This is a genomic window from Flavihumibacter sp., from assembly GCF_036676075.1.
Taxonomy (GTDB): Bacteria; Bacteroidota; Bacteroidia; order Chitinophagales; family Chitinophagaceae; genus Flavihumibacter.
In genome coordinates this window covers 1210197-1267867 of sequence record NZ_JAKFDQ010000007.1, presented here as the reverse complement: position 1 = coordinate 1267867, position 57671 = coordinate 1210197, and the positions used below count along the sequence as shown (strand labels likewise).

48 protein-coding genes and 2 tRNA genes (2 of these 50 cut by a window edge) are annotated in these 57671 nt (G+C 45.1%); 28 read left to right on the top strand and 22 right to left on the bottom strand.

Annotated elements, in window-relative coordinates; genetic code table 11:
- Positions 1–249 carry the start of a KpsF/GutQ family sugar-phosphate isomerase gene (locus V6M43_RS08300; RefSeq protein ID WP_332734201.1) on the bottom strand. It extends 720 nt beyond the left edge of the window, so 249 of the gene's 969 nt are visible here — the first part of the coding sequence; it begins with the start codon at positions 247–249; its stop codon lies beyond the left edge, outside the window.
- Between the two features lie 223 nt (positions 250–472).
- Between V6M43_RS08300 and recQ the strand changes: the two genes are divergently transcribed.
- From recQ to V6M43_RS08280, 4 genes are all read left to right on the top strand, one after another.
- The gene (gene recQ, locus V6M43_RS08295; RefSeq protein WP_332734199.1) at positions 473–2761 is read left to right on the top strand and encodes a DNA helicase RecQ; all 2289 of its coding nucleotides are present in this window, start codon (positions 473–475) and stop codon (positions 2759–2761) included.
- Positions 2762–2865: 104 nt separating this feature from the next.
- Positions 2866–2938: transfer RNA gene (locus tag V6M43_RS08290), tRNA-Phe, on the top strand.
- Positions 2939–3078: 140 nt separating this feature from the next.
- On the top strand, positions 3079–4458 hold the full coding sequence (locus tag V6M43_RS08285) for a serine hydrolase (RefSeq protein WP_332734197.1): 1380 nt from the start codon (positions 3079–3081) through the stop codon (positions 4456–4458).
- Positions 4459–4835: 377 nt separating this feature from the next.
- Positions 4836–5402 carry a hypothetical protein gene (locus V6M43_RS08280; RefSeq protein ID WP_332734195.1) on the top strand — a complete coding sequence of 189 codons (567 nt, stop codon included), beginning with the start codon at positions 4836–4838 and terminating at the stop codon, positions 5400–5402.
- A 140-nt stretch (positions 5403–5542) separates the two neighbouring features.
- On the opposite strand, the gene V6M43_RS08275 is transcribed toward V6M43_RS08280, so the two are convergent.
- Positions 5543–6907, bottom strand: coding sequence for a vanadium-dependent haloperoxidase (locus V6M43_RS08275; RefSeq protein WP_332734193.1), 1365 nt, complete (start codon positions 6905–6907; stop codon positions 5543–5545).
- 236 nt (positions 6908–7143) lie between these two features.
- On the opposite strand from V6M43_RS08275, the gene V6M43_RS08270 reads away from it, so the two are divergent.
- From V6M43_RS08270 to V6M43_RS08260, 3 genes are read left to right on the top strand one after another with little or no spacing between them, the layout of a single operon-like run.
- Positions 7144–8277: a sensor histidine kinase gene (locus V6M43_RS08270; RefSeq protein WP_332734191.1), complete on the top strand. Its 1134-nt coding sequence runs from the start codon at positions 7144–7146 to the stop codon at positions 8275–8277.
- A gap of 18 nt (positions 8278–8295) precedes the next feature.
- Positions 8296–9441: a sensor histidine kinase gene (locus tag V6M43_RS08265; RefSeq protein ID WP_332734189.1), complete on the top strand. Its 1146-nt coding sequence runs from the start codon at positions 8296–8298 to the stop codon at positions 9439–9441.
- Positions 9438–10145: a LytR/AlgR family response regulator transcription factor gene (locus tag V6M43_RS08260; protein ID WP_332734187.1), complete on the top strand. Its 708-nt coding sequence runs from the start codon at positions 9438–9440 to the stop codon at positions 10143–10145. The genes V6M43_RS08265 and V6M43_RS08260 overlap by 4 nt, the downstream gene beginning before the upstream one ends.
- Before the next feature lies 1 nt (position 10146).
- Here the strand turns inward: V6M43_RS08260 and V6M43_RS08255 are convergent.
- Positions 10147–10220, bottom strand: a tRNA-Val gene (locus tag V6M43_RS08255).
- A 50-nt stretch (positions 10221–10270) separates the two neighbouring features.
- On the bottom strand, positions 10271–11302 hold the full coding sequence (locus V6M43_RS08250; RefSeq protein ID WP_332734185.1) for an LLM class flavin-dependent oxidoreductase: 1032 nt from the start codon (positions 11300–11302) through the stop codon (positions 10271–10273).
- A gap of 137 nt (positions 11303–11439) precedes the next feature.
- On the opposite strand from V6M43_RS08250, the gene V6M43_RS08245 reads away from it, so the two are divergent.
- On the top strand, positions 11440–13005 hold the full coding sequence (locus tag V6M43_RS08245; RefSeq protein ID WP_332734183.1) for a peptide ligase PGM1-related protein: 1566 nt from the start codon (positions 11440–11442) through the stop codon (positions 13003–13005).
- Positions 13006–13031: 26 nt separating this feature from the next.
- On the opposite strand, the gene V6M43_RS08240 is transcribed toward V6M43_RS08245, so the two are convergent.
- On the bottom strand, positions 13032–13859 hold the full coding sequence (locus tag V6M43_RS08240; RefSeq protein WP_332734182.1) for an aldo/keto reductase: 828 nt from the start codon (positions 13857–13859) through the stop codon (positions 13032–13034).
- Entirely contained in the window at positions 13853–14836 is a 984-nt protein-coding gene (locus tag V6M43_RS08235) for a phytanoyl-CoA dioxygenase family protein (protein ID WP_332734180.1), read from the bottom strand. The genes V6M43_RS08240 and V6M43_RS08235 overlap by 7 nt, the downstream gene beginning before the upstream one ends.
- Before the next feature lie 150 nt (positions 14837–14986).
- On the opposite strand from V6M43_RS08235, the gene V6M43_RS08230 reads away from it, so the two are divergent.
- The 4 genes from V6M43_RS08230 to V6M43_RS08215 are packed head-to-tail and all read left to right on the top strand — an operon-like array spanning position 14987 to position 23172.
- Entirely contained in the window at positions 14987–15847 is an 861-nt protein-coding gene (locus V6M43_RS08230; protein ID WP_332734178.1) for an AraC family transcriptional regulator, read from the top strand.
- Between the two features lie 15 nt (positions 15848–15862).
- Positions 15863–16486, top strand: a complete 624-nt coding sequence (locus tag V6M43_RS08225) for a GNAT family N-acetyltransferase (RefSeq protein WP_332734176.1) — start codon at positions 15863–15865, stop codon at positions 16484–16486.
- A 12-nt stretch (positions 16487–16498) separates the two neighbouring features.
- Entirely contained in the window at positions 16499–17710 is a 1212-nt protein-coding gene (locus V6M43_RS08220; protein WP_332734174.1) for a M48 family metalloprotease, read from the top strand.
- A 14-nt stretch (positions 17711–17724) separates the two neighbouring features.
- Positions 17725–23172, top strand: a complete 5448-nt coding sequence (locus V6M43_RS08215) for an AAA domain-containing protein (RefSeq protein WP_332734172.1) — start codon at positions 17725–17727, stop codon at positions 23170–23172.
- A 50-nt stretch (positions 23173–23222) separates the two neighbouring features.
- Here the strand turns inward: V6M43_RS08215 and V6M43_RS08210 are convergent, their stop codons facing one another.
- Entirely contained in the window at positions 23223–24314 is a 1092-nt protein-coding gene (locus V6M43_RS08210) for an NAD(P)-dependent alcohol dehydrogenase (protein ID WP_332734170.1), read from the bottom strand.
- 180 nt (positions 24315–24494) lie between these two features.
- Between V6M43_RS08210 and V6M43_RS08205 the strand changes: the two genes are divergently transcribed.
- Both V6M43_RS08205 and V6M43_RS08200 read left to right on the top strand, forming a co-directional pair.
- Complete coding sequence (locus tag V6M43_RS08205; protein WP_332734168.1) at positions 24495–25910, top strand: S41 family peptidase; 1416 nt, start codon at positions 24495–24497, stop codon at positions 25908–25910.
- 27 nt (positions 25911–25937) lie between these two features.
- Complete coding sequence (locus tag V6M43_RS08200; RefSeq protein ID WP_332734370.1) at positions 25938–26765, top strand: helix-turn-helix domain-containing protein; 828 nt, start codon at positions 25938–25940, stop codon at positions 26763–26765.
- A gap of 12 nt (positions 26766–26777) precedes the next feature.
- Here V6M43_RS08200 and V6M43_RS08195 read toward each other — a convergent pair whose 3' ends face one another.
- Positions 26778–27428, bottom strand: a complete 651-nt coding sequence (locus V6M43_RS08195; RefSeq protein ID WP_332734166.1) for a metal-dependent hydrolase — start codon at positions 27426–27428, stop codon at positions 26778–26780.
- Between the two features lie 151 nt (positions 27429–27579).
- On the opposite strand from V6M43_RS08195, the gene V6M43_RS08190 reads away from it, so the two are divergent.
- Positions 27580–28893: a hypothetical protein gene (locus V6M43_RS08190; protein ID WP_156123614.1), complete on the top strand. Its 1314-nt coding sequence runs from the start codon at positions 27580–27582 to the stop codon at positions 28891–28893.
- A 56-nt stretch (positions 28894–28949) separates the two neighbouring features.
- Here V6M43_RS08190 and V6M43_RS08185 read toward each other — a convergent pair whose 3' ends face one another.
- Positions 28950–29501, bottom strand: a complete 552-nt coding sequence (locus V6M43_RS08185; protein ID WP_332734164.1) for a hypothetical protein — start codon at positions 29499–29501, stop codon at positions 28950–28952.
- 93 nt (positions 29502–29594) lie between these two features.
- Complete coding sequence (locus tag V6M43_RS08180; RefSeq protein ID WP_332734162.1) at positions 29595–30659, bottom strand: saccharopine dehydrogenase family protein; 1065 nt, start codon at positions 30657–30659, stop codon at positions 29595–29597.
- Between the two features lie 48 nt (positions 30660–30707).
- On the opposite strand from V6M43_RS08180, the gene V6M43_RS08175 reads away from it, so the two are divergent.
- Positions 30708–31139, top strand: coding sequence for a hypothetical protein (locus tag V6M43_RS08175; RefSeq protein WP_332734160.1), 432 nt, complete (start codon positions 30708–30710; stop codon positions 31137–31139).
- Between the two features lie 6 nt (positions 31140–31145).
- On the opposite strand, the gene V6M43_RS08170 is transcribed toward V6M43_RS08175, so the two are convergent.
- On the bottom strand, positions 31146–31508 hold the full coding sequence (locus V6M43_RS08170) for a hypothetical protein (protein ID WP_332734158.1): 363 nt from the start codon (positions 31506–31508) through the stop codon (positions 31146–31148).
- Between the two features lie 199 nt (positions 31509–31707).
- On the opposite strand from V6M43_RS08170, the gene V6M43_RS08165 reads away from it, so the two are divergent.
- The 9 genes from V6M43_RS08165 (at position 31708) to V6M43_RS08125 (ending at position 39701) form a co-directional block, all read left to right on the top strand.
- Positions 31708–32058: a single-stranded DNA-binding protein gene (locus V6M43_RS08165; RefSeq protein ID WP_332734156.1), complete on the top strand. Its 351-nt coding sequence runs from the start codon at positions 31708–31710 to the stop codon at positions 32056–32058.
- A 71-nt stretch (positions 32059–32129) separates the two neighbouring features.
- Entirely contained in the window at positions 32130–34361 is a 2232-nt protein-coding gene (locus tag V6M43_RS08160; protein ID WP_332734154.1) for a helix-turn-helix domain-containing protein, read from the top strand.
- A gap of 32 nt (positions 34362–34393) precedes the next feature.
- The gene (locus V6M43_RS08155) at positions 34394–35740 is read left to right on the top strand and encodes a M24 family metallopeptidase (RefSeq protein WP_332734151.1); all 1347 of its coding nucleotides are present in this window, start codon (positions 34394–34396) and stop codon (positions 35738–35740) included.
- A 108-nt stretch (positions 35741–35848) separates the two neighbouring features.
- Entirely contained in the window at positions 35849–36181 is a 333-nt protein-coding gene (locus tag V6M43_RS08150; protein ID WP_332734149.1) for an ArsR/SmtB family transcription factor, read from the top strand.
- Between the two features lie 45 nt (positions 36182–36226).
- Entirely contained in the window at positions 36227–37084 is an 858-nt protein-coding gene (locus V6M43_RS08145) for an arsenite methyltransferase (protein ID WP_332734147.1), read from the top strand.
- Positions 37085–37094: 10 nt separating this feature from the next.
- Positions 37095–37535, top strand: a complete 441-nt coding sequence (arsN2, locus tag V6M43_RS08140) for an arsenic resistance N-acetyltransferase ArsN2 (protein WP_332734145.1) — start codon at positions 37095–37097, stop codon at positions 37533–37535.
- Between the two features lie 27 nt (positions 37536–37562).
- Positions 37563–38615, top strand: coding sequence for an ACR3 family arsenite efflux transporter (gene arsB, locus V6M43_RS08135; protein ID WP_332734143.1), 1053 nt, complete (start codon positions 37563–37565; stop codon positions 38613–38615).
- A 3-nt stretch (positions 38616–38618) separates the two neighbouring features.
- Entirely contained in the window at positions 38619–39014 is a 396-nt protein-coding gene (locus V6M43_RS08130) for an arsenate reductase ArsC (protein ID WP_332734141.1), read from the top strand.
- Between the two features lie 69 nt (positions 39015–39083).
- Positions 39084–39701 carry a thioredoxin family protein gene (locus V6M43_RS08125; RefSeq protein WP_332734139.1) on the top strand — a complete coding sequence of 206 codons (618 nt, stop codon included), beginning with the start codon at positions 39084–39086 and terminating at the stop codon, positions 39699–39701.
- 4 nt (positions 39702–39705) lie between these two features.
- Here V6M43_RS08125 and feoB read toward each other — a convergent pair whose 3' ends face one another.
- Entirely contained in the window at positions 39706–41817 is a 2112-nt protein-coding gene (feoB, locus tag V6M43_RS08120; RefSeq protein ID WP_332734137.1) for a ferrous iron transport protein B, read from the bottom strand.
- Positions 41818–41897: 80 nt separating this feature from the next.
- Here feoB and V6M43_RS08115 point away from each other — a divergent pair, with 80 nt between their 5' ends.
- The gene (locus tag V6M43_RS08115) at positions 41898–42482 is read left to right on the top strand and encodes a GNAT family N-acetyltransferase (protein ID WP_332734136.1); all 585 of its coding nucleotides are present in this window, start codon (positions 41898–41900) and stop codon (positions 42480–42482) included.
- Here V6M43_RS08115 and V6M43_RS08110 read toward each other — a convergent pair.
- From V6M43_RS08110 to gcvT, 5 genes are all read right to left on the bottom strand, one after another.
- Entirely contained in the window at positions 42457–43194 is a 738-nt protein-coding gene (locus tag V6M43_RS08110) for a 2-phosphosulfolactate phosphatase (protein WP_332734134.1), read from the bottom strand. The genes V6M43_RS08115 and V6M43_RS08110 overlap by 26 nt on opposite strands.
- A 41-nt stretch (positions 43195–43235) precedes the next feature.
- Positions 43236–43709: an SRPBCC family protein gene (locus V6M43_RS08105; RefSeq protein ID WP_332734132.1), complete on the bottom strand. Its 474-nt coding sequence runs from the start codon at positions 43707–43709 to the stop codon at positions 43236–43238.
- A 9-nt stretch (positions 43710–43718) separates the two neighbouring features.
- Positions 43719–44723 (bottom strand): polysaccharide deacetylase family protein, encoded by a 1005-nt coding sequence (locus V6M43_RS08100; RefSeq protein WP_332734129.1) that lies wholly within the window; start codon positions 44721–44723, stop codon positions 43719–43721.
- 38 nt (positions 44724–44761) lie between these two features.
- On the bottom strand, positions 44762–45847 hold the full coding sequence (locus tag V6M43_RS08095; protein ID WP_332734127.1) for a mechanosensitive ion channel family protein: 1086 nt from the start codon (positions 45845–45847) through the stop codon (positions 44762–44764).
- Between the two features lie 190 nt (positions 45848–46037).
- Positions 46038–47123: a glycine cleavage system aminomethyltransferase GcvT gene (gene gcvT, locus V6M43_RS08090; RefSeq protein WP_332734125.1), complete on the bottom strand. Its 1086-nt coding sequence runs from the start codon at positions 47121–47123 to the stop codon at positions 46038–46040.
- A 168-nt stretch (positions 47124–47291) separates the two neighbouring features.
- Between gcvT and V6M43_RS08085 the strand changes: the two genes are divergently transcribed.
- Positions 47292–48005: an HAD-IIB family hydrolase gene (locus tag V6M43_RS08085; protein ID WP_332734123.1), complete on the top strand. Its 714-nt coding sequence runs from the start codon at positions 47292–47294 to the stop codon at positions 48003–48005.
- Here the strand turns inward: V6M43_RS08085 and V6M43_RS08080 are convergent.
- The 3 genes from V6M43_RS08080 to V6M43_RS08070 all read right to left on the bottom strand — a co-directional run bounded on the left by V6M43_RS08080 (position 47977) and on the right by V6M43_RS08070 (position 51463).
- Positions 47977–48663, bottom strand: a complete 687-nt coding sequence (locus V6M43_RS08080) for a response regulator transcription factor (protein ID WP_332734122.1) — start codon at positions 48661–48663, stop codon at positions 47977–47979. The two genes, V6M43_RS08085 and V6M43_RS08080, sit on opposite strands and share 29 nt — an antisense overlap.
- 120 nt (positions 48664–48783) lie before the next feature.
- Positions 48784–51066: a PspC domain-containing protein gene (locus V6M43_RS08075; RefSeq protein WP_332734121.1), complete on the bottom strand. Its 2283-nt coding sequence runs from the start codon at positions 51064–51066 to the stop codon at positions 48784–48786.
- A gap of 28 nt (positions 51067–51094) precedes the next feature.
- Positions 51095–51463 (bottom strand): PadR family transcriptional regulator, encoded by a 369-nt coding sequence (locus V6M43_RS08070; protein ID WP_039130134.1) that lies wholly within the window; start codon positions 51461–51463, stop codon positions 51095–51097.
- A gap of 459 nt (positions 51464–51922) precedes the next feature.
- Between V6M43_RS08070 and V6M43_RS08065 the strand changes: the two genes are divergently transcribed.
- Complete coding sequence (locus V6M43_RS08065) at positions 51923–53215, top strand: OmpP1/FadL family transporter (protein ID WP_332734118.1); 1293 nt, start codon at positions 51923–51925, stop codon at positions 53213–53215.
- A 17-nt stretch (positions 53216–53232) separates the two neighbouring features.
- Here the strand turns inward: V6M43_RS08065 and V6M43_RS08060 are convergent, their stop codons facing one another.
- Positions 53233–56769, bottom strand: coding sequence for an amidohydrolase family protein (locus V6M43_RS08060; protein WP_332734116.1), 3537 nt, complete (start codon positions 56767–56769; stop codon positions 53233–53235).
- Positions 56770–56809: 40 nt separating this feature from the next.
- Positions 56810–57671: the 3' portion of an isopenicillin N synthase family dioxygenase gene (locus V6M43_RS08055; RefSeq protein ID WP_332734114.1), read on the bottom strand. Its footprint extends 83 nt past the window's final position; only the last 862 of its 945 coding nucleotides appear in the window; its start codon lies off the right edge, out of view; it ends in the stop codon at positions 56810–56812.

Genomic DNA, 57671 nt, shown 5'->3' with positions numbered 1-57671 from the left:
GCCATGGATGGCATCGGCAGCATGCATATAAAGGGATGGGGTTCCTGTGGAGTTGAGAGTGGCCACTATTTTCTGCGCAACGATGGCGCTTTTACCAATACCACTCACCACAAGACGGCCTTTGCTCGCATAAACCGCCTGCACCGCACTTACAAAGTCATCGTTCAGAAACTCCTGTAATCCCGCTACCGAGGCTGTTTCCAGTTCAATGGTGCGTCGGGCAATGGCTTTTATCTGTTGAGAATTCATATTGAAGCGGCACAAAAATAGGAGATTTGGCGAACCCCGGCCGGATATTAACAATTTCAGCCTGTTTTCCTGCTCCTATTTAAGTAATTTCGCGGTCCGTCAAAAAGTGGTTAGCTAGGCAACTAATTGGGAGCTGAACCGGGTTGGTTCACCGCTCTTATTGCCGCTTTTTTTCGGTAACTTATGAGCGTTCTGCACTTATGTGAGTTAGAAAACCAATGCAATGGCAACAACAACAAGATCCCGGAAAACCGACGCAGTGAAGCCGGCACCAAAAAAAAGCACTGCTAAAACAAAATCCAAATCCACCGCTAATTCGGTTCCCCTCCAGGATTCCCTGCAGGAATATTTCGGATTCAATAAATTCAAGGGCGACCAGGAAGAGATCATCTCCTCCCTGCTGGCCGGTAAAGATACTTTCGTTATCATGCCTACCGGCGGAGGCAAAAGCCTCTGCTACCAGCTTCCCGCCATGATTCTGCCGGGAGTGGCCATCATCGTTTCTCCCCTCATCGCTCTTATGAAGAACCAGGTTGACCTGGTTCGTGGATATAGTGATAAAGACAATGTGGCGCATTTCCTGAACTCCACGCTCAACAAGAAAGAGATCCGCGAAGTACATGATGACCTCCTCAATGGTCACACGAAAATGTTATATGTAGCGCCCGAAACCCTCACCAAGCAGGAGAACCTCGAATTTTTCAGTGACCTCCCCATTTCATTTTTCGCCGTTGATGAGGCGCACTGTATCTCCGAGTGGGGCCACGATTTCAGGCCCGAATACCGCCGCCTCCGTGAAATGATGGACCAGATCAGTGAATCTGTTCCCGTCATCGCACTAACAGCAACGGCTACCCCTAAAGTGCAGAGCGATATCGTCAAGAACCTCGGACTAAGAAAACCCGAGATCTTCATATCCTCCTTTAACCGCGATAACCTCTATTACGAGATCCAGCCCAAGATCAATAAAGACCAGACCATCCGCAGCATGGTCAAATACATTGTTCAGAACAAGGGCAAAAGCGGAATCATCTATACACTCAACCGCAAAACCACCGAGGAACTGGCCGGCGTGCTGGTGGCCAATGGAGTGAAGGCGGTTGCTTATCATGCGGGACTCGATTCAAAGCTCCGCGCACAACGCCAGGATCTTTTCCTCAATGAAGACACCCAGGTGATTGTTGCCACTATTGCATTTGGAATGGGCATCGACAAACCTGATGTGCGTTTCGTTATGCATTATAATATTCCCAAAAGCATCGAAAACTATTACCAGGAAACCGGTCGCGCTGGCCGCGATGGACTGGAAGGCGTTTGTATTCTATATTATTCGCATAAGGATGTGTCAAAACTTGAGCACCTCATGCGCGATAAGCCCCTTAGTGAAAGGGAAGTGGGTGCTCAGCTCATCAATGAAACCGTTGCCTATGCCGAAACCGGCGTGTGCAGGAGAAGGGTGCTGCTGAATTATTTCGGCGAAGACTGGCAGGTGGAGAACTGCGGTCACTGTGATAACTGCCGCAACCCCAAAGAATATGTAGAAGCGAAGGAAAATGCAGTGAAGGTGCTGAAGCTGGTGAAGACCCTCGACGAAAGATTTGCTACCGATTATACAGTCAATATTATTATTGGAAGATTGACACCGCAAAACCAGATGTACCGTCATAACGGACTGGATGCATTTGGAATCGGTAAAGACCAGCCCGATCATTATTGGGCTACCCTCATTCGCCAGTTATTACTTACGGGATATCTTTCTAAGGATATTGAAGAGTATGGCGTGTTGAAACTTACTAAAACCGGTGCAGCCTTTATAAAGAAGCCAACCAGTTTCAAGATCGTGATGAACAATCTCTTCGAAGATGCCAATGCCGATGATGAAGAAGGTGGCGATGCAGGTGGCGGAGCAGTTGCAGCAACCGATGAAAAATTGTTTGAGATGTTGAAAGAGCTTCGTCAGAAAGAAGCTAAGCGCAAGGGCCTCCCACCCTTTGTTATATTCCTGGAGAATTCATTGCAGGATATGGCAACGCTTTATCCCACTACGGTTGCGGAGCTCGACAAATGCCAGGGCGTTAGTAAGGGTAAAGCCCTTCGTTATGGTAAACCATTTGTGGAGCTGATAGCCAAATATGTTGAAGAGAATGATATTGAGAAGCCCGATGATTTCGTGATGAAAAGCGTATTGAACAAAGGGGGCCTTAAAGTATATATCATCCAGCAAACCGATAAGCGTATTCCGCTGGAAACCATTGCAAGGAATAAGGAGCTGAAATTGGATAGTCTTTTGGAAGAGATGGAAACCATCGCTGCCAGTGGTACGCGGTTGAATCTGGATTACGCCATTGACGAGATGCTGGATGAATACGACCAGGAAGAGATCCTCGAATATTTCAAGGGTTGTGAAACATCCTCATTGCAGGTGGCGCAGGAAGAACTTGCAGACAGCAATTACACCTGGGAGCAGCTTAAGATCATGCGGATCAAGTTTTTGGGACAGTACGGGATGTAGGCAAATAAAAATTTGTTGATAACCCGTGGTTTTTTGTTGAAATCCCCCTATTTTTGCGTCCCGATTGAGAAGTAAATCTTACTTCTTACATCTTAAATGTCTCCGGTGCGGTAGCTCAGTTGGTAGAGCAAAGGACTGAAAATCCTTGTGTCGCCGGTTCGATTCCGGCCCACACCACGAAAAAAGACTCACTTCAATGTGGGTCTTTTTTTATTCCCCAAACTTTCTTCAAAACCTTCAGGATGTCCAGAGGTATTTTTCTTTGTGCTTTCATCGAGCTTAAGTGATAACTTTTGTTAATAAACAGAAGCCGCATTATGCAAAAAAAACTAATGACCCTTCTTTGCCTTGCCATTTCATTTAACGGCCTGGGCCAGGATCGGATTCTTAAATTGGATTCTCTTTTCTCCCAGCTATACAAGGAGGAGAAGTTTACCGGCAATGTGTTGATAGCTGAAAACGGTAAGCCCATCTTTCAAAAGAGTTATGGTAAGGCTTTCCGTGAGAAGAACCTTGACCTTAACAGCGAATCTGTTTTTGAGCTGGCATCCATCGGCAAACAATTCACGGCCATGGGCATCATGCTGCTGAAGAAAGAAGGGAAACTTCGCTATGAAGACAGTCTCCGTTTCTATTTTCCCGAACTCCCCTATTCAAATATTACCATCCGTCATTTGCTCACCCACCTCTCCGGAATGCCGGATTATATGAATCTCACCGAACCTTACTGGAAAGAGCGTAAGATCATCAACAATGCAAAAATGATCTCGCTGCTGGCGGAGAAAAAACCACCCATCGAATTTAAACCCGGTGAGCGATGGGCCTATAGTAATACGGGCTATGCATTGTTGGGGAGTATCATTGAAAAGGCCTCGGGACAATCGTTTCGCGATTTTATGCGAGATCGAATTTTTCGTCCGCTCGATATGCGGCGAACAGAAGTATTTCATAAACGACTGGAGAAACGCGCAATTGAAAATTACGCTTATGGGTATGTGTTAGATAAGAAAAATAATAAGTGGCTGATGGCTGATAGTTCTGAAGAAGCCGATATGGTTTATACGCTTGATGGAATTTATGGAGATGGCATTACAAATTCAACCACTACTGATCTACTCAAATGGGACCAGGCCTTGTATGAGGGCAGGTTGTTAAGCCAGGAGGAGATGCGGGAGGCATTTAGTCCGGCAATTCTGAATAATGGCGATACTATTAATTATGGATTTGGATGGATGATGGATCGTTCACCAGATTTCGGAAGATATTTATTTCATTCCGGCGGATGGCCGGGATATACTACCTGGATTGAGCGGCATCCTGATAGTAATAAAACAATCATACTGCTGGCAAATGGTGGAGCAGCAAATGGGAAGATCACAGAGATCAGGAATATCCTCTATGGACTTTCACCAAGGCCTCAGGTGGAGATAAAGGTGGATACCATGCTATTAAAGAATTATACTGGATACTATCTTTTTCCAAATAATGACAGTTTGCGAATTTTCCTCGAAGCCGGCCAATTGAAAGGACATGCAGGCCACACCACCTTAGTATTATTACCTGAATCACCCCAACTGTTCTTCGTGAAAGACAGAGATTTTAAAGTCCGGTTCATTAATGGTGACGGCAAAAGGCAACCATCCCTTCGCATACTGCGGGAGGGCCCTTATGTGGAAGCCTTAAAAACCGGCAACTGAATATTCATGGCACAAACCTCGTTTTTGGGAATAATATTTCGCAGCAGCTTGCATATGAAGAAAGTGTAAATTAATTGCATATATTTAAATTGTTAAGGATTTTCAAGTTCCCACGTATCCCTCTTTTGCCGTTTCTCTCATATGGCAATCTCCCAATATCGGGACCACCAAGCATAGGGATTAGACAGGGACCCACTTTCCATAGTTCACATGGCTATGATGCCGTGATTAGCGGGTCTATGACCTTTCTATAGCGGGTCTATGGCGGACCTTTAACGGTATCGTGACGTTACCGTGACGATACCGTGACGTTACCGTGATGTTACCATGGGAGGTTCTTTGTTGATTATTTTAAAACTATTTAAAAATGATTTTTTATGGCCTCAACCAAACACAACATTTTATTAAGGCACTTTACAGGCGGCATTAGTGATACCCATTACCTCATGAACAGGGGTGGTAAAGAAATATGGATCCGCAAACCTAACCGCAGCCTACAGGTGAAAACTCAAAAGCAAAAGCTTTCTCAAAGCAATTTTAAACGGTCCCAGCAATACGCCTCCGAAGTCAATAAAGACCCTGTAAGAAAAAGTTTTTATACGCCCTTTCGCAAAGACGGCAAAACGGAGTATAACCTGGCCTTGTCCGATTTTTCAATAGCTCCCGTGATTCACTCCTATGATCTTCATGCATACAGAGGAATGGAAGGTGATATCATTGAGGTGGACGCTTCCGATAATATAAAAGTGATCGCTGCCTGGTGTGTGATATATGCTTTTGACGGCAGTATCATTGAAGAAGGAGCCGCACAACTGAACCCCGTAACAGGCCTGAATTGGGAATATACGGTGAAGTGTACACATCAGCTTCAACCTGATAATATCATCCTGTTCAGCGTGTTCGACTTTGCCGGCAATGAAACCAAAAAAGTATTAAGGCAGTAGTAAAAAAAAGGGCCATCTCAGAAGTTATTTGAGACGGCCTTCTTTTTTGGGATCGAAGGATCCCATTTCAAGGCTAAGGTTTAGAGGTTTGAACTATATCTACAGAGGTGAGCAATTTTGTTTGGGGTTCAATTAGCAACTCATTTCCTGAACCGAAGTGTAGAGATGATATTATGGGCCACTTTCCTCCCTTGCCAGAAACCGGCTTCAATAGACGGCCTGTAGTGGATTCCACCATAGAGTCTTGACCATCCCGCCTCTTCACCGGCTTCGCGGAATGAATTGAAATGACGGGGTTGTAATGCTCCGCCCGGAGTGGCCATTCCATAAAATGTACTGTCTGTAAAGGCATAATCTTCGCCGAAAATATGGGCCATGGCTTCCGCATTGGCAGACGATAATGTTGCATGTGCCGCAGGGTATTCAGGATGCGGTGCCCCCAGCAAATTATTGGGTGCAATACCAAGTACTGAAACATAATTGAATGGTCGGGCAAGCAGGTATTTAAACTTGTCCTGCCAGCTGCTGATAGTGATATCCACATCAATTATTCCACCAAGCGCATAGGCAAGCGCCGCTACATCAAGCGATGGTTTTTCTTTTGAAAGTACCTGACGCAATATGCTTACATAGTGCCCCGGTGTACTGGTGCCTGGAAAATCTCTCCACCAGAATGCTTTGAAATAATTATCCGTTCCGATCTCCGGCCTTGCATTAACTACTTCCATGGTCATGGCAGGGAGATTATCATAGTCGGGTGCTGGTAGTCCGGCTCCATCGCCACTGGTGGCAACCATCCGCCGGAGGTCTCCTATATATTGAACTGTATGCACAGGAATAACTGCGGGTGGTGTCCAGTAGATACCGCCAATCTTAGTGGGGTCCAAAGGAACATAGGGGTTATTAATATTCTGATGACCATCGGTATTGGCCCAATTCATTACCGCCTCCGCAACTGCCTTTCCGAAGTTTACAGAGCGCTCAATGATAGCAGCTTCTGTCTCCAAACTGTATTCCGCCATTAGACTCTGCTCCAGACTGTCCATGGCAGGCTTATGCGCATCGGTAGCACTGGGAAACATGCTCCGGTTTATATGGGCCAGCGCCGCATTGGCACTCGCCGCCCAATGATAGGCAGCACCTGGCTCAGTAGTTGGCAGTCCGGTTAATCCATTAAGCTGTGAAGCTATCGACTGGTGAGCCGGCATCCCCGGAACCACTGCCTCATAAAGGGCAATTCCACTGTATGCATAGTGACGTGAATAGGCTACATTTCCTACAAGCGGAGGATAGTTAGTCATCTGCCTTACCTGCATGGTCATCCACTTAATGGCCACGTCAGAAGAAAATGTTTTGGTCTGCTTAAGGTGACCCATGAGTTCACCATTTCGCGCAGAGAGTGATGAGGCATTCTCTTTTACTGCCAGTCCATCCTCTTTCTGGCACGAAAAAAGAAGAACAGTAATGCAGGTTATAAATGTCGCCTGGAGGAAATACTTTTTCATAATCAAAGATGTTAATGTTAAACGATGAAGAATAACCAAGATAGAATCGTTTTTTCGCTCAATCCCGCTCCAATCGCTGAACGTTGCCATTTACAGAAATAAAGCAGAAGCCCTGTGGTAAATGGCTTTTAGCAGCATAAAGCGTCATTCGTCGGAAATACAAGCATTCTGTCTGTTTCCTCGTCCCGACAGGAAATCATTGTTCTAAATTGTTTAAATTGTATAAGGCGAAAACCATGAATTCTTTTTTATATAATGAGTTTTTATTCTCCTCCCGCTACCGGGTATGGAGGCATCTGCTATACTGGTCATTTCATATTTGCTTATGGGCCGGTTTCTGGTTAGTGGTTGGTGTTCCCCTTTCTTATGCAAGGCATCTCCTCAATATGACCATGTGGGTTCCGGTTTTTATCTTCTTTAGTTATCCACTTGTTTATATAGCCGTTCCACATTTATTGCTGAAAGGAAAATTGCTGGAGTTTTTCTTAGTGCTGCTTGCCTGGGGAGGGGCGGGGCTCTATATCGATGCCGGCTATCGCGAGTTTGTTCTGATTCCTGCACAGGAGGCAATGGGACTGGATAATATTCTTCCGCGGGGGCCTCTTGCTTTCTGTTATCTCTGTATGACAACATCGGCTGCAAGCCCTATGGTCATTAAGTTTTTTAAGATGCTGACCCTCCAACAACGAGAATGGTTATACGCAGAACAGGAAAAAGTAACTGCCGAACTCCAGTTACTCAAAGCACAGGTTCACCCGCATTTCCTTTTCAACACACTTAATAATATCTATTCCTTTTCGATGGAGCAATCTCCTAAAACGCCTACGCTTATCGTCAAGCTTTCTTCACTCATCAGCTATATGCTCTATGACTGTAATGCGGAAGAAGTAAAACTGGAAAAGGAGATAGCGATCATGAAGAATTATATTGACCTTGAAGCTGAACGTTATGGTAACAAAATAGATATAAGCTGGCAGGTAAAAGATGATGGACATAACACCCGAATAGCGCCACTCATGCTCTTACCCTTTATCGAGAATGCATTTAAGCATGGTACATCCGAACAATTAGAAAAATCATGGCTCAGCGTCGATATCCGTGTGCATGAGGGAGTTTTAAGATGCAGGATCGCAAATAGCAAGAATGAATACCAGCCCTTCCGCCAAAATGGTATCGGGATCGCTAACGTTAAGAAAAGGCTCGCAATTATTTATCCGGCTAACTATGAACTTGAACTGAATGATAAGGGAAACTCTTTTGAAGTTTTCCTCCAGATCAATTTAACCGGTATGATAATTCCCGGAACGGAATATGTGGCGTCAATATTTACTAACCAGGAGAAGCAGTTCAATATGGCGGTTCCTGCTTAGTGGCATTAAATCTATAAGATGCGTCAAATACTCAAAAGAGTTAACACATTCCTTTATAACGATTTTGTTTTTTCAGATCGTTATCGGGTATGGCGTCATGTTATATACTGGAGCTTTCATATAACCATCTGGGCGGTATTCTGGACCATAATGAGTACCACCAATGTGCATTTTTTTAAGAACCTTTTTAAAATGCTTTTGTGGCTTCCGATGTTTATCTTTTTCAGCTATCCGATGGTTTATTACGCAATACCCCGGCTTTTACTTAAAGGGAAATTATGGCAGTTCCTTTTAGTGGTGCTTGCCTGGGGCGCTCTTGGACTTTATATGAATGCTGGTTATCGCACCTATGTGGTTGTTCCCGTGCTGGAGCTGATGCAGATTCCGGTTAAATCACTAAGGGCTGCACTTCCCCAAAGTTTTCTCTGTATGACCACCTCAGCAGCCAGCCCTATGATCATTAAGTTTTTTAAATTATGGACAGCTAAACAACGCGACCGCATGCAGGTTCAACAGGAGAAGATCAGCACTGAGCTCCAGCTGCTGAAGGCACAGGTTCATCCGCATTTTCTGATCAGTACGCTCAACAATATTTATACCTGCTCCATTAACAGATCATCCGATACCCCAACACTGATCCTGAAACTGTCTTCTCTTTTAAGTTATATGTTATACGATTGTAAATCGGAAGAAGTAAGGCTTGAAAATGAGATCGCGATTATGCGAAATTATATTGACCTTGAATCAGAACGATTCAACAACAGGATAGAGATCTCCTGGAGTGTTGAAGGCAATATACGAGACCAGTTTATAGCTCCCTTACTTCTGATGCCATTTCTGGAAAACGCATTTAAATATTGTGCGGCACCACATATCCAAAAACCCTGGTTGGCTTTTGATGCTTCGGTAAAAAATGAAACCCTTCGTTGTAAGATCGCCTATAGCAAAGACGAAAACATCAGGCAGCCAGAGGCTGACACAGGCATTCAGAATGTGAAGAAAAGACTCGGATTTATTTATCCTGACCGATATGAACTGAAGTTAAATGATGAGGGTTCTTTTTTTGTTGTATCACTTCTTATAAGGCTCACGGCCAGCCAGCCAGCCTATATGCCTTCGCCCATGCCTGAAACTCCGGTAAACATTCAAATGCGTCCTGCATGAAACTCCGATGCCTGCTGATAGATGATGAGCCGCCGGCACTGCAGGTACTTTGCAGGTATATTTCCGCCATCAATGGGCTCGAAATAGCCGGACAATGCCGTAATGCCATCGAAGCTCTGGAAGTATTGCACCAACGTACCATTGACGTGATCTTTCTCGATATCAAAATGCCCAGTATCATTGGCACAGAATTCCTGAAAAATCTTACGCATCCGCCCAAGGTCATTTTTGTAACAGCCTATCGCGATTATGCCGTTGATGGTTTTGAACTGGATGCGGTGGATTACCTGGTGAAACCTGTTTCTTTCGAGCGGTTTTTTAAAGCGATCACCAAACTGAACCGGATCATGGGCCTCGAAGCACCGCTGGCCACCCAGGGTGATGCGCCAAAAAATCCAGCCTTTGTTTACCTCAAAGTGGATAAGGATATGAAGAAGGTTTTTGTGAATGAAGTCACCTATATCGAAAGCCTGAAAGATTATGTGATGGTTTATATGGCAGGCAACAAACATTACCTGGTGAAGCAGTCCATCACCGCCATGGAGAACCTGTTATCAGAACATAAGTTCATAAGGGTTCATCGCTCCTATATCGTTTCGCTCGATAAAATCTCGGGGTATAACGGCCTATCGGTTCAGCTGGGCGAAAAGGAAATTCCTATTGGCCGTTTATACAAACATGCGGTGATGGAAAGACTACAGTAAGTGGAATGTGGCGGATTCGAACCGCCGACCCCTACCATGTCAAGGTAATACTCTAACCAACTGAGCTAACATTCCGGGACTGTAAAATAATGAACCTGACCGAGCCAGCAGCAAAAACCCGGCGGTCAATCTATTCTTGCATAAATACTACTGTTGCTAAAGATGGAAGCTACTAACTCCATCGACTTTTTCCTCGCTTCCAGATCGTGCACATAGGTGGCGGCCATGATCTCATCCACACCAGTTTTATCTAGGAAGGCCTGTAATGATTCGGCAACAGTTGTTTTACTGCCACGGAAAGAATAGGTAAGCATATGCATCACAGAATTTCTTTCCGGCTCAGTCCAGATGCCTTCCATGCTGCTGACCGGTGGAGCCAAAGGCCTCCGGTCATTGCGGAAGAGTCCCAGTGCTAACTGGTAAAAGGAGCTGGCGAGGAACTCTGCTTCTTCATCAGTTCCGGCCGCAATGATATTGACACAAGCCATTGCATAAGGCTCTTTAAGAAATATCGAGGGCTTGAAATGGCTGTGGTAAACCTGAAGGGCGTCCATTAACTGGGCTGGCGCAAAATGGGAGGCAAAGGCAAAAGGGAGGCCCAGCATTCCCGCCAGTTGTGCGCTATAGGTGCTTGAACCCAGAAGCCATACCGGAACTTTTGTTCCCTGTCCGGGTATGGCCCTCACTTTTGCCTGCGGGTCTGCATCGCCGAGGTAATTGATCAGCTCAACCACATCGGAGGGAAATTCATTGATATCCCCTTTAAGACTTCTTCTCAATGCATGCGAGGTTACCGGGTCTGTTCCCGGCGCGCGGCCAATGCCAAGGTCAATTCGCCCGGGATACAATGTTTCAAGCGTTCCAAACTGCTCGGCAATCACCAGGGGAGCATGGTTGGGTAACATGATACCTCCCGACCCCACCCTGATACTATTTGTTCCACCTGCAACATACCCGATCAATACAGATGTGGCTGCGGAGGCCACACTTTCCATATTATGGTGTTCTGCAAACCAATAGCGCTTATAACCCAGACTCTCAGCCGTTTGCGCCAACTCCAGGCTTCGCCTGAAGGCATTACCGGCATTCATATCGCCCTGGTGAATAGTGGCAAGATCAAGTATTGAGAAAGGTATAGATGATAATTTCCTGTTCATTATTTTGAAGGTTTCGAAGTACAGTCTTAAACAAGATATCCCTCACATTGTTTTCAGGCATAAAAACTTAACAATCACCTGCGGGGAGGCAATGTGGAATGCACTCTTTTTTGTAACTTCTAGCCAAACTAATGCTTATGTCGCCTTCCCCCGGTCACCTGGGTAAAACCTTTGTTAAATGCGATGACTGCCCTCCTCCCGGAACACCGGAAGAGAATGCCGCGTTCTCCGATATCCAGCAAAAATTCGGTAAGCAATTTGAAAGCATTTTTCCGGATAAACTGGCGCCACGAACCGTCATCATCATTCCCTCGCTCACACTCGACCAGGATATCCTTTCAAAGATCAAAGGCGTGGTGCACTATGAGGAACGCATGTTATGCCTCCTGATGTTATTGCGCATGCCCAATACAAATCTTATTTATATCACCAGCATGCCTGTTGCAGATACCATTGTAGATTATTACCTCCACCTGCTTCCGGGTATTACGGGGCATCATGCTAAGAAGCGACTTACTATGTTAAGTTGTTATGATGCCTCCATAAAACCACTCACACAAAAAATTTTAGAAAGACCAAGATTGCTGGAAAGGATAAAGCAGTTGGTGCCTGATAAAGAAGTTGCACATCTCACTTGTTACAATGTAACTAGCCTCGAAAAATCTCTTTCAGTACAATTGGGTGTTCCATTATTTGGTACCGATCCCGATAAATTATACGAAGGCTCCAAATCAGGTAGCAGGAAGAGTTTCCGCGAGGCAGGAGTTCTATTACCTGATGGCTTTGAGGATCTTCATACCCGGCAGGATATTGCAGAGGCACTTGCTAAACTTAAACGCAGTAATCCATCACTTCGCAAAGCGGTTATTAAGATGAATGATGGATTTAGCGGTGATGGTAATGCGGTTTTTAAATATGCTGATCTGGTTATAGATGATGCTTTGGAAACAAATATCGAAGCAGTGCTCACAAAGCAGATGAGTACAGTTGCCAAAGATCTGAGCCAGGCTATGTTTTTTGAAAAGTTCCAGGAGATGGGCGGAATCGTGGAAGAGTTCCTGGAAGGAGAAATCAAAATGTCGCCATCCGTGCAGTGCGTTATCAATCCAACCCGCGAAATAAATATTGTTAGCACGCACGACCAGGTGCTTGGTGGTGATGATGGGCAGATCTTCATAGGTGCCATCTTCCCTGCCGACGAAACATATAACGTAACGCTTGCAGAAGAGGGAATGAAGATTGCAGTTGTTCTTGAAAAGAAAGGAACCCTGGGAAGATTCGCCATTGATTTTATATCGGTGAAACAGGAAGATGGTTCCTGGAAACATTATGCTATCGAAATAAATCTTCGCAAGGGAGGCACCACGCACCCTTACCTGATGTTGCAGTTTTTAACCGGGGGCAAGTATGATGCAAAAAAAGGAGCTTATATAACAGCCGGCAACAGCAAGCGCTATTACTTTGCTTCCGATAATGTTAGCAGTGAAAAATACAAAGGACTTACACCCGATGATCTAATTGATATTGCCATGTATCATGAGCTTATGTACGATGGCGCCGCACAGGAAGGCGTGATGTTTCACCTGGTTGGTGCACTTTCTGAATTTGGCAAACTAGGCCTCGTTTGCGTTGGCAGCTCTCCTGAAAGAGCTAAGGCTTTCTATGATAAGACGCTTGCCATTTTGGATCATGAATGTTGCTGATATGCAGTGAATACTTCTTCCATTTTTTAAAGCATCTCCATCGGATTATCGCAGATGCGGAAGTTTTCGTTGAAAGTATCCATGAAGGCAACATCATCTGCCGTGAGCTTAAAGTTAAGCGACCCGAAGTTTTCCTGGAGTCGCTTCTTGCTTACTGATTTTGGGATCGTTGAAATCCCATGTTCAATATTCCATCTCAATACAATTTGTGCAGGCGAACGATCATATTTTTCTGCCAGAGCAATGAGCCTGGGGTCACCAAGTTTAAGTCCTCTCGTAAGGGGTGAATAAGATTGCAATTGGATATTTCTGTTTTGGCAGTATTGCAGTAATTCACCCTGGAATAACCATGGCGTAAATTCAACCTGGTTGAGCATTGGTATGATAAAAGCATACGATTCAAGCTCATCAAGGAATTCAACAAGGTAGTTGGCCACACCGATAGCCTTTACCCGTTTATCATTGTATAGTTTCTCCAACGCTTTCCAGCTTTCTTTTCTCTGACCCTTTACCGGCCAGTGTATAAGGTACAGATCTACATAATCCATTTGTAATTTTTCAAGGCTCTTTTCAAAAGCGCGGAGTGTTGCATCATAACCATGGTCGACGTTGCCAAGTTTTGTTGTGACGAAAACATCGGCCCGCGCTATATTGCTATTCCGCAGTGCATTCCCGATCTCATTCTCATTCTCATATAGGGATGCGGTATCAAAAAGCCGATATCCTGTTTCCAGTGCATCCTGAACAGCCTGCTCCGCTTCAGCGCCATGCATATCATAAACACCGAGCCCCAGCAACGGCATTTCTATGCCGTTGCTGAGTGTAGTGTAGGGTTGGTTTATAGTGCTTACCATTTTTCTATTCCTAATAATTTCTTTCCCAGCTCAGTCAATTCTGCTGTGCCATATTTTGTTTGTTCCCAATTACGTGGATCACCGGGGAAAGCATATCCTTCAGGTGCTATCCTGTCTTTCCAGGAAGCAATCCTCCACTGAAGCAATGCCTCATTATCTTCTTCCGCCGGCATCATCGAAATGTATTGCGCAATCCTGACTTTATTCTCACTGTTATTGGGCCTGATGCCATGTGGTTGCAGGCTATTGAAGATCAGCAGATCACCGGCCTGCATTTTTACCTTTACCGGCTCAAAGCCTGTTGTATCGGGCCTGAAGCGATTCCTGTCTTCCGGCTGGGTAAGCTTCCATGTATCATAGGTTCGGAACAGCTCCGGAATGCACTGAAAGCCGCCCATATTTTCATCATCCTGGTCGGCCAATGCCAGCACCCCCTGCACATTCACCGGCTTTGTTTCCGGATCATAATCCCAATGGATAAAGCCCTTGTATTCAAATCCCGGACGAATAGGAAAATTCAGATTTGCCCTGTCGATAGTCACCCACAATTTCTCTGTTCCCCATATATCAACAAAGGCATCATACACACGCGGCATCTGGCGGTTGTTCCAGAGTGCCTGGTTATTATATACTTCCACCATACCTGTGTTGGTAAGCTCTTTCATTTGCATCTCGGCCCGGGGGGCTGTATACCAGGTAGAAGGGTCATCAGCTTTCTTCTCTTCAAACTCCCAAAGGAATGCTGCTGTTGCCAATGCCTGCTCTCTGGGAACCGCATTTTTGATGACGATATATCCATTGTGGATCCAGAAATTCCAATCGTCCTCACTCATCACCCGCAACGGTTCTCCATTGCTCCGGTCGTTCAGTTTTACGGCACTACTTTTGGCAGTGGATGGATTGCCGGGTATGTCCTTATGGGCATTACCTGCTGCCATGGTAGGCGCCATGGTGGGTGTCATTGTTTGTTCTTGCATATGGCAATTTTTAGTTGGTTAAATACAGATCAAAAGTACTTCCCTTCTGAGGCCATTTTCAACCATTCCAATGGCCGGTTTTTGCACTGTATTGACATAATTTTTGTAATTTGATAATCCTGCATGCATACCGGTACCAAAACCAGTTAAATGAAAGTTCGGCTTGAAGCCATAAAACCAGATGAGGACAGCTCCTTCAAAATTCTTCTGACCCCCCGGCTGAATGAACTTTTCTACTGGCATTTTCACCGCGAATACGAGATCGTATATGTAGAGGCGGAAAGCGGTATCAGGCATATAGGTGATCATATTTCACGTTACCAGGAAAGTGACCTAGCGCTTATTGGTCCGGATATCCCCCATCTCAACTTCGACTATGGTGTTAAAGCTACCGTAGAAACAGTAGTGGTGCAGATGAAAGAGAATTTCCTGGGGGAAGCATTTTTTTCACTCCCGGAAATGAGCGCCGTGAACACCCTTTTTGAAAGAGCAAGAACGGGACTCGCATTCTATGGCAATACAAAAAAACTTGCGGGTGAAAAGTTGAAAGGACTGAGTGCGCTTTCGCATTTGGATCAGTTGATCTGTTTGTTACAGGTGTTTCAAATTCTTGCCGCCAGTGAAGAGTTCATTGAACTTGGGGCCAGGCCTATCGCAAAAGCATCGGTACTCAAAGAGCAGCAACGCCTTCATCGTATTTACCATTATATCGAAACACATTACCAGGAACCTATCGATGTTAATGAAGTGGCTAAACTGTCAAACCTTACCACCGCCGCGTTCTGCCGCTATTTTAAAAAATCAACCCATCTCACCTTCACAGATTTTATCAATCGCTACCGGATCAACCAGGCTAAAAAAATATTACTCCAACAGCAATCAGTAACCGAAGCATGTTATGCAAGCGGTTTTGAGAATCTGTCTTATTTCAACCGTACCTTCCGGAAGTTTGCAGGAGAAAATCCAAGCGCTTTCCGAAAACAACAAGCCAGCCGCATCAACACATTATAAAACCAGCACATACAATTGTTTTCCATAAAAGCATATCGCATTGAAACAGCGCGGCTGGTAATCAGGCCTTATTGTAGTGCCGATACCGCCATTGTTGATGCTGCCATTAGTGCCAGTCTCCCTGAATTACAACAGTGGCTGCCATGGTCATTGAAAGAACCCATTTCATTGCAGGAGCGCGAGGCCCTGTTAAAAAAATTTCAGCTTGATTTCGAAGAAGGAAAGGATTTTGTCTTCGGTATTTTCGATAAAGATGAAAAAACACTGATCGGCTCAACCGGATTGCATACCAGGCTGGATGCGCATTCGAGGGAGATAGGCTACTGGATCAATAGTCTTCACCATGGTAAAGGTTATGCAACCGAAGCCGTGATGGCATTGGTGAAACTGGGCTTTGTGGTGGAAGACTTATCACGGATCGTTATCAAGTGTGCGGATACTAATCTGGCCAGTGCTGCCATCCCTCAAAAGCTGGGCTTTAAAATGATTGAAAGAACAACAGGTGGTGCGTCAGGCACCAGCGGTCACCCACTTTTGATATGGGAGATGCAAAGGGATGATTTCAACAGCAGCTCCTTTGCAGATATGGAAATTCTTGCATTTAACAGGAAAGGAATTAATTTGTTCCTTCATCCATAATCCAGGCCTCATATGTTATCTGCCTTATCCTATCACCAGAAGGTCAAAGACCATTTCAGAGCTCAGTCAAAAACATGGGACTATTTCGCGGGCGCCAGCAATAAAGAAGAGCAACTGTTGCAATTCAAAACGGAATTACTGAGAAATACCTATAAGTTCGATCCTTCCAGTGAGCCATTCATCTATGATAAGATCAATATCATAAAAGATAAACTTGGCTTGCAGCAGCTTCCGGTTACGGTGTACCAGGCAGCGCATACTGATGAGCTCAATGCTAGTATTGTATACCTAAACAATGAAGCCCATATCGTTTTCAGCGGGTCAATTATTAAGCTTCTTGATGATGAAGAGTTGCTGGCCGTTTTGGCGCATGAGCTTACTCATATAAAACTCTTTACGTTACAGGATGGTCACCTTGAAGTGGCTGATCGTATCATAACAGCTATAGCAAACCACCACCAGAGTGAACCTGCCTATTATGAAACAGCCAGGCTATACCGTTTGTACACTGAAATATTTTGTGACAGGGGCGCCTGTATGGTACTCGGGAAAACAGGACCTGTGATCAGCTCCCTGGTGAAAACATCTACCGGCCTCGATAAAGTGAACCCCGAAAATTATCTTAAACAGGCCGAAGAAATTTTCTCTGCCGATAACAATACCAAAACTGCCGGTATCAGTCACCCCGAAAATTTTATCCGTGCTCGCGCAGTGCAATACTGGCATGAAAAAGGTGATGCAGCAGAAGCTGTTATAAACAGTATGATCGAAGGAATGAGTGAGCTCGACCAGCTTGATATTTTTCGACAGAAAGAACTCTCCCTGCTCACCAGGAAAGTATTGCAGCTATTCCTTAAACCAAACTGGTTTCGCACCACTATGGTGAGTAGCCTGGCCCGACAATACTTCCCTGATTTTTCATGGGATGATGCCGCATTGATTGATGATGCCCTCGTTGAAAGAATCAGTAATGATCACAGCAGTATCAAAGAATACCTGGCCTATCTCCTCCTTGATTTCGCTTTGGCCGACCCCTCCCTTGAAGAGATCCCACCCGGCAGGGCACTTCAATTTGCGGAAGAGATCCGGATCGTTGACCAGTTCAATACTATCCTGAAAAAGGAATTGAAACTCAGTGATAAGAAACTTCAGCAATACAGGGAGAAAGCACTCATGGCATATAGCCGCGTGAAAGAAAACGAAGGAGAACAGATTTACAATTAATTATCCATTCCGCTATGGAATTACAAAGAGTACCATTTCGAAAATTCCTGGAAACAGCATTTGACCAGGGCATCTATGCAACCGATGATGTGATCGCTTTTGTGATGCCCCTCTTCCGCGAGGTGCTGGCATTTCATGAAGCCGGACTGGTGGCGCCATTTGGTCGTGAAGATTCATTATTCATTTCCGGTAATGCCATTGATGTTGACGAATCATATTGCCATAAGCCTTTGAAGGCTTTGCAAAAAGTAAAAACAGTTTTTGCAGAACTGCAATCTCATAAGTTTGATGTTGTTGGTCATAAAACCGTTGAAACAGATATCAATGATGGCGAGGTTAGAGTTGATAATAGCGAGGTGCATTTTAATATCAACGAGCCGCTTCGCTACCCTGCCTATATTCCGGGCTACAAATGCTTTGAACATCTGCTCGGGCATCATGATGAACTCACTGATATATTCTGCCTGGGACTTGTACTCGGCAGTATGGCGCTTGGTCTTGATCTCTATGATAAGGATGACCTCGAAACCTTTGCCAGCTACCGCAATAATCCAGTTTACCATAATCAAAGGATCCATCCCACCATCTCTGCGCTGATCACTGAAATGACGACCCTCGACCGGCAGAAGCGCGCCGCCGATCTGTATGATATCATCCACCGGCTTCATCATTACCGCGACTTTGATCCCGAAAAGCAAACCGATCTCGCTACCGTGGCCGGATGGATCAGCAAAGACCTCTCCGAAAGAAGCCAGTTCATTCTGAGCAAACTTCGTAACCGCCTCTTTGATAACAGCCGCCGTAACAGGTTGCTTTATTATAAACCCAATGCCCGCTTTGTAAACCTTACCGTAAGCAGCGTTCCTTTGGTGCTGCATTACCAGAGCATCCGCGCCGATCTTCTCTTTACCTGGAACAGTGAACTCTCTTCAAAAGTTTCCGGAATGAAGGAGATCATCCTCAATAAATACCTGCGCTTTGAAGACCATGCTTACCTGCCATCCGCCCTTGATAAGATCAGGGTGGAAAGCCAGCGAGATGTGCAGGAATATGGATTCAGTCAACTTAAAATGGTGATCGCTTTTTTAAACTGGCATAACCTGAAGGAGGATATCAACGAAAGAATTCAGAGCCCCCTTTTGCTTGTGCCTGTTGAACTGAAGAAAGTAAAACGCATAAAGGAAGATCATTTCGTGGTGAAAGTCCTTGACAGCGAGGCGGAGGTGAACCCTGTTCTGGCAAATCAACTGAAAGAACTCTATGGTATAAGTCTCCCTGATTTTATTGACCTGGAAGAAATGAGTCTGGATACTTTTTACCAGCTCCTGAAGGGGCAGATCGATGCAGCCAACCAGGGCATTCAATTACACTATATCGATAAGCCAAGGATAAAACTGGTGCACAGCATAGCCAGGCAAACTATCAGTAATTACAGGAAAAAATTACGACGCCAGGGCTCTGCTATGGATGGCTACAGGAATATGTCTTACAGCTACCAGCAGGAAGATTATAAACCACTTGGACTTGAAATATTCCGCCAGAAGATCGAACACCGGGCAAGCTTTCTCGAATTCCTTGTTAATGAGGATATCAGTTTAAGTTCACAGCAACTCACGGGAAGCAATACCCGCGAAAGAACGCTCTTCGAAATGACCGATAGTGAGAGTAATCCCTATAGCTGGGATTTTGATACCTGCAATATGGTACTCGGCAATTTCAACTATAAGAAGATGAGCCTGGTTCGCGATTACAACCATGTGATCGATAACAAGGTGGAGCATCATGTTTTTGAATCACTGTTCAGCAGCCAACCCAAACCGATCAATGATCATTCTTTTGATCCGAATGATCCATCTTTATGGCACCATGTGATCACAGCTGATCCAACCCAAACAAGGGCCATCATACAAAGCAGGTCTGGCAACAGCTATATCATCCAGGGCCCGCCGGGTACGGGTAAGAGCCAGACCATCACCAATCTTATTGCTGATTTCGTGGCGAGGGGCAAAAGTGTATTGTTTGTTTGTGAGAAACGCGCGGCACTCGATGTGGTGTACCATCGCCTCAAGCAGAACGGGCTGGATGAACTCTGCTGTTATATCCATGACAGCCAGGGTGATAAAAGGGAATTCATCCGAAGCCTCAGGAGTACCTATGAAGATTTCAGCAAAAACAGGATGGACCTGAAAGCTGTAAAAGCAAACAGGCAATTATTGCTGGGTAAATTGCAGGACCAGTTGCAGGTACTCCAGCAGTTTCACCAGGCAAGCACAACCGAACCAACCGCTGCCGGTCTTGAAGTAAGGAAACTTATTGAAAGATTGATCCAATTGCAACGATCCATAATACCCCTTGATGCAAAACAGCAGGAGTTGCTTCCCTCCTATAACGACTGGTTACAATTTGGCAATACCATCCAGGAGCTGGGAAGTACTATGGAAGACGCGGGCGCCGAGGGTTCTTTTGCCTCTCACCCATTGAGTAAATTGAAAGATGACGTATTCCTTCACCAGCAACCGATGCACCTGCTCGATACCGTGCTCGGTCACACGAAGAACCTGCTTGGAGAGATCAACACAGTACTAAGTAATTGCAATATCTCTACTGATCATAGTGCCAACCTGAAACAGGTTAAGAACCTCGTGCAGGATGCTATCCTGCTCTATCCGCTTGCCGAACATAATAATCTTTCACTGGTTGATGCCACAACTCCTGAGGCAAAAGCCTTTGAGGCCAGGATCAATGAGTATGAAGAACTGAAAAAGCAATTCGCCGGAGTTAGTTCTCAGAATGAAAACTGGATCAATAAATTTTCTGAACAGGATGCTATCAACGCCATACCAATCGCAGAAAAAAACGAAGATTCCTTCTTTGGTTTCCTGAACGGCAGTTGGAGAAAATTAAAAAAACAGCTTGCACAGAGCTATGATTTTTCGAAGCACCAGGTTAAACCATCATTGTCATCCATTCTGCAGTTGCTGAAATCAGAATATGAAATTTCCAAAGCAGTTGCAGATGCAAGCACGCGCATCAGGCATGACTATCATCTCCACAGTATTGAAACCACATGGCTTGGTATTGATATTCTGCGCAATAAAAAAGGAGATAAGGAAATTGATTACCTGCTTGCGCATCCCGATGCAAATACTATTGTAAGCAGGCTGCATAAACTGAATAATACACTCCACCAGCTTGAACTGCAGTTGCAGTATTTCAATGCCGATACTTCCGAATCAACCATAGCCGCTATGGAAGATGACCTGGAGAATATATCACTGAATGCTGCACAGTTACAGGACCTGCTGCCGGTTCTCAGGCAATTCACTTCTTTACCGGATGCGGTTAAACAATTTCTTCGCACCGTTCCTCTTTCACCGGTGCAAGCCGAAGCTGCCATAGCACACCATTGCCTGCAACAGTTTTACCAGCAACAACGCGGATTTGCGGATACAGATGTAAAGGTGATTGAACAGAGTGTACAGCAGATTCGACAGCTCTACAGGCAATTGCTGAAGAGCAATGCCGACCTGATTCGCGCCTCCATACGCCAGCGCTTTTTTGACCATATGGAACTCAGTAGTACTTCTGTAACTCAACTAAGTGCTGAACAGAAACAATTCAAGAAGAATTATAACGAAGGCAGGAAAATACTGGAGAACGAATTTGCAAAAAGCATGCGATACAAAAGTATCCGTGAGCTGAGTGCTAGGGAGAGCGGGCTGGTGTTGAAAGATCTGAAACCGGTATGGCTGATGAGTCCGCTGAGCGTTAGCGATAGCCTCCCGCTTGACACCGCATACTTTGATGTGGTGATATTTGATGAGGCCAGCCAGATCACCCTTGAAGAAGGTATCCCTGCATTATACAGGTCGGCACAAACAATTATTGTGGGCGATGACAAACAGATGCCCCCAACAAATTTCTTTACAGCTAAGGCGGAAGACCCTGACGATCTCGGGTCGTTTGAAGAGGAGGAAGATGAATTGCTCAGTGCCGATGCCGACAGCCTGCTGGTTCAGGCAACCCGGAAACTTCCGGGAACAATGCTGAGCTGGCATTACCGAAGCCATTATGAAACGCTGATCAGTTATAGTAACCATGCTTTTTATGAAGCGGGATTGCTCACCATTCCAGACCGCACAATCCATCATGATAATAAAGCGGCAATAGAAGTGGCCTCCCCATCTGATGGCCCGGCCAATGTGGATCGCTTGTATGACCGCAGCATCAGCTTCCATTTTCAGACACATGGCATTTATGAGAAAAGAACCAACCAACAGGAAGCTTCTTATATCGCGCAACTGGTGAGGGAGCTGCTAAAGAGAGGATCCAAAGACAGTATCGGAATTGTTGCTTTCAGCCAGGAGCAGCAACATGCTATTGAAGATACGCTTACTGCGCTTGCACAGGAAGATAAGGACTTTGAACAGCAGCTGGAAGAAGCCTATATACGAACAGAAGACGACCAGTTTGTTGGACTCATCATTAAGAACCTCGAGAATATCCAGGGCGATGAACGTGATATCATTATCATGAGTGTTTGCTATGGATACGATGCAAGGAAAAAAATGTTGATGAATTTTGGTCCCATCAATAAGAAGGGCGGAGAGAAAAGATTGAATGTAATTTTTAGCAGGGCCAAAAAGCATATGGCTGTTGTGAGCAGTATACGGCATCACGACATCACCAATGAGTATAATGAGGGTGCTAATTATTTCCGTCGCTTCCTGCACTATGCAGAAAATGTAAGCAACGGTAATATGCAAGCAGCAAGGACCATTCTTGACGGATTGGTGGTCAATAAAAAAGATGCACCTGCAAGCAGTGAAACAAGTGTTGTGCTGCGTGAATTAAAGCTGGCACTGCAGCAATATGGATATACTGTGGATGAGCAGGTTGGACAATCGGATTTCAAATGTTCCCTTGCCATAAAAGTAGACCCGGCAGATGCGGCTTACACGCTGGGGATTTTGGTTGATGATGACCGGCATTATGCCAACAGTAATCTCATTGAACAATATTTCCAGCGGCCGGAAATTTTGAGAGCATTTGGATGGCGTTATGTACAGGTATTTGCCAAGGACTGGTTAAGACAAAAAGAGAGAGTGCTGTCACAGATATTGAGGATCATCCGTGAAGCACCAATGGATGCGGCAGAGGCAACGCCAATTGACCCATCCGCCCTTTCTGTACCGGTTTTGGAAGAAGAAACACCTGCTACCGTGGCCGTTGGTCTGCCGGGATTTGAAGACATACAATTTGAAAGATGGGTGTTCTCAGATGTTACCAGCAATAAATTCTGGGAAGTTGGCACTCGCAGTAACAAGTTGGTGATCCGTTATGGACGAATCGATACGAAGGGGCAGGTACTGGTAAAAACGCTACCTGATGCAGAGAAAGCATTGGCAGAAAAGCAAAGACTTATAAAGGAAAAAACCAGCAAAGGATATAGTCCGGCATAAAAAAGGGCAGATGATCACTCATCTGCCCGAGGTTGGCGTCCACGGATATATCACAAAGTGGCGATATCAATCACGAAACGATATTTCACATCGTTTCTTTCCATTCTTTCAAAGGCATGATTAATATCTTTCATGTCGATTAGCTCAATATCTGAGGTGATATTATTTTCAGCACAATAGTCTAGCATTTCCTGTGTTTCTGCAATACCTCCGATCAGGGAGCCGGCAACGCTGCGGCGGTTAAAGATGAGCGCGAAAGGAGGCACTTCAACATTGGCAACAGGCAATCCCACCAGTACCATAACGCCATCGGTTTTCAGCATGCTCATGTACATATTGTAATCATGCTTTGCCGATACAGTATCCAGTATGAAGTCAAAAGTTCCGGCCAGACTTTTTACTGTATCCTCTTCGGTTGTTACTGCAAAATTATGCGCACCCAAATGAAGGGCGTCTTCTTTCTTTCCAGGGGATGTGCTTAATACAGTAACATCAGCACCAAAAGACACGGCGAATTTCACAGCCATGTGGCCCAGTCCACCCAATCCAACAATTCCAACTTTTTGGCCCTTTCCAACTTTCCAGTGACGAAGCGGGGAGTATGTAGTTATGCCTGCACAGAGTAGAGGCGCCACATTGGGAAGCGATAATTTATCCGATACTTTCAGCACAAAGCTTTCATCACAAACTATATTATTTGAGTATCCACCGTAGGTTACTGAAACGCCATCTTTTTCTAAGCCACTATAGGTAAATACAGATCCTCTTTCGCAATATTGCTCAAGGCCATCCTTACAATGGTCGCAGGTTCTGCATGAATCAACCAGGCACCCTATACCGGCAAGATCGCCTTCTTTGAATTTGGTTACATGCTCACCTACTTTAGTAACGCGGCCAACGATCTCATGGCCAGGCACCAGGGGGTAGATCGACATTCCCCAATCGTTACGGATAAAATGCAGGTCTGAATGACATACTCCGCAGTATAGTATATCCATCATAACATCATGTGGTCCGGGATTTCGGCGGTCAAACTGAAACGGACCCAGGGCTCCTGCTGCCTGGAAGGCGGCATAGCCATTACTGGAAATACGGCTCTCGGATTTAATAGCACCGGAAGCCTGCTCAATGATTTCGGGCATAAGAATTCATGTTTAATGGTTTGAAAAATTCGGGAAACGGAAGCCGTTTAGAAGGGGGGAGGGATGGTCTTTAAAGATAGCAAAAAACAATTGATCCGCCTATTATTACGATCCGTTCATTGAGGCCTTGCCGTGTGATTGAAGCTTCTGCAAATTTGCAGGCATATTGAAACCTTGAATATGAAAAAGATAATCTTTGCATTTGCGCTGCTGATAACATCACAATGCTTTTCCAAGGAAAGCACAGACTCGCTTCATCAGAAATTATTTCCCGTTGTTGAATTGCAGCAGGACCTCGATTCACTTTACAAGATCCTCAACAATAACCACCCGGACCTATACCGTTTTGCCGACCGCTATGAAGTAGGGATGGCATGGGAGGAGGCGAAAAATAATATTAAGCAGCCCATGACAAGATGGGAATTTATCCGCGTGGTAGCACCGCTAGTTAACATGTTCCGTGACGGACATACCAATCTCTCCTATGATTTTGAGAGTGAAGAACTAAATACTTTTTTAAAACGCGATGGAAAATTTTTTCCCTTGCGCGTAAGCATCAGGAGCGGGGAAGCAATCATTATCGACCACTGGGAAAATTCAGGTTCTCCCCTCGCAAAGAAGAAGCTTTTGGTGGTGAATGGAAAGCCTGTTGGTGAGATCATTAAAGCACTTACTGCTCTTACCGCGGGCGACTATCCCGCGAATGTGGAAGCAAATCTTTCGCGGTTGTTTCCCTTTTTCCTTTGGGCAAATTATGGATGGGAGAAAGAATTCAATATTACAACCAGCGGCAGGAAAGGACTGACCAACAATTATCTGGTGCCAGGTGTGCCCGCCCAGGTGTATTTCGACAGGACCTTCCCAAAACAGGATTGGACAATGCAGATAAATGAAAAAGAAAGCCTGGCTATTATCAGCTGCAGTTCTTACAGGAATATGAAGACAGCTTCGGCCTTTATAGACTCAGCTTTTGCATTGGTAAAAAAGAAGGGATTGAAACATGTAGCACTTGATATTCGCAGGAATGGTGGCGGCAATTCTGCCATTGGCAATTATTTCTTATCCTATATCACCAGCGAGCCATTTGCTGATGTTGTTTCCAAGACCATCCGCGACGGAAGCCTGCTGAACCAGTTTACTAAGGGCACCTGGGTGCATAATATGCTAACTGGTTATAGGGCCATGGGCTTCCGTGATGGCGATTTGCTAACACGTGAGTTTAAGGGCAATGAGCCGGAAAAGATCAGTCATCCGGAGAACCGCTTCAATGGGAAGTTTTACTTGCTTACAGGCCCTTCAACGTATTCCTCCGCACACATGACCGCGCTGGCAGTAAAGTGTAATCGCATAGGGGTTATCATCGGAGAGCCCACTGGCGAGCGGATCGACCTGACGGGTGAAACCATTGGCTTCTCTCTTCCGAATACAAAACTCAACGGCTATTGCGCAACGGCGGTATACCGTGCAGCATGTGGAGATGGTTCGCAAACAGGGGTAAAACCTGATATCGCTTTGTCATCTCTGCCGCAGCAATTTCTGGATAGCAACGATCCCGTTCTTGCCTACCTGAAGGAACTGGTTAAAATATTCAACTAAAGTTTGTACTTTTTCGGAAAAGGGTAGCTGAAAACAAGAAACTATATACCACATCCCGCCTTACAACATATTGTAAGCACCATCAGGATCGTTCATGCGAATGTTCCCGATGAGCAGGTTGGTATCGCTTGCCCCTATCCCCCTACACCGCAACATTGCCTCTTCTTCTATATTGATGACCTGGTGGAGATGCAGAAGGAAGGCGAACAGGGTTTTCTGCTGCAACCCCGCAGTGTGATCGTGGGACCACAGATTACACGTGTTAACCTGATCGTGGGAAAAAGCCATAAAGCTGTTGCAGTGGGCTTTCATCCGGGTGGACTATACCGGCTGCTTGGAATACCGATGACGGAACTTTATGATGATGGATTTAATGCAGAAGAAATATTAGGTGCTGATGTTCGTATTGTAAATGATAAACTAAGAGAAGCTGCCGGCTTCGATGAGATCAAAGATATTATTGAAAACTTTCTTTTAAAAAGACTGCATTTGCTGAAAGAGGCCCTTCCCTTTGACCTTGCGATGCAGGAACTGTTGCTGCAAAATGGCAACCAGGGGATGGATATGATCGCATCCCTGTCCTGTTTAAGCCTCCGTCAGTTTGAAAGAAAGTGCAAAGAGAGGATCGGCATCCCCCCAAAATTCTTTAGCCGACTTGCCAGGTTCTCCAAAGCATACCGGCTAAGAGAAATGCGACCAGACCTTAGCTGGACTAATATCACGTATGAATGCGGCTACTTTGACCAGATGCACCTGATCCGTGATTTCAAACAATTTGCCGGTGTTACGCCTCGCTTCCTCGAAGACACCCTCTCGCATACGCCAATCCGTATGCAGGCTAATATCAGAATATAGTTGTCCTCTCCCTCAAATAGGCCTTCGGTTCCGGTCGGCCCAATAAGCCCAGGCAACCAACAGCCACTGGCTCAATCCCACAATGGCAATGGGCTGCACATCTGTTGGAGGAGGTCCGAATATATTCAGGAGATGTACGAGAACAAGGAAGATCACCAGGCTATAAAATGCTATGGCTCCTGTTTTATTTATGGCAAGGGTAGCCCGGGTATATAATAGAACGCCCACTCCGAAAAAGATCAACTCGATGGCAAGTACAAGCCATTTCTGGTGCCATAGTCCCAGCCCGGTTTTATAATCGCTACCCGGTGTGAGGGGAAGGTCGGGTATATGTACAAACCAGTCGAGAACCCAGTGGCTCATTACCAACGCGGCAAGCAGAACTGCCACCTTAAGATTCTTATTAAAAAGATAACTCACCACTGCAAAAAGCAGGGCCCATCCGGCAACCGCCAGGAGGCTATGTGAAATGGGATAATGCGTGAATGAGAGGGGGATGGGACTGTTTGGATCAGTAGCGAGCTCAACTTTTTCAAGTCCGGTTAACAGGAGCAGCGGCCATATAAGGTCAAGCCATTGTGCTGCCAGGAAATAGGTGCCGAGACTGGGTTTGGAGTCAATTTTCTTTGCGGCGAAGGCTGCTGCGAAATGGCCTATGAACATATAATTGAGTTTATGGGTTCCTCATATTCCACGTTTCAATATACCCCTTTATGGGTATTTTTTAGCGTGATCAGCGTATTTGGATAACCGTTACTTCCTGATTTGGAAGATTTTTTTAATATTGCGCCCTCATCCTAAACCCTTCGAACTTATGAATCGTATAACACTGCTATTGTGTGCAGTACTACTTTCTATGACCCTCACCGCCCAGAAGCGGATCGTAGTAAATGTACTGCCGGCTGATGCCACTATTTCTGAAGTTGGTCCGGGCGGCGTTGAAAAACCCCTTGGAAGTGGAACTGCACAGATCAAGACCGAAAAAGACGAACCAATTAAACTCGTATTTCGCAAACCGGGCTTCAATCCCATTGTCAAAACCTATATCAAAAGAAAAGGAGTTGATCTTCCTAAAACAGAAACATTTGTATTAAAGGATCGCCTGGTTAAAATAATGGCGCAGCCCTATGATGCAAAAATTATCCTGAATGGTATTGAGATGGGATCAGGTCAGGTGAATGCTATCATCCCAGAGAACGGATCGGTTACTGTTGAGATAAAAAAGCCGGGATTCTTCACTAAAACAAAAACCTATTTCAACAAATCAGGTATGGATCTTCCTCCTGCTGATGAAGTTTTTGTTCTGGCTGATCGTGCCCTTCAGGTTAAACTGACACCAGCGGATGCACAGATATTTGTGGATGGAAAAAAAGTTGCTGATGGTAGTGGTGAGATTGTGATCCCTGCCAAAGCATGTGTTTCTGTTGAGTTTATCAAAGAGGGATTTGCGACCATTCAACGGAGCTATTGTAATAAAGAAGGAATGCCTGAGTCGCCGCTTTATGATAATATTGTTATGAAGGATCGCGTGGTTCAGATCAATACTACACCGAATGATGCAACCATTAAAATGGATGGCCGCCAGGTTGGCGCGGGTGAGTATGGTATTAAGATCCTTGAAGGTGCCTGCGTAGAAGTGATCGTGGAGAAAGCAGGATATGTTGCCATCACCAAAAATTTCTGCAACCAGCGTAATATGCAGAGTCCACCGGTGAATGAGCATGTTGTTCTTAAAGAAGACGAGGCTTACAGCTCTTCTATACAGAGTGATCAGGCCAATGTGAACTTTAGTATTAGTGTGGGATCCGGACGGTCAGAAGAAGATGCATGGAAAGTAATGAACCAGATCGTTACCAATTATTTCGATGTTATCGAAATGTCTGATAAGGAAACCGGATATGTTCGTACTGCCTGGAACATGAAGAATTTCCCCAACAATACTATTCGTACACGCATCATTGTAAAGCCGGGAAATACGGGAAGTTCACAGTATGTGGTAAAGATCCAAAGCGAGGCATCCGGTGCTGCAAATACTGCCGCAAAGGATGATGAAAAGTTTCGTGAATGGGGTCGTATCCTGAATACGTACAAGGATATTATCAGTGAAATGCAATCAAGATTAAGATAGAATTTGTATGATAAATAAAAAAGCAAGCCTTAATGAGCTTGCTTTTTTTATGGCGATTATTTTTCTCTTACACTCCTGAATGTTCCGTTAAGAACTTTTTTTGTGATGGTGGGATCATCAAATTCATCCTGGGGAAATTCAAGGTTTTCAATCTGCCCGCTAATAGTTTTATCCGATGCGTTGTAATTGAGCACCAGTCTGCCGGCAGATGGCAGCAAGTGGATAACCGTATTATCATCACCTGTTTCAATTCTCAGGGCTGTCCTGATAAGTTCGTTTGATGCGGGGAAGTTGTAGATACCTGACACTGCTGTAAAATCTTCAGCATCCTTAAAGGCAAAACTAATACCGAAAGGCACCGTATTAATATTGGTGGTTACTGCTCCGATATTCAGCAACGGCACATGCCCATCATCGTTAACTGAATATTGCAGGAAGCTGTTTCTGGCGAGAGCGTCATCATTGAGGGTTTCTGAAAAGATGCCGCCGGTTTCATAATGGATACTAAGCCTGAGTTCTGATACTGCCTGCACGGGTTTGTCGTTGCTTTTGGAGCAGGCCATTGTTCCCAGCATAATAGCTGAGAGCGTTACGAGTTTTACTTGCATGAATAAGGTATTTAGTGGGCACAAAAATGCTGTACCCATATCGGTTGTGCGATACCGTTGGCATTTATTAACCAGTCTTTAACGCATATAATCCTATAACCATGCGCTGCCTGGTATTTCATCAATGAGGCCTGATCCATAACATCCTGCGGGTGTTTGGTAGCCGGGGGAGAAATTGCCGTCCAATACTTTTTTTGCGATGATAAGACTGCTATGAGCGGTGAGCGTATAACCATCAGCACAGGTAAGCATTGCTGTGCTGGAAGAACCCTGGCTGTTGCGAACCTGACCCCATACATAACTCCTGCTGTTACTTCGTGTTTCAGGTGATGGCCCTGCAGGTTTTTTATCGATCCACTGCTGTGCTTTCTTCCTCGCCCATCCGGTCCGCAATGCCCAGTTGTATAATTTTTGCAACTTAAGGATCTGGTGGATGCGTGGAGGGATGCCTGTATAAACAATGATATTGGGGATGCCGGTAGTGTGGTAGGCAGTTGATACATCGCCCCATGGAATACTCATGACAAGTTGTGGTCCTTTTCCAAAATCTATATGACGTGAATGATTGCCCAGTGGATCAGAAATAATCTTGCCATTGCTACGGATAGCGCCGCCTTCTCCGAGTGACCTTGCCATTGTTGTGGCAGTACCATGGGAGATGCCTCCTCCGATGCTGGTAAAGGCGAGCTCAAGATGGGTGGCATCAGAAAGCTGGTCGCGAAGGCGCTTTGCCATACAGTCGGTTGGAACTACATCAAAGCCTGTTCCGGGCATGACCATGATGCCTGCCCCCCTGGCTTTTCCGTCGAGTGATCTCGCATATTCAAAAACGGGGATCTCACCGGTTATGTCGAGGTAGTGTATGCTATTTCGCAGGCAGGCCTCAACCATAGGCCTGGCTGTTTCGCTGAATGGACCAGCAACGTGGAGCACAACACTGACATCTTTGAGGAGATTATCCATCTCATCAGCATTTGTGAGACTACCGGTTCTATATGGAAGGTCATATTGGGAGGAAAGTTCACGTATGGCCGATTCGTTCCGGCCGGCTAAAATTGGACTCAGGCCATAGCGTTCGGCATATTCCAGAATCAATCGCCCGGTATAGCCGTTGGCTCCATAAAGCAATAAGTTTCCTGTCATTCCTGTAAGGTACAACAGCCCTGTATTTTTCGTACCTTTTATGACCGGTAAAATATGATTGATATGAAAAAGAAAAACACGAACTGCCTTAAGTATGCGATCTGGATAGATCTCCAGAAGGCCATCATCGCCTGTTTAGACGAAGAAGGAAACCTTACAACAGAATCAATGCAATCAGAAATTGAGAAGCAGGTCAGATTTGCCGGGGAGAGCTCAAATAAAAGCCGCCTGTTCGGCGCTACTCTTAATAATGAGAAGCATGCCCAGAATAAACTGAATCAACAACGAAAAACTTACCTGAAAAGCGTTGCCGCTAAAATCACCAAAGCAGAATCAGTGATCATTCTCGGTCCGGCTGATACCAAGTATGAACTTCATAAAGAAATTGAAAAACGCAAGCCACTTGCCAATGCCCGTATTGAACTTAAGAGTGCCGACAAGATGAAGATCCATGAGATCAAGGCGGTATTAAAACCCCTGAAGCCAAGGTCATGATCTTTCTTATTTCTTACGCACTACAAGGTAGTATTCATCAGGTAGGGGTATATAACCATAATCATAGCAAAAGCACAGGGGCCCCTGGGGATCATTGGATAAGTATTGTGTAAAGTATTTGAACTGGAATCCCTGCTCCAGGAGAATTTCGCGGCTAACTTTCTTAGAGTTTTCGCCTGATGCCAGCGTGGTGGCAAGTATTCTCCTGTTGCGCACCAGGGCATGATTTATATTACGCACCTGGTTGTATTCATCTACTGTCCGGCGATTGTTGAAGGCATTGCGGCAACTGTCGTCGCAGAACTTTTTGTCGATCCTGCCCTTCAGCAGATCATTGCACCAGAGACAATATCTTTTGTCTGTTTCCATCATTTATTTTTCCGGAAAACTAGGATTCTCCCCTTTTCAGTACAAGCGTTTTTCAACGGTTTATTAGCGGTTATAATCACTTATTTTCCGGTAATGCTTTCTCCTGCTCTCCATCTTTACATTGTTCAACTGGCGCCGGGTGAACAACAATTAATAGTTAACCGGCCTAGTATTATACCGGGCCAAAATGAAAGGAGTTATGAGTGAGAATAAGAACAAAGTGTTGCTGGTGGGCAACCTGGGATCGGATCCCGAGATTAAAATGACCGCTACGGGAAAAAAGGTAGCCAGGTTCAATATGGCAACCAGTGAGTCATACCTGAATGCACAGGGAGAAAAAGTTACAGAAACACAATGGCATCACCTGGTAGCATGGGGCAAGATGGCAGATAAGGCTGAGCATGAACTGCATAAAGGTTGCGAGGTTTCGCTGGATGGGAAGCTGATCTACCGGAATTATGTTGATAAGGACGGGGCCAAGCGATACATTACAGAGATCTATGTGTATGAAATGGTGGTATTGCAGGATCGCAGCAAGGCAGAAATCTGAAAAACCGGATAGGTATGTCTGTACCCTGTGGTGCAGCATACCTTTCATAATCCTTAGCTTTACCGAACCTTATGCAAAAGGATCCTGCCAATATATATTTCGAGCTGGCCAGCCGCTTTGTGCTGCATACCGATAAGCATATCTTTCTTACGGGTAAGGCAGGAACAGGTAAAACAACCTTCCTTAAATATATTAGGGATAACTGCTCCAAGAAGATGGCCATTGTTGCCCCAACAGGTGTAGCGGCAATTAATGCAGGTGGTGTAACCCTTCATACATTTTTTCAGTTGCCCCTTGGCGCTTATGTTCCGCAGGGAGGCATACCTGATAGTGGCGATCAGCTTTTTAATAACCGTCAAACGCTGTTGCGTAACCTACGCTTGTCGCAGCAAAAGCGGGAACTCATGCGCGAGCTTGAGTTACTGGTGATTGATGAAGTAAGCATGATGCGGGCCGATATTCTCGATGCCATCGATGCAGTGCTTCGGCATGTGCGGAAAAAGCCCTACCAGGCTTTTGGTGGTGTTCAGATTTTATTTATTGGCGATCTCTTCCAGTTACCACCGGTTATAGCCGATCGGGAGTGGCATTATCTGAAAGAGCATTATGCAAGTCCGTTCTTTTTTGACGCCCAGGTAATGCAGGCGGCCGAACCGGTTTACCTGGAACTGAAGAAAATATACAGGCAGAGCGAACAGGCTTTTATCGACCTGTTAAATATGGTCCGCAATAACAGGCTCGATAATGAAGGCATGGAATATTTGAACAGCCGCTATCGTCCTGGCTTTGAACCTGCTCACGAAGAGCAATTCATTACCCTTACTACGCATAATGTAAGAGCGGATGCCATTAACCAGCAGGCCCTCCAGAGACTTGGTGGACCGTCTATTTCATTCAGGGCGGAAATCAGTGGTGATTTTTCTGAAAAAGCCTACCCCGCTGATCTTGACCTCCACCTGAAGCCTGGAGCGCAGATCATGTTTATCAAAAATGATAAAGGAGAGGAGCGCCGCTATTACAATGGAAGGATCGGAAAAGTGCATGATATCACAGATGAACGTATCCGGGTTTCTTTCGCCGATGATGGAAGCATAATTGATCTTGAAAAAGAGGTATGGCGAAATATCCGCTACCAATACGATAAGGCAAAGGATAGTATTGATGAGGAAGAGCTGGGAACTTTCTCACAATATCCAATACGGCTGGCATGGGCAATAACGATACATAAAAGCCAGGGACTAAGTTTTGATAAGGCAATCATTGATGCAGGCGCAGCATTTGCACCAGGGCAGGTTTACGTTGCACTGAGCAGGCTAACAAATATGGAAGGACTGGTACTCCGGTCAAGGGTACCATATGGGGCTATCAATACCGACCCACGTGTACTTGCCTTCTCGGCAAGTGAAAAAGCGACAGATGCATTGGAGGAAGAACTGGCCAGATCAGAAAAACATTATATAAGGCAATCACTCCTAAAGGCATTTTACCTGGAATCAATTCAGGAGATGGCAGATAATTGGGTTCAGGAGGCAGGCAGGAAAAGTTTCACAACCAAAACCGGTGTAATAGAATGGGCGCTCCAATTCCACAACCAGGTAAAAGAACTTATGCCGGTGGCTGCTAAAACAGTTGGACATCTTGAATCTCATCTGCGGCTAGGGGATACCGTCGGTTATAATGAATTGGTGGAAAGAACCCGCGCTGCATCAGGCTATTTTGTTACTGCTTTGAAGAAGATCATTGAAAATCTCCGAGGCCATAAAGAAGATGTGAATAAAGCCTCACGTGCCACTAAGTATCTGAAAGAATTGGGTATTATGGAAGCTGCTCTACTGCTGCGTGTTGAACAGTTGAAAAAATCGGCCGAAATAACCGCCGCACTTGCCTCAGGCGCCACTGATAATAGCCTGTTGGGAATGATCTCATCAAAGCCCGAACCCGTAAAACTTACCGCCACAAGGTCAAAGCAGGTGAAAGGAGAAACCCAGAGAATCAGCCTGGAAATGTTCATGGCTGGTAATAGTATTTCAGATATTGCAGAAAGCCGTCAGCTTGCATACTCCACCATCCATGGCCATCTTTCACGATTCGTGGCACAGGGCGAGCTCCCGGTGGAGCAGCTGGTTGAAAAGGAAAAGCTGGCCACCATATTGCAGGCCGTTGAAAAAGTGGAGAGCCGTCAATGGGCACCCCTCCGCGAAGTTTTAGGAGATGAATTCAGCTACCCTGATATACAGGCCGTGCTGGCTCATCTGAATTATCTGGATACGGTAAGGGGAAATCAAACTACCGAAGCTTCCTAATGAAAACTTATTTTTAGGAATAACTAACTGTTATGCGTACATGTATTCTTGCCCTTATCAGCTTTTTATATTTACAGGCGCAGAGCCAGGTGATACCACTGCGCGAGCAAGCTACGGTGATAAATGAGATACTGGGAGAGAGACTTAATAACCTCCTCCCTTCCCTTATGCAGGAAACGGGTATTGATATGTGGGTGCTGGTTTCGCGTGAATACAATGAAGATCCCGTATTGGAAACAATGCTACCGGCAGAGTGGATGTCGGCCCGCAGACGTACTATCCTGGTGTTTTACCGTAATGCACAAACTGGTAGTTATGAGAAACTTGCTATTGCAAGGTATAATGTTGGGGAGCATATAAAGGCATCATGGGATATGCAGAAATTTCCTGACCAATGGGATGCTCTGGCAGATATCATACAAATAAGGAAGCCGGCAAGGATTGGTATTAATACCAGCAAGCATCACGCTCATGCCGATGGACTCGATCATACAGATTACCAGGAGATGATGGCAAAAATACCAGTAGCCTTCCGGAACAAAGTCGTGTCTGCAGAAGACCTTGCCATCCGCTGGCTAGAAACCAGAACAGAAAGGGAGATGTCGATCTACCCGCAGCTGGTAGCCATAACCCATCGAATAATTGATGAAGGCTTTTCAGAAAAGGTTATAACACCCGGCATCACTACCACCGATGATGTTGTATGGTGGTTCCGGGAAAAGATCAAGGGCATGGGGCTGGAAACATGGTTCCAACCCTCCGTGGCCGTGCAAAGGAATGACCCCGAAAATTTTGAACACCTGCGAAGCTTTTCAAATCGACCCGCCGGAGAAATAATAAGACCCGGTGATCTTCTTCATGTAGATATAGGCATCAGCTACCTGCGACTGAATACGGATATCCAGCAACATGCATATGTACTAAGGGCTGGAGAAACCAGTCTGCCGCCATACCTGAAATCCGCCTTCGCTAAAAGCAACCGGCTACAGGATATACTGACGTCAAATTATGCAGAAGGAAAAACAGGTAACCAGGTGCTGGCAGCATCCCTGGAGCAGGCAAAGAAAGAAGGCATAACCGCCTCCATATATACCCATCCACTGGGCTATCATGGGCATGCGGCCGGTTCTACCATTGGCTTGTGGGACCAGCAGGGAGGAGTTCCCGGGGCGGGAGACTATCCCCTCCACAATAAAACCGCCTGGTCCATTGAGCTGAATACGGCTACAGATATTCCCGAATGGAAGAAATCCATTCGCATCATGCTTGAGGAAGATGGTTATTTAGACAAAGAAGGGTTCCGATACATTAATGGTCGACAAAAGGAAATTCATCTTATCCCAAGGCCTAAATATTCTACAGGAACCAATCACCCTTGATGTTTTGCGAGTCGGGGATTTTGCGATTATTTTACCCTGCAAGAAAAAAAAGTCGTGAAAACTTGCTCTGTATCTACTTAATCGTATATTTGCGATATAAGATTAATTATGGCAGTTCACAAGAAAGAGGCATTTTCCCAAACAGAACAGGACCTGGCAGCATTTGCCAAAGCTCTTGCCCACCCGGCAAGAATCGCCATCCTTAAAGTACTTGCCGAAAAGTGCGAGTGTATCTGTGGCGAAATAGTGGAGATTCTGCCGTTGGCTCAAAGCACTGTTTCACAACACCTCAAGGAATTGAAAGAAGCCGGATTGATAAGTGGTTCCGTTGATGGCCCTCGCAGCTGTTATTGCATCAACTATGAAGCTTTCAAAAAAATGGGATCATCCTTCCAGGGATTGATGGATGCCATGAAGGATCCCGGAACCAAATGCTGTTGATCGAAATCGTCAAAACCTACATTTTAAACTATAAAGCCTTGACAAATGAAAAATGACCTTGAAATCAAATCAATCGTAAAAGAAAAATACGGTGCCATTGCAGAACAACCTGCTTCGCAGAATGCTGCCTCCTGCTGCGGTGCAACCTCATCCTGCTGTGGTGATGATGTATATCATATCATGGCCGATGATTATACAAAACTTGAAGGCTATCATGAAGGCGCCGACCTATCGCTCGGTTGCGGATTGCCAACAGCATTTGCGAAGATAAAGGCCGGCGATACAGTTATCGATCTTGGAAGCGGCGCCGGCAACGATTGCTTTATTGCCCGTGCGGTAGTGGGTGATAGTGGAAAAGTTATCGGTATAGATTTTACCGAGAAGATGATTGAAAAAGCAAGGGCAAATGCCGAGCAACTAAACTATAATAATGTTGAGTTCAGGTTGGGCGACATAGAGCAGATGCCCGTAGGCGCCAACAAAGCTGATGTTGTTGTAAGCAACTGTGTGCTGAACCTTGTTCCTAATAAACCCGCCGTTTTTAAAGAGATTTACCGGGTATTGAAACCAGGTGGACATTTCTCCATTTCTGATATCGTCATAAAGGGCAATATGCCTGAGAAATGGAAAGCAATTGCTGAATTGTATGCAGGATGTATTTCGGGCGCCATTCAGAAAGATGAATATATAGGTATCATTGATAAGGCAGGTTTCACCAACCGCACGGTACAAAAGGAAAAGCTGATCTCTATTCCGGAGGATATACTTTCTCAATATCTTAGTCCCGATGAAGTACTTGCCTACCAGTCAGGCGATGTGCAGGTTTTAAGCATTACGGTATATGCTGAAAAACCGCTGGAAGCAAAAGCTCCTTGTTGTGAACCCGGATCAGGTTGTTGTTAAACTTTATTCAATGTCAACAGATATTAAAATCAGAACTGCAGTACCGGGTGATTACGACCCGGTCTGCAGTTTACTTCAAACCGAGCAATTACCTATCAGTGATTTAAGACCTGATCTTGATCATTTCATAATTGCAGAATCAAATGATATTCCCGTAGCTGTAATTGGCCTCGACCCTTATGGAAAAGACGGATTACTACGATCTATGATCGTGAAGCAGGAATTCAGAAGCCATGGCATCGCCTCTAAACTGGTGAATGAATTAGAGTCATACGCAAGGAAACAGGGTATTGAAATGCTTTACCTGGTAACAAATACAGCTGAAAATTATTTCAGCAGGAAGGGATTCAACATCATAGCCAGGACTGATGTTCCGGATAATGTGGCCGTATCGGCGGAGTTCAATGGACTATGTCCGGCCTCATCTACCCTTATGCGTAAATCTATTTGACCCTGATCTAAATATTCTTTACTGCTTATGTCTAAACAGCTTTCTTATCTCGATAAAAATCTCACCCTCTGGATATTTCTGGCCATGGCTATTGGAGTGGCTATTGGATATTTCTTTCCGTCCTCTACAAATTTCATTCAGCGTTTCCAGCAGGGCTCAACCAATATTCCCATTGCAATAGGCCTGGTGCTGATGATGTATCCGCCACTGGCCAAAGTAAAATACAGTGAGCTGCCGAAAGTATTCAGCCAGAAAAAAATCCTGACCCTTTCCCTTATCCAGAACTGGCTGATAGGTCCACTGTTGATGTTTGTATTGGCGATCGTTTTCCTGCGTGATGAACCGGAGTATATGACCGGACTTATCCTGATCGGTATTGCGAGGTGTATTGCCATGGTTATTGTTTGGAACGATCTTGCCAATGGCGACCGACTTTATGCAGCCGGATTAGTTGCTTTCAACAGTATATTCCAGGTATTTTTTTACAGCGTTTATGCATGGGTGTTTATTACAAAACTCCCACCCCTGTTCGGTTTAAAAGGATATGAAGTGAACATCACTATCGGCCAGGTAGCAGAAAGCGTATTTATATATTTAGGCATACCCTTTCTGCTGGGAATCTTTTCACGGATCCTATTAACCAGATGGAAGGGAGTGGACTGGTATGAAAATAAATACCTGCCTTTTATTAGTCCAATTACACTCGTGGCATTGCTCTTCACAATTGTTGTTATGTTCAGCCTCAAGGGTAACCTTATTGTACAGATCCCTCTTGATGTGGTGAGGATCGCCATTCCTCTGACGATCTATTTTGCCATCATGTTCTTTTCTGCTTTTTATTTATCAAAACGTGCGGGAGCAGATTATCCGCGATCAACATCATTGGCATTTACGGCGGCTGGAAATAATTTTGAACTTGGTATTGCAGTAGCCATTGCTGTATTTGGCATTAACAGTGGTGCGGCATTTGCGGCGGTGATCGGACCGCTCATTGAAGTACCTGTTCTGATATTGATGGTAAGGTTTGCATTAAGACAGCAACCAAAATTCCTTGAACCTGTTTGCGAAAAAACCAACTGATATATGGAGAAGAAAAAATTATTATTTGTTTGCGTTGAAAATTCAAACCGCAGCCAGATGAGCCAGGCTTTTGCCCGCATAATTGGCGGGGATGCGGTTGAGGCTTATAGTGCGGGAAGTAAGCCAAGTGGCATCGTGAATCCCAAGGCTATCGCGGCAATGAAAGAACTTGGCTATGACCTAAGTACGCATGATTCAAAATCACTGCAGGAAGTAGAGAAGTTTGCACCTTTTGATGCGGTTGTAACGATGGGCTGTGGTGATGCCTGCCCCTGGATGCCCGCCAGGCAGTTCATTGACTGGCAGATACCCGACCCCAAGCATATGGAGCCGGAAGCATTTAACGAAGTGCGTGATTATATTGCTTCCAAAGTGCGCGAGCTGATAGCTACCCTTTGAACAATTAACAGTTGCTTGCTGTCATTTAAAAGCAATGGATTATCATTGCGATAATTGAAATGTAGAGATATGGCGGTAATTTCAGATGAGATCATGGATCTGTCCCTTGATTACAAAGAATATAAGTTGTTGTTAGATGGCCTGATGAAAGATGGAAAAACCACGGGAGAAAACCAGGATGAGTGGTTGGTGGATTATTCGCGACTCAATCTGCAGCGCATGAGCCGGCTTGATAAAACATGGAAACCTTCGGATAAGATCGAGAAGCGGATGCTGGCGATGGAAACTCCGCTGATATGGCTCACAATAACAGAGGGCTGGTGTGGTGATGCGGCACAGATCGTTCCAATACTGGAAAAGATCGCGGCAATAAATCCACTCATCAGTCACCGGCTTATTTTGCGCGATGAAAACCCCGGACTGATGGATCAGTTCCTTACAAATGGCACCCGGTCAATTCCCAAAACGGTAATTCTGGAACAGTCAACCCACCGTGTTCTGGGAAGTTGGGGTCCTCGCCCTGCAGGGGCGGTTGATCTGCTAAAAGACCTTAAACAGCAGAATGCACTTCCCAAAGAAGAGATGTATAGCCAGTTGCATGGCTGGTATGCAAAAGACAAAGGTTCACATACGGCAAAGGAATTCGTTGACAGCGTTGAGTTTGCGCTGGTAACTGCAGAAAGCTGAATGATTAGCTGGCAAGATTATATACGATCCAGCTCATGAGATAAGCCAGCACGGTCATGTAAACCAGTTGGATGATGGGCCATTTCCAGCTTCTTGTTTCGCGTTTCACAACTGCAAGCGTACTCATACATTGCATGGCCAGTACATAAAATACCATCAACGATAAGCCAGTTGCCAGCGTGTAAACCCGGCTCCCGTCTGCGTGCCTTGCCTGCTGCATTTTCTGACGAAGCAAGAGACCGCTTCCATCATCACCTTCACCCACACTATAGAGAGTAGCCATAGTGCCCACAAATACTTCGCGGGCAGCAAAAGAGGTTATAAGTGCAATGCCTATTTTCCAGTCATAGCCCAAAGGTGTTATAACTGGTTCAATACTTTTACCAAGAATGCCAGCATAGGAATTGGCAAGCCTTGCAGCACCTTCTTCGCGGTTTAGCTCAGTAATACGATCCGGTTGCTGTTGTTTAAGCACTGCATATTCTTCGGATACTTTTTCCATGCGGTCACCGGGACCATAACTACTCAGTGCCCATAAAAGAAGGCTGATGATCATAATCACTTTACCAGCATCGAAAACAAAGATCTTAGCTTTCTGGATCATTGTGGTGAATATATTCTTCCAGCGAGGTGCGCGGTACATTGGCAGCTCCAGTATGAAGAAACTTTTTTCCTGGATGCGGATAAACCATTTAGCTATATAAGAAACCAACATGGCCATCACGATCCCTAGCAGGTAGAGACCCATCATCACTAATCCCTGCAACCCAATGACACCCCAAACCATTTTTTGTGGAACCACAAGCGCGATCAATATTGTAAAGACCGGAAGCCTTGCGCTACAACTCATGAGTGGAGTTACAAGGATGGTCAGCAATCTTTCTTTTGTATTCTCGATATTCCTCGCACTCATGATAGCGGGTACCGCGCAGGCGAAGGCACTGATCATAGGCATTACACTTTTACCGTTAAGTCCCACTTTGCGCATGAGCTTATCTGTAAGGAAACTTATCCTCGCCATATAACCTGTGTCTTCCAGAATTGTTATCAGTCCAAACAGTATCATGATCTGTGGTACGAAAACAAGAATACCACTAAGACCAGCAATCAATCCATTAATGATAAGGTCGCTCCACCATGCTTCAGGCAGAATATTTCCCACCCATTGGCCGAAGCTGCCAAATGCCCATTCAATGGCATCCATGGGATAAGTGGCTATCAGGAATACACTCTGGAAGAGAAGGAATAAAACGGCGAGCAATATCACATAGCCCCAAACCCTATGCAGGAGAATATTGTCTAGCTTTTCGGTGAAAAGGCTTTTCTGTAAGGGGTCGGGCTCTGCAACGGTCTGTTGCATTATGCTCTTGATGCGCGAATAGCGTTGCAATATTTCTTCTGCCTGTGTTTTGGTTGGATTGAACTGGTTATTGATCTCTGCATTTTCCACCTTTTGCTGCAGATCGTTGCTTAAGCTGAAATGTTCATGGTTGATGAGATAATGAATTGCCTTATAATCGCTGAGACCCGATACCAACTCTTTTACCTCAGCTACCGCCTTGAGATTCAGTTCCTGGTTGGGAATAAAATCGCGAAGGGGCGCTTTATATTGCTGCTTTGCAGTAGCAGCCATAATTTTCAGGAGTGATGGAATACCTTTATTCTTTCGGGGATTCACTGCAACTACAGGTACGCCTAGTTCGCGCTCCAATCCATCGATATCTATATTTATTCCCTTACTGCGGGCCATGTCCATCATGGTAAGTGCCACCACAACCGGGATCTTTAGATCTATGATCTGCGAAACAAAAAGCAGGTTTCGTTTAAGATTGCTTGCATCTGCAAGCAATACGAGCATATCAGGCATTACTTCTTTGTCCTGGCCCATCAGCACCTTATAAGTCACCCATTCATCGCCCCGCCTTGGATAGAGGCTGTAAGTGCCGGGCAGGTCAATGATCCTGGCTTCGAGACCATCGCCAAGAGAGCATCTGCCGGTCTTTTTATCGACCGTCACCCCCGGAAAATTGCCTACTTTCTGGTCTAGTCCTGTCAGTGCGTTAAAGAGTGAGCTTTTTCCGCTGTTGGGGTTACCCACTAATCCGATTTGAATCATGCCTGTTCCTCTTGTAATTGACAAAAGTACCAAGCTTCAAGCGAAAGAGGTTACGATTTCCGGAACAGTATCTTTACATTATGAACATGATGCAATGCAGCCTGCTGCTTTCCAGTAATTTTTCCGAAGATCCCTTATTCCGGTATGCATTTACCGGCACACCCGAACAGCGGCACAGGGGTATGGAAGCCTATTTTGGTGCTGCACTCGATTATTGCCTTGAATTTGGCGAACTCATTATGGCTCCCGGTAATACTGCACTCCTTGCCTGGATACCCGGAACTGCCTTTCCCCCCCATATTGATGACAACCGTATCAGCAGCCAGCCAATGTATGTAGTGGAAGCATGGAGAAAAATCAACATGCATGAAGAAACTCCTGAAGCAATAATTTCCCGGGATGCCAGGCATTTCGGGTATATATGGTTACTGGCGGTAGATTTTTCTGTTCGCGGCAGGGGACTTGCCTCACAGCTTTTGGATTCTTGTTTTGATCAGATGCGGGAGGCGGCAATACAGGAATGTTGGCTCAGTACTGAAAATGAAAGCAATGCTGGTTTTTATACCAAAAAAGGTTTTGTTCTGGTAGTAAGTGAAACAGCAAAAAGCGGAGTGAAGACTTTCGTTTTCAAAAAAGAACTCAATCCTCCTGCTTATCTACAATAAGGCGGCCATCGCGATATATGGGAAGAATATTGGCTCCATCGGGGGTAAGGCAATAGCGGATATCTTTTTCCAGTCCAAACCCGGTGAGACGATGATAGTGGGAAGCGTTCTTCTCTTTCATAAATTCATAGAGGTCATCTTTGGCATCATGGTAAAGACTTTCCGCCATCTGCGAAGAATCGCAATTGATATCGAAATGTTCTTTAACACGTGAGATGACAGCGCCTGCAAAAAGGGTGTCTTCAATATTGAAGCGGTCTTTCCATGCAGCACAGCCGAGAATTACATTTTTCTTCTCTTTCACCAGGTAATCACATACCGCACTAAGGTTGGGAAAGGATCCTGTAATTATGGATGGTGCTCCATTATTCAATGCCATATGGAGCAGCTTTGTACCATTTGTAGTTGTAAGTACAAGAATTTTGTTCTGGATGAATTCACGTGGATATTCAAAAGGTGAATTACCATAGGTGAGTCCCGGTGCAACTTTACCATCTCGTTCGCCAGCAGTAATGGCGCGAAGCTGTCCACCAAGTTCTATGCAACGCGGAACAGAATCTACCGGTATCACAAAATTTGCGCCGTTGTAAAGAGCTGTTGCAATGGTAGATGTTGCGCGCAGAACATCAATGATTACCACGATACTATCGCGTACATCATAAAGATGCAGAAGGGCGGGTGAAAGGGAAGTGTGGAGACTTGGCTGATTCATGGGTGGCAAAAATAGGAAGATTGTGCTGCCTTCAACACCAACTACATTAAATATTGCTTCCAGCCCTCTGACTCAGCAACTTTACGAAGGGCGTCATTGCGCGTTTCCAGGAGCCTCACCAGGTATTTATTCAGGTAAACGCGGTCGGCAACCCGGCCAATGATTCCATAGGGTAGCTCGTAATGCATATAATCAATCATAAGGGTGCCGTTGTCAATAGCTTTGAAATGATGATCATGTTTAAGGCTGCGGAAATCACCATCGGTCATTTCGTCGGTAAAATGTTCAGGCCTTTCCAATGCTGTTATCTTCGACCTGAGTACGCGGGTTTTACCCAGGTGCCTTGCCTTCCAGGTTACCGTTTCTCCTGAGTTAATAAGACCAGTAATTGTTCCGGATACTGCTTCCTCACGGGTATGTGCAAGTGTTTTCTTATGCAGGTCAATAGATCTTGCTAAGTCAAAAACCCGTTCAAGGGGTGCTTTAATAAATGTGGTAAGGTGTATGGTTGGCATCAAGATAGGTTATTTGGAATTTATTTTTTGCCGACGTTCCATTATTTCACGCCAGGTGGTTATTATGATGCCTTTTTCTTTTATGTAGGCCTTTACTGCGTCATCTGTCATGGCAAGCATATCGGCCTGCCTGGTAGGCCCGCTATCGCTAATATGTTTGAACACTTCAGAGGGCTCGGTGCAGTGCATGATCATCATCGTTAGTCCGGGTTTGCACTCTTCCAATGCTTTGATGTAATTTTTCCGCGCATGTATTTTCAGTGCTTCGGTACTCTTTAAAGCATCGGCACTGATATCCCAGCCATAGCTGCTGTTATGCAGATCATCCAATACAGGCAGTCCTGCGTTCCAGAGTGTTTGCGCAAGTTGTTTGATCTGTTGTTCCTGTTGAACAGCCATAGGATTTGTTTTACGGACCAGGGTATTGTGGCCTCCCGCAAACATAACAGGTATACGTTCGCGTATGCCTGTTTGTATATAAGCTAATAAGAATGAAGGAGTGGCAAAAAGAGTGCCCATATGGCTATCTAGATGGGTGGGTTCAAATCCCATCTGGCGTGCACGCTTTATCTGCGCATCAACTTCCTGGCTAACCTCTTTTACATTGGATTTTGTAACAACGGCTTCAACACTAGCATGCATGGCACCGGTGGCCGTATCAATTAATCCGGGCACTGCGGGTGCACCACTAAGTGCGCCCCATTTGTACTGTTCCCATTCAGAAGTTAGTGTGAGGTGTAATCCTGCATCTGTACGTGGATTTTTCTTCAGCCACCCAACAAAATGTGGCACCCATGGGCAGGGCATCATGATGCTTACAGAAGAAGCAACACCTTCTGTGAGCGCTTTGATTGCGCCCTGGTTTGAATCGAAACTCATTCCTGCATCATCAACATGTAGTATAATCACTTTGGCACCCCGGGGGAATCCAAGTTTATCAGCATAGCTGCTGTCATGTTGTGTAAAACCGGCACTACGGGCAAATACCAAAATAATGAGGAACAGTAATCGCATGGCTGCAAGGTTTCCTTAAAAATAAGGAAGGATTTGCATTATGAAAGCAGCTGTTCTTCAACAGTTTGGTCTTTGGTTTGGTTTTCCAGGAAAAGAGTTTGTGTGGGATAGGCAAACTGTATATTCTCCTTCTCAAAAGCCTCGAAAATATATTGTAATACCGCCTGTTGCGCATCCATATGAACCATATAATCAGCACTGTCAACGAAATAAACCGTTTCAAAGTTTATGCTGAAATCACCAAAGGATGCAAGGTGGGCCCTGTCAAAGCTGAGTGTTTCCTGTCGGCGGACGGCCTCCTCCATGATTGAAGGGATTTTTTTAAGCTGGTCGGCACTGGTCTGGTATGTAACACCTGTTGAAAAGGCAATCCTCCTGCGCTGCATACGCTTGAAGTTGTGGAGCGCGTTTCCGGTGAGCTTTGTATTGGATAATACCACCTCTTCCCCCGAAATACTCCTGATCCTTGTTGTGCGGATACCAATGTATTCCACTGTGCCTGATTTACCTTCTGCATTAACAAAATCACCGATCTCAAAAGGTTTATCAAAGAAGATAACGAAATAACTGAAAAGGTCACCGAGTATATTCTGAGCAGCCAATGCAATGGCAATTCCTCCGATTCCCATACCAGCAAGAATGGTTGCAACATTATAGCCCATGTTGTCAAGCAATAATACAATTCCCATGAACCATACGATAGCTTTCAGTACAATGATCACACCACCCATCTGCCGGATCCTTTCAGGTGATTCCAGTTTGCGCTCCATATACTTTTTCAGGGAAGCTGTAAGAATGTGATTGATTATCCTGACAATATAATATACGCTTATCACTGCAATGGCTACCCGCAGTATGCTGGCCACCTTTGGGTGTAGTGTGAGCTGGTTGATTATATTGTAATTGATAAGTAGGTATACAAAGGGAAGGACAAATTTCTCTACCGCTTCAAATGCCATATCATCAAACTGGTTATCAGTGCCGGCAACAAGTTTCTGTATTTTCCGTATGACGAATTTTTTAAGAAGCCTGATTATGATCCAGGCAACAAGCATGCCGCCAAAGGCAATGATATATTGTAAATAGGTATTACCCCAAAATGATTGGTTCAGTATATCATTCATGGTCAGATTTTTTTAGTACTACTAATAATTAGAGCTGGATGAGCCGATGTGCAGGTGAAAAAGCAGTAGATGCAAAATTACGGATAACCCTTTATACGGCTGCTTTTGAGCGGTGCGGGAACTATTAAATTTATATTAAAAAGGCCGCAGTTGATTATCACTGCGGCCTCATCTGAAAATGTTTGAATGATTATTGAAAGGGAAGCTTTACCACTTTCGCTTTTAATTTTTTATCTCTCACTAAAATATAGATTTCATTATCTGTATGGGTGTTTTCGGTGGTTACATAACCCATGCCGATGGCTTTTTGCAGTGATGGTGCCTGGGTTCCGCTGGTTACCTTTCCGATGATATTTCCTTCAGCATCTGAAATTTGGTAATCGTGGCGCGGAATTCCTTTGTCTATCATTTCAAACCCTACAAGCTTTCTATTTACGCCCTCCGATTTTTGCTTTTCCAATATGGATTTCGCAGTGAAGTTCTTGGTGAAGCGAGTGATCCAGCCAAGGCCCGCTTCCAGAGGAGAAGTGGTATCATCTATATCATTGCCATATAAACAGAATCCCATTTCAAGGCGTAGTGTATCGCGGGCTCCTAAACCGATCGGTTTAATACCCGCTGTTTTACCTGCTTCAAAAATGGCATCCCAGATAATATCGGCTGCACCATTGCTGTCTTCAAAATAAATCTCCACACCCCCGGCACCGGTGTAACCAGTTGCACTTACAAGAACATTATCAACACCGGCAAATTTTCCCTTTGTAAATGTGTAATATTTGAGATTTAGGATATCCATCTCAGTTAGTGTCTGTAGGATCTTTGTTGCATTAGGACCCTGAACCGCCAGGAGGCATGTTTTTTCAGAAATATTATGCATCTCCACCCCCGTAGTATTATGAGCACTTATCCAATCCCAATCTTTCTGGATGTTACCGGCATTCACTACCAGCATATATGATTTATTGGGTTCGAGGCAATATACCAGAAGGTCATCAACGATTCCGCCTTCATTGTTGGTAAGGGCGCTGTATTGAGCTTTACCGGCAGTGAGTTTGGAAGCATCGTTTGTTGTGATCCGCTGGATCAGGTCAAGCGCGCCTTCACCCTTCAGGATGAATTCGCCCATATGGCTCACATCAAATACACCCGCATTGTTGCGAACAGCTGCGTGCTCATCATTGATACCAGTGTAGGATATAGGCATATTAAACCCCGCAAAAGGGGCCATTTTAGCACCTGCGTCGAGGTGCTTCTGCGTGAAAGCTGTGTTCTTCATATAGCTGCATTTGTAAGGGTGCAAAAGTAGCGGAAAGCGTCGGAATGAGATTGATGATATGAAAATCTGATTAAAATATATATTCTAAACCGTTGAAAATTAGCGCTATACAATAAATGCCGAATTAAAGCGTTAGTTTTCACGGGATTGAAATTTTAAATTTGCTTCATGTTATTGCTCGCAACCGATCTCGATGGTACCCTTTTAGGCGGCCATGAGGACGAAAAACTTAAACTGTATAAGATCCTGAATGAAAACCCTGGAATTAAAGTGGTTTTTGTTACCGGAAGAGGGTTAGACTCCGTGAAACCCTTGTTGGATGATCCTATTATTCCCAATCCTGATTTTATTATATGTGATGTGGGTGCAACGGTAGTTGATGGTCGTACACTGAAACCCGTTGAACCAATCCAGTCTGAGATAAATGACCGCTGGCCAGGCGCTCTTAAAGTAGACCTTTATATGAAGGAGGTTCCTGGATTAAGGAAACAGCTGGTGCCAATGGAAAGACGCTGTTCTTATTATTATGATGAGGCTGTTGACATGAAGATGCTGGAAGAAAATGCAAAAGAACTTGGATTAGATGTTATCGTTTCTGCAGGCAAATTCATTGATATTTTACCAGGTGGTATAAATAAAGGTTTCACTTTGAGGAAATTGATGGAGATGTTGAATGTGCCCGAGGGTGAAATTATTGTGGCAGGCGATACTCTTAATGATCTTTCATTATTTCAAACAGGCTATAACGGTGTTGTTGTTGGAGGTGCTGAGGATGTTCTTAAGGAAGCGACGGCCGACCAGAAATCAGTTTTTCATGCCACCAGCAACGGTTGTGGTGGAATCATTGAGGGGTTCAGGTTCTTTGGTCATCTTGAGTATTAATATCGGCGATGCCATGCTGAATGGCAAAAATTACCAATCCCACCCGGCTTATCACTCCAAGCTTATTGAATAATGCATCCCTGTAACCATCTACCGTCCGGTAGCTGACAAACATCAGATCTGCAATTTCGCGGTAAGTCAACTCCTGACAAACCAATTTCAGGAAACTGGTTTCGCGGTCATTTAATTTACTGATAAGGTCTCCCTCTAAAATATTATCGCCAGGCTTCATCATCTTGGCTGCCATTTCGGGCGACACATGCTGATTCAGGCAATAGCCGATATCACGGATTTCAATCAGTGCCTGCCTGAATTGGTCGGGACGGCTGTCTTTTAGAATGAATCCACGGGCGCCGAAGTTGATCATTCGGATAATGGCCACATTCGAATCAACCATGGTGAGTACCATTGTTCGTGTTTCCGGAAGATTTTTACGAATCCAGTCGGCAGTTTTAAAGCCATCCATTACTGGCATATTGATATCAAGCAGAACAATATCAGGCTTTCCCGCATTTTCAAGTTGGGAAATGAATTCGGCGCCATTATCAGCTTGCAGGTAAACCTCAAATCCATCAAATGTATTTATAAGCTGGGCCATGCCGTCCCGCAGCAGACGATGGTCATCTATCATGGCAATTTTTTGGCGGGCTACTTGCATGATATTAAATTAGTTATTTCCCCTTCTACTTCAAAAAAAGATCCCCGGGCAAAAGCCCGGGGAGTTCCAACTTCAACCCCGCCTTCCTTCCAAAAGGATGCGGCGGCCGGGTTGATTGTATTAGCGAAGAAATGTACTAAGTACCAATAACGGTGAGGCATCAATGTCATCACCTATGTTGCGTATCCTTTGAAGTTTACCACTGAATGAACCAGTTTTTTCTTCATCATCATTATCGTTGCCGGAAATTCGCGTCTCAGTACGGATTACTGTTGTATCAACTTTTTCATTCTTTTTTTCAGGTCCCTTGTATTCATACACACTATCCTTCTGACGGAATTTTCCTTGTCCCTCAATGATTACACCATCATCATCAATTTTCATTTTGAACTCACCTTCTTTCAATTCCTTTTCGATCTCCTGTTCAGTTGGTTTATCTGTTCTTTCCAATCCTTCGCGGGTCATGATATATTCAACATCAGATGTCCAGCCGTATGAGTCATCCCAATTCTCGTCCCAGCTTACATTGAATCCACGGCGGCGGTTTGTGTTCACAGAGAACCACTCGTAATCTTCAAGACTTCCATCAAGCTCGATCTTCTTTCCCACAGGCACTTCAATCACTATCAAAACCTGTTGGTTGCGGAATTTATCCTTATTGGTGATAGCAAATCCCTTGGGCAGTTGGAGGATGCTATCCTGCTGGCTGATCGGGAATTCGATCTTTTCTGCCAGCTGTCTAGCCTTCATATTGGTATTGCTCCTGCTGAAACGGATTGAATACATGTGGTAGGCAGAGTCCTTGCTTTTTACCACGTTCACCCGAACAGTTTTCAGCATAAGGCTGTCGCGACTGATGCCATAGAAAGGCGCATCATCATCCAGTTCAATACCAAACCAGTCATCACCATAGTAACGTATATTATTGCCAACTGCTTCCACATGTAATTTATTGGCGGTAGGCTGCGTCATAGGGACAGGGTTTTCAACACCAGCGCGGGTTTTGAAGTTGCGGGCAACCATTCCTGCCAGGAAAACAAAACTGAATAGACCTATGATCCATAGACTTCCAAAAATATATCCCAGGTAATTGTTTGTGCTTTTTACACCCATCACACGGCGGATCAGCCAGGTTAACAGCGCTACTGCTGGTACCCCAAGGAAGAGGATCATACTGCTCCATGCAAGGGTATTCTGCCAGAATCCTTCAAGGAAGAAATCCTTAAGCGGATAAACTGCTATGCCACTGAACATGATACCCATGAGGGCCGCAAATAAAGAGATAGCGATGATTGCCGCAATGAACAGGAAGAACGCCTTAAAGAGTATCCCTATCACATTTCCCAGGCCGCTGCCTGCCCTTCTTGCTACAGGGGTGGCTTCGGAGGCGAAACTGCGGGCACGCTCACCTGCTTCTGCAGAGAAACTGCGGCTTTTGCTGCTGAATTGTTGGGCAGTTTCCTTTACTTCAGCGCCCCAGTTTTGTGCCTTGCTCTTAAAATTTTCAAGGTCGCTTTTAACTGTATCACGGATCGAATTCAGGTCTATTCGTTCACCTTTCATCTCCAGCTTTTCAGCTGCAGTGGTTGCAAATGGAACAGCTATCCAAAGCACCAGGTATACAACAAACAGAGTGCTTCCAAGTCCACCCGAGATAAAGCGTGGACCTTCCATGAAATCCCAATCCCAGAAGAAAGCGTTGAAACTTCCGCCCACAATACCTAATATAAGAGGAAGGGCGAAGATCAGACGGGGAATCCAGGGAGCAATGTTGAAATATACTGCCAGTCCACCCGCTACGCCGGCGATGACTTTATCATCGGGGTTACGGTAAAGGCGCTTGGTGATATTTGAGCTGAGCGACTGTGAGGGAACAATGATCCAGAGGAGGATATATACCCAGAACAAGGCTCCTGCCAGCAGAACAAAGATGATCCGCATAATTACAGGGTCGATTCCCAGATAGTTGGCAAGGCCGCTACACACACCGCCAAGGATCTTGTCGTCGGCATTGCGATAAAGGCGTCCACGGGCCATAGATGCCGTGCTTCCGGTATAACCTGTACCGGCACTGCTATGGCTGCTGGTTGATTCAGTTCTTGTATAAGAAGCGCTGCTTCCCAGGGTGTTGTCTGCATCGGCGGCCTCAAAATCTTCAGGACGTCCCATTGAGGCTATGATATTGTTCACATCCTCATCGGTAATACAAACTGCACCTTTTTTCAGGCGATCGGAGAAGAGTTCGGCAATACGACCCTCAATATCATTGATGATCTCATCGCGCCCATCTTCATTCGAAAAATAACGACGCAGGCTCTCGGTATAGTTCTTCAGCAGGTCGAAGGCGGTCTCCTCAATTGGGATCACCCGGCCCTGGAAGTTTATATTGATGACCTTTTTCATAATTGATAAGTATTAGCAGGTTGAAGTTTTAGTTGGTTGTTGGGTTTTCGGGAACCGAGGGTAATGATTCGGATTTGGAAGTAAGCGCTTTTACGCCGTTTGCCAGTTCTTTCCAGGTGCTTTCGAGTTCCTGGTAGAATGACTCTCCCTTTTCTGTGAGGGAGAAATACTTGCGGGGAGGCCCCGAATTGCTTTCTACCCATCGGTAAGTTAACATGTCGGCATTCTTGAGGCGGGTCAGCAGTGGGTATAGGGTGCCTTCCAGAATCTGGAGATTGGCCGCCCTCATTTCGTCCACGATATCACTCGGATAGGCTTCGCCGCGGCGGATAATGGAGAGGATACAGAATTCCAGTATCCCCTTCCGCATCTGGCTTTGTGTGTTTTCTATATTCATGGCGCTTTTGGGTTTTTTGGGCTGGTGGTCTGTCAGTGGTTTGATAAGGTTTAATGTTTGGATAAGGTCCCGCTGACTAAACCACCAGCCCGTTCTCTACCTTTGACAACACAAATATAGGAAAGGTTTTAGTACTATGCAAACTAAAGTACCTCTTTAAGGAAGGTAATTTTCATAGAAAGATAATGGGTGATGGGTGAAATGTAATACCAGAGAGGGTTGTGCTATTTTATTGATGCACAATTATTTTTTTATCATTGGGATAAATGGTTTTTGCCAATGATGATTGGTTCTGATTTTATGGCATTTTGTTCGTGTTTAGACCTTGAATCCCTGAATTTTCTCATCCTCATATATGATATCGACCCCATGTGATAACTGTCACATCCAGCCTTCATATACCAGAATAGCTTTATACACTGCCCGCATTTGGCAGCTTTTACTAAACATATTTTGGTTATGAAAAAGTTACTGGTATTAGTTATAACAGGCATTATTCCCATTATTGCCATATCCCAGTCGGGGCATATTATGCAGGGCATTGGCGCCTTCAATATGTCAATGGGAGGTGCAGCCACAGCACAGCCGCTCGATATCAATGGTGCCTTGCACTGGAACCCGGCCGGAATAGCTGCGTTTGACTCTAAGGTGTTTTCGGCCAATGCCGGGTTATTCTTTTCTTCCCCCGAATTATCATCAACCGTTCCTACCCCTTCCGGACCCTTCAGCGGGGTTACAAAAGATGATAAGGGGATTTCTATTATGCCTGCCATTGCAATGGTATGGGGAAAGAAAGATAGCAGGCACACATTTGGCGTTCATGCGTTTGGCGTGAGCGGGTTTGGTGTTACTTTCCCCGAAAACAACAGCAACCCCATCAATATGCCACAGAACCAGGGTGGCTTTGGGCGTATTGAATCAAACTATATGCTCATGCAGATAGGATTCACATATGCCTATGAATTATCGGAAAAATTTTCAATAGGGCTTGCCCCAACATTTAATTATTCAGCGCTTGAACTTGCTCCCAATCCACTCGCTTCCCCCAATATGGAAAAAGGATACCCCATTGCTGATAATGCTTCTGCTCTGGGATTTGGTGGCCAGGTGGGTGTTTTTTATAATTCCGGTATGGGTATAAAATTGGGGGCTTCTTACAAGACCCAGCAAAGGTTCAAAGAGTTTGAATTTGAAAACAGTTATTTGGATGGAACTGCGGCTCCTGGCGTAAACTTTAAAATGAACTATCCCGCGATATTGTCGGCAGGTATAGGATATTCAAAGAAGGAAATTGATTTTGCGCTCGACTATAGATATGTAGATTATAAAAATACCGAAGGCTTTGAGGCAAGTGGCTGGACACAAACCGCATCGGTGGCTGGTTTTGGTTGGAAGAGCATGTCGATAGTTTCTGCTGGATTGCAGTATAAGGGCTTAGATAAGTTCCCGCTAAGAGTAGGATATACATATAGTTCAAACCCCATTGATGAGAAACTCGCCTTTTTCTCAACACCGGCCACAGCCATTATCAAGCATGGTTTCCAGCTCGGATTTGGCGTTGAATTTAATCAACGGCTCACCCTTAATGCTGTTTACCATCATGGAACCAGCGGTGGTGCAACCCGAGGAATGTTACTCAGCCCTATGATGATTAGCGAATCGAATCAATACGGTGCAATCAACGGTAGTGAAGTTTCCTACAAAATGACAACAGACCTGCTGATGTTTGGCATTAATTATTCTTTTAAATGATTCAGGATCGCAATAGGCTATTCGTTTATTCCGGTATTGCTTACAGGCTTTGAATAATCAAACTCACGCCGGTCTAACTTACGTTGGGCCGGCATAATTTCGTCTGCTGTATTTCCATCATAGAGGCGGCCATTTTTCATTACATATTTTACTGAATTTGAATGGCGGATATTGTCAAGCGGATTTTTATCAAGGATAACCAGGTCGGCAAGTTTTCCGGGTTCAATAGAACCTAGATTGTCGTCCAGACCCAGTGTTTTTGCTCCCAGGATCGTTGCCGTTTTTAAGGCATCGTGATTTTTCATCCCTCCGCTTTGCATAGCCCAGAGTTCCCAGTGGTAACCCAGTCCCTGGAATTCACCATGGCTGCCGATTCCTGCCAGTGCTCCCTGTTCCACCATCGCCTTCATATTCCGGGCATGTTTTGGAAACACATGTTCTTCCGGCATAAACCAACCCTGTACCCGACGCGTTTTGCCGGCGAGTTCTTCATAGGGCATGAAATGCTGCATCTTTTTTTCGTGGTAAGGGTTCTCAGTCTGGAAATAATAATTTTCAGCAAAAGGCCCTCCATAGGAAACCAGTAGCGTAGGAGTAACAGCCATCTGCGCCTTCGCAATTGTACCCGTTACATCTTTGTAAAGCGGGTAAACAGGAATAGCATGTTCATGGCCGGGATATCCGTCAAGCAGGTTGGTCATGTTGAGTTTGTAGTTGAGTCCACCTTCCGTTGTTGGATGCAGCCGTTGGTTTTTAGCAGCCATGATGATCCACTGTCGCTGCTGGCGGTTACCTGTTAAATACATCTTGATGTATTTGGTATGATAGTATTTACTGTACTGCTGCAGGATGCTTTCAGCCTGGGCCGAATCTTTTACATTATAAGACCAGAAGCCTACCCCCGGACCCGTAGAATAAACCCTTGGGCCGATCATTGAACCGGCTTCAACCATATCGCTGTAAGTAAGTACATCACTGGTGCTTGTTTGCGGATCCATAGTTGTGGTTACTCCATAAGCCAGGTTGGCCGCATATATCCAGATCTGGTTCTTATGGATACTCCAGTTGGGCCACATATGTGCATGCGTGTCAACAAAACCAGGCACAATAGTTTTTCCGCTGCAATCCACTTCTTTCAATCCACCAGGCAATTCCAATGTTCCGGTTTTTCCAACAGCTTTGATGCGGTTGTTCACCACCAGAACATCTCCACCTTCAATGATCTCATCTCCTTTCATTGAAATAATACGGGCGTTTTTCAATAGTATGGCCCCACCGGGCATATCACGTTCAAAAAACACCGTGATGGCTGTTTCCTCCGGCTTGTAAGAAGCTTCTTCCTTTTTCTTTGACATCATACTATCAGCAACCGGCCCCAGGGTATCCTTCTTTACCAGGCTACTATCCAACAATTTTGGCTGCACATTTTTAGCAAGCGCTGTCTTGAGATTTGATGTGTCTTTTTTTGCCCTTTCGAGAGAGTCGGAAATTCGTTTGGCCTCCGACTTTTTAAATGCTTTTACACTGTCCTCAAAAAATTGCGCTTTATCTGTATCATAAACGAAATGGGTGCTGCCAAGGCTCCAGTGTATTTTTTTGCCATTGGCCGACCAGGTAGCAAATTCACCTCCTATTGTCGTTAATTTCTTTGCCGGAAATTGTGCATTGGCAGGATCTGCTACATTGATAGTAACCGTCTTACCAGTTTGGGGAATATTCACAAGGTAGAGTTCGTTGTTTATCTTGGCATATGCCTGTGCCCCGGCAGGCGCCATCTCAATAAACGCTGCACTGGAAGGCATGGTAAGCTCCATGGCTTCAGCCGCCGCTTCTGTAAGAATACATTTATCCAGCACCGGCAAACCATTCTGGAATTCACTCATTCCATACGTAGTGATGCCGGTAATTTTTGCATGGATCTTTTCATCTGATCCATCCCACTGTATAGATAAGAGCTGTCCACCCTGGTTTAAATAGATACGATTATCCCCTTTTACAAAATGTGGATTATATCGCCCGGCGGCCTTGTCAATTACAGTTAATTCGCCACCATTTGCCGGTATCCAGCAGAGATCATCCTCAGCACCATTATAGAATGGTGAGATGGATTGTTTATAGCTCTCTGCGCTGCTGCGAAGGAATACTATTCTGTCGCCCGAGTGGTTGAATCGGACAAACTGGTACATTCCGGGTTGCTTTGTAAGTTGTTGAATGCCAGCTTTTACTGTCAGAGGAACTTTAAATATGTGACCGCCATCGGGTGTCCAGCTACTGAATACAATGCTTTTGCCATCAGGCGACCATCTGGGTTGTGCTTCTGTGAAATTATTACTGGTGATACGTTTAGGATTGCCATTTGGATAATCCATTATATAGAGCCGGTTGAGTGCGGTGAATGCCAGTTTCTTTCCATCGGGAGATGGAACGGCATCACGTATCTGGGTTACCTGAGCATGCGAACTATCTGAGATCGGATATTGAAAGTCAAGTTGCGCCCCCAATTCAAGCTCTGTGTCAACCACAAATGGGATTTCGGTAATTGTTCCCCCTTCTATTGCAATCCGCTGGATCTTTCCGCCGAATGATGCGATCAATGATTTACTGTCTGGCGTAAAGGCCATTCCGGGCATAACGCCCATGGTGGCAATTGATTCCTGGTCATCCCGCTGCACCGGGTAGGCAAGCCATTTTTCATCACCTGATTTAAGATCTCTTAATACAAGACCGGTCTTGTCTTCATAACGACTTCCATATACCATCCACTTTCCATCTTTTGAGAGAACAGGGGTAAATGCCGACCCATACCTTGAGGTTAGGGTATTGACTTTTGCGGTATTGCGGTCATAAACACCCAACTGGTATTGAGGCATCGGCGCATTATAGGTCCAGGCACCATTACGTCGGGAAAAATATATGTAACGACCGTCGGCACTCACCGCCGGATCAATTGTTTTCAGTGTTGGTGGTGCATCGATCAGCTGAACTCCTGCCCCGCCATCTTTGTGAACCATGAATAGCTGCACATTCATTCTGCCTTTCGCATAAATGATATACTCTCCATCCGGCGTCCAGGCGGCACTTGGGATATTCATGTTCATATCCTTGGTAAGCTGCATGGTATCTTCCCTGGATGGATCTATCCACCATACATTTTCGCCACCATTGCGGTCGGAGGTAAAGAGGATTTTTTGTCCATCCGGACTGTAACGCGGATGTGTATCAAAGGCCATGCCTTTGGTAATGGCGGTGGCTTTCCCGCCGGTGATAGGAATGGTATAGAGATCGCCGAGGAGGTCGAAAACTATTGATTTTCCATCTGGACTAACATCCAGCGACATCCATGTTCCTTCAGTTGTATTAAGCCTGATTTTCCTCGATGCTTTTAGAGGCAATCCCTTAAATGACGAATACTTTGCAGTGTCTTTTTTGGTGGTATCTGCAATCTGAACATGCTGCTGATACAACTGGCTATTCGTTTGTGAAAATATAGCGGGTGCGCTTAAAAGCGACCCCGATAACAGGCCAATGACTGCAAGGTTCTTCCGGCTGAACATGATGGTAAAGGTTTAGCCGAAGAAATTACGAAGAAAACTGTTATTTTTTCAATCCTATCTCACGTAATCTTTCATCTAGATATTCACCGGCTGTAGCATCAGGATAAGCTTTTGGGTGATCCTCGCCTATGCACCCTTCGAGGCAGGCGAGGCTCATTTTGCTTTTTGGATGAAGAAAGAAGGGTATGGAGAATCGGCTCGTATGCCAGAATTCACGTGGCGGGTTTACCACACGGTGAGTTGTGGAACGAAGGCGGTTATTAGTGAGACGCTGTAACATATCCCCCACGTTTACTACTATCTGTTCAGGTAATGAAGTTACTCCCACCCATTCATTTTGCTTGGTCAGGATCTGAAGTCCATCAGCGCTGGCACCAACCAGTAAGGTTATAAGATTTATGTCCTCATGTTGTTCTGCGCGAATGGCTGATTTGGGTTCATTAAGTATTGGGGGATAGTGGATGGCCCGGAGGATGGAATTTCCATTATGAATATGGTCATCAAAATAATGCTCATCCAGTCCAAGATAGAGAGCAATTGCCTGAAGTAATGCCTTTCCTGATTTTTCGAATGCCCGGTAAGCCTTATTGAAGGTTTCTGAAAAGCCTGGAACCTCATCTATAAGAACATTATCGGGGTATTCTGCCTTAACCGGATCATCGTCAGGCACGGTTTGACCATGCTGGTAGAACTCTTTCAGATCAGGCGCATCACTACCCTTTGCATGCTCCCTGCCAAAAGAGGTATAGCCTCTTTGTCCGGCCAATTCCGGGATCTCATATTGTTTTTTCCTATCGATAGGAAGTGAAAAGAACTGTTGAACCTGTTTATACATTTCAGCGATAAGGTCATCAGGGATGCCATGGTTCTTCACTGCTACAAAACCAACTTCTTCGTAAGCT

Bases quoted from the DNA above. Each gene is read 5' to 3' on its own strand.
- V6M43_RS08065 (WP_332734118.1), top strand. From the start codon at position 51,923: ATGAAAAAGTTACTGGTATTAGTTATAACAGGCATTATTCCCATTATT.
- V6M43_RS08080 (WP_332734122.1), bottom strand. From the start codon at position 48,663: ATGCAAGTAGCCCGCCAAAAAATTGCCATGATAGATGACCATCGTCTG.
- V6M43_RS08105 (WP_332734132.1), bottom strand. From the start codon at position 43,709: ATGCCAACCATACACCTTACCACATTTATTAAAGCACCCCTTGAACGG.
- V6M43_RS08280 (WP_332734195.1), top strand. From the start codon at position 4,836: ATGGCCTCAACCAAACACAACATTTTATTAAGGCACTTTACAGGCGGC.
- V6M43_RS08115 (WP_332734136.1), top strand. From the start codon at position 41,898: ATGAACATGATGCAATGCAGCCTGCTGCTTTCCAGTAATTTTTCCGAA.
- V6M43_RS08125 (WP_332734139.1), top strand. From the start codon at position 39,084: ATGGCGGTAATTTCAGATGAGATCATGGATCTGTCCCTTGATTACAAA.
- V6M43_RS08145 (WP_332734147.1), top strand. From the start codon at position 36,227: ATGAAAAATGACCTTGAAATCAAATCAATCGTAAAAGAAAAATACGGT.
- gcvT (WP_332734125.1), bottom strand. From the start codon at position 47,123: ATGAAGAACACAGCTTTCACGCAGAAGCACCTCGACGCAGGTGCTAAA.
- recQ (WP_332734199.1), top strand. From the start codon at position 473: ATGGCAACAACAACAAGATCCCGGAAAACCGACGCAGTGAAGCCGGCA.
- V6M43_RS08230 (WP_332734178.1), top strand. From the start codon at position 14,987: ATGAAAGTTCGGCTTGAAGCCATAAAACCAGATGAGGACAGCTCCTTC.
- V6M43_RS08155 (WP_332734151.1), top strand. From the start codon at position 34,394: ATGCGTACATGTATTCTTGCCCTTATCAGCTTTTTATATTTACAGGCG.
- V6M43_RS08075 (WP_332734121.1), bottom strand. From the start codon at position 51,066: ATGAAAAAGGTCATCAATATAAACTTCCAGGGCCGGGTGATCCCAATT.
- V6M43_RS08215 (WP_332734172.1), top strand. From the start codon at position 17,725: ATGGAATTACAAAGAGTACCATTTCGAAAATTCCTGGAAACAGCATTT.
- arsB (WP_332734143.1), top strand. From the start codon at position 37,563: ATGTCTAAACAGCTTTCTTATCTCGATAAAAATCTCACCCTCTGGATA.
- V6M43_RS08110 (WP_332734134.1), bottom strand. From the start codon at position 43,194: ATGAATCAGCCAAGTCTCCACACTTCCCTTTCACCCGCCCTTCTGCAT.
- V6M43_RS08240 (WP_332734182.1), bottom strand. From the start codon at position 13,859: ATGGTAAGCACTATAAACCAACCCTACACTACACTCAGCAACGGCATA.
- V6M43_RS08070 (WP_039130134.1), bottom strand. From the start codon at position 51,463: ATGAATATAGAAAACACACAAAGCCAGATGCGGAAGGGGATACTGGAA.
- V6M43_RS08235 (WP_332734180.1), bottom strand. From the start codon at position 14,836: ATGCAAGAACAAACAATGACACCCACCATGGCGCCTACCATGGCAGCA.
- V6M43_RS08260 (WP_332734187.1), top strand. From the start codon at position 9,438: ATGAAACTCCGATGCCTGCTGATAGATGATGAGCCGCCGGCACTGCAG.
- V6M43_RS08060 (WP_332734116.1), bottom strand. From the start codon at position 56,769: ATGTTCAGCCGGAAGAACCTTGCAGTCATTGGCCTGTTATCGGGGTCG.
- V6M43_RS08150 (WP_332734149.1), top strand. From the start codon at position 35,849: ATGGCAGTTCACAAGAAAGAGGCATTTTCCCAAACAGAACAGGACCTG.
- V6M43_RS08245 (WP_332734183.1), top strand. From the start codon at position 11,440: ATGTCGCCTTCCCCCGGTCACCTGGGTAAAACCTTTGTTAAATGCGAT.
- V6M43_RS08095 (WP_332734127.1), bottom strand. From the start codon at position 45,847: ATGAATGATATACTGAACCAATCATTTTGGGGTAATACCTATTTACAA.
- V6M43_RS08205 (WP_332734168.1), top strand. From the start codon at position 24,495: ATGAAAAAGATAATCTTTGCATTTGCGCTGCTGATAACATCACAATGC.
- V6M43_RS08185 (WP_332734164.1), bottom strand. From the start codon at position 29,501: ATGCAAGTAAAACTCGTAACGCTCTCAGCTATTATGCTGGGAACAATG.
- V6M43_RS08190 (WP_156123614.1), top strand. From the start codon at position 27,580: ATGAATCGTATAACACTGCTATTGTGTGCAGTACTACTTTCTATGACC.
- arsN2 (WP_332734145.1), top strand. From the start codon at position 37,095: ATGTCAACAGATATTAAAATCAGAACTGCAGTACCGGGTGATTACGAC.
- V6M43_RS08195 (WP_332734166.1), bottom strand. From the start codon at position 27,428: ATGTTCATAGGCCATTTCGCAGCAGCCTTCGCCGCAAAGAAAATTGAC.
- V6M43_RS08275 (WP_332734193.1), bottom strand. From the start codon at position 6,907: ATGAAAAAGTATTTCCTCCAGGCGACATTTATAACCTGCATTACTGTT.
- V6M43_RS08160 (WP_332734154.1), top strand. From the start codon at position 32,130: ATGCAAAAGGATCCTGCCAATATATATTTCGAGCTGGCCAGCCGCTTT.
- V6M43_RS08210 (WP_332734170.1), bottom strand. From the start codon at position 24,314: ATGCCCGAAATCATTGAGCAGGCTTCCGGTGCTATTAAATCCGAGAGC.
- V6M43_RS08285 (WP_332734197.1), top strand. From the start codon at position 3,079: ATGCAAAAAAAACTAATGACCCTTCTTTGCCTTGCCATTTCATTTAAC.
- V6M43_RS08175 (WP_332734160.1), top strand. From the start codon at position 30,708: ATGAAAAAGAAAAACACGAACTGCCTTAAGTATGCGATCTGGATAGAT.
- feoB (WP_332734137.1), bottom strand. From the start codon at position 41,817: ATGATTCAAATCGGATTAGTGGGTAACCCCAACAGCGGAAAAAGCTCA.
- V6M43_RS08265 (WP_332734189.1), top strand. From the start codon at position 8,296: ATGCGTCAAATACTCAAAAGAGTTAACACATTCCTTTATAACGATTTT.
- V6M43_RS08165 (WP_332734156.1), top strand. From the start codon at position 31,708: ATGAGTGAGAATAAGAACAAAGTGTTGCTGGTGGGCAACCTGGGATCG.
- V6M43_RS08170 (WP_332734158.1), bottom strand. From the start codon at position 31,508: ATGGAAACAGACAAAAGATATTGTCTCTGGTGCAATGATCTGCTGAAG.
- V6M43_RS08100 (WP_332734129.1), bottom strand. From the start codon at position 44,723: ATGCGATTACTGTTCCTCATTATTTTGGTATTTGCCCGTAGTGCCGGT.
- V6M43_RS08270 (WP_332734191.1), top strand. From the start codon at position 7,144: ATGAATTCTTTTTTATATAATGAGTTTTTATTCTCCTCCCGCTACCGG.
- V6M43_RS08250 (WP_332734185.1), bottom strand. From the start codon at position 11,302: ATGAACAGGAAATTATCATCTATACCTTTCTCAATACTTGATCTTGCC.
- V6M43_RS08130 (WP_332734141.1), top strand. From the start codon at position 38,619: ATGGAGAAGAAAAAATTATTATTTGTTTGCGTTGAAAATTCAAACCGC.
- V6M43_RS08220 (WP_332734174.1), top strand. From the start codon at position 16,499: ATGTTATCTGCCTTATCCTATCACCAGAAGGTCAAAGACCATTTCAGA.
- V6M43_RS08085 (WP_332734123.1), top strand. From the start codon at position 47,292: ATGTTATTGCTCGCAACCGATCTCGATGGTACCCTTTTAGGCGGCCAT.